The organism is Ruegeria sp. CDSA020, assembly GCF_059612345.1.
Genome location: NZ_JBXWQK010000015.1, coordinates 1 through 56,327 on the forward strand (window position 1 = coordinate 1; position 56,327 = coordinate 56,327).

Consider the following 56,327-nt stretch of genomic DNA (forward strand, 5'->3'; position numbering starts at 1 on the left):
ACAGCCGAAAGCTTCCTTGGCTTCGTAGATATCATTTCGATCCGCCTCTGGATCCGCCATTTGTCAACATGACCTAGAATTTACCACTCCCCTTGATTAGGCGGCGCAACGACTATGGACTGCGTGTTGAATAACTGGCACTCGTGAACCGGACCTATTGGACGCATCAAATGCCCAAGATTGTTGATCATGAATCCCACAGCCGTGACCTTGCGCAACTTGCGGCTAACCAAGCTGCCGGAAGTAAAGTTACTCAATTTGTCCACCCACTATGCCAAACCGTTCGACGATAACATCCAGCGATTTGCGGCAATGTTGTATGTCTTCGCGAGCGTTCTTTCTGATCGCATTCAGCACCAGCAAACGCCGTGGCGTCGGATACCAACGGTTGAAATCAATGCCAAAGCATTTGTGGGCATCCATGTCTAGGTTTTTGAGGCTCAACAGTAGGTTGTGATACGATTGTGTCATGGTGGCCGCTGTGAATGCGACCTTGCTTTTGCGAAGCAATGCCTCGAGATCAAGGAAATACAGCCCGGATGTCCGCAAGCTTCCGTTAAAATACAAATGAGAAAGCATAAAGCTTGCGTAGGTCGTAAGAATATGTATGGCGTGACGGGTATTGACAGATAGTAAGACGCCGTTCGGCGACAGGCATGGTTTCCAATCTTCCGGGCGTACATTGCGCATCAGGCTGCCCGTGCAATTAACGAAGATACAACCTTGTTCGACTGCAAGACGTTTTCCGCTTCGCATTACCATCTGCGGCCCGGATCCAGCGTCAACGACATCGTCGAGATAGTCCCATATCTTTTCTCGTAAACCCGCTTCAATCCGCTGGTTCTCATCTTCCGCAAGGAGGCCATAGATGTAGTTCATGCTTCTTGGGTCTGGGTTGGTGGCGTAATTCGCGATGAAATGCTTGCGCACAACCTCTTCGTTGTGGCCGTCGAACCGGATGACGCAATCGCGAAACACCTGTGCCGCTAACGCTCCACCGACCCACCTGCGAATTCCAGTCGGAAAAAACTTCGTTCTGTTCAGGTAATAGGTTCCGTTCCCATTGATAAGCGAGACAGGCCGGCCGTTGTTTTCGTTCAATATTTCAAGAACCGTGTCCAATCCCGTTTTACCGCCGCCGACTACGTAGACCGGGGCATTCGGAGAGGTCGAAAGTGTCTCCCTAAGTTCAGATGGCGTGATTGAAAGTACTTGTCTTGACGACAGCGACATGCGCTCGGGCACCTGATAGTAGAACCCGGATGCATGTATGACACGGTTTGCTTCGACGCAGATGATCTCGTGCGGACGCCCCGTCGGATGCACATAAACTTCCGCGCTCCATCGGCCGGATTTCACGACTTCTTTGATGTCTGTCGCAACATGGCCGAAGAGTTGCTCCAGCGTTAGCAGGCGGCCTATTGTCTCTAGGCACCTGGCCAGATGTGCCTGAACTTCATCGCGCGCGGCAAGGTACTGTCTTGGGTTACGCCAGTTCCACCGCATATTTCCAACTGTAAAAAGAGGATGAGGTTGATGCAAACGCACGTAGTCATAAGCCACAGTCCACATACCACCGGGCTTGGCCTTTTCATCGACCAGCAATACCCGCGCGGATTTGGGAAGATAAACCGAAGCGGCATGCAATGCATTGAGTCCCGCAATCCCGGCCCCCACTACGACCAGGTCATAATGTGGTTTCCGGGTTTCGGGTCTGTGGTAGCTCTCATTTTGCTCCTTTTGGTCGAGCACAGCGTGACTCCTTTGTAAAAAGAGACCTGCAACCTACGCTAATTGGCGTGGGCGGAGAACAGGCAGTACAAACAGACCCATTGTGTCCAGGCCAGCAAGCTGCTGACGGACGCCTAGTCTGAATTCATTGCGACAAAGTCAATTTGCAGGCAAAGTTCCGAACACAACAGGTTCGCTTCGGTCCTGTACACTGACTCATCCGATTGGTCGGCTTCTAAACAGTCAGCAAGCACTTGCGTCGCTGCGGGTTGAAAAACACGTTGTCCGCTTCGCTTGCAAAAATCGTAGGCCGTGCGCGCTTCCTTTGTTGCATCAGACAGCCTTCCAGTCCTACGCAATGTATCAGCCAGCAACGCGCGAAACAGTGGAGCAGCCAATGCAACGCCCTTGGTCGCCAAATGCAATGTATCTTTCATCTCCAGGATCGTGCTGCTGCTCGCACCAAAGAGCTTTGACTCGGACCAGATGCGGAGAAACCGACTATGGGCTCCCCAAGCTGTAACGTCATTTGTTTCGCAATACGGAATGGCAACTTCCGCCAGTTCAAGCACTTTTCCGAAATTTCCAAGAAAGCAATGGGCGTAGATTTCTGCCGTGTAAGACCATCCGATTGTTGCCGGATGTCCCAGAGAGTGTGCTGCCGCAAGGTTGTTCGAGAGCAAATTTGTCGTTGCGGTATGATCCCCCTTTAGTGCTAGGCTCACGGCCCGAAATCCTAACGCCGCGATCAAACAATCGGAACCAAATCTCGTCATCATCGCTAGGGCTGACTCTCTCTCGTAGTGTACAGTTAACTGATCAATGTGCTGGTTCATCTCGGGAAAATTCGCGAGAAAGAAGTTGATGTAGGCGAGCATCCTGTGCGCCTGGCAAAGATACCGGTCCTGGTCCTTTTCTGTTGCGAGTTGGAACATGTGCTGCGCCGGTTCCCTTGCCGCGTCGAAATGTGACGAAAAGTGAAACCCGGCGAATATGCCGTAGATAACCTGGCATCGCTGATCCAGATCGTCGATCGTATCGATCAGTGATAACGCATTCCGAAAAGCGTTAACCGTTTTCTCTTCGGCCGGTCCTCTGGCAACATATGACGCCTGACCGAGCCCGAGATGCATTTCGAATGCCAGTCTTCGCAACACCTCGTCGCTTTCGGCGTTGTCCGCAACCAGCTTCAATCCTTTCGAGTACAACGTGACCGCATCTTTTGGAGCGCCGCGGCTGAGCGCGAGCGACGCCGCCTTTCGCCAAAGTGGTGTAGCTTGGTGGACCATGCCGGCTTGCGTCCAATGATAGGCAATTACTTCCGGAGATGTGGGCGGCCTGTTATTGTCGTCCATTGACAACACGCTTGCCACCCGGGCGTGCAACGCGGTCTTTGCCCGGCGAATTTGGCTGCCATATGCAACATCGCGGATCAGGGAGTGTTCGAACACATAATCCTGATTTTCTTCCAGCGTATGCAGCAACCCCGCCTGGACCGCGCTGTTCAAGCCAGAGTTTATCTGCTCTAGCGGAACGTTCAGGACCTCCGAGAGCAGGTTGGGGCCAAACGGCCCCCCCAGTGCGGCCGCGACCTGTAGTAGATGTCTCGTCGGAGCCTCCACAGTATCCAGACGCGCCTGAAGGCTTTCGTGGAGGGTCAGGGGAACGCGTGACACAACATCTCCGGTAACACCCGCCTGATCGGTCTCATGGTCGCTTAGCATGACCTTTGCCAATTCCACCAGGAACAAGGGCATTCCCTCGGACCGTTCGACCAGTGTAGACCGGGCCTTGGCATCCAAACAGTTCTTGCCATCCAGCGAACTGATAATCGCCATGGACACGTCCGGGTTCAGTGGCGCCAACTCGACCGCTTCATGGGCTACCCAAGACGCAAGTTTCTGATGGTCGCGGTCCCGGCACCCCAAAAGAACCATGAGCGGCGCGCCTGCGTCTTCCTCCGCGATCTGCAGCAAGGCATCATTGGTCGCTGAATCAATCCATTGGATATCGTCGGCCACAACCAGAACCGGGCCTTCCTTGACCCGAGCAAAGATCAGCTTGGACAAGGAAGATAGAATGCTGACCATTCTCTTTTTAGGCCCAAGTTTCGTTGGGGTTTTTGCGACACCGGCAAGCAAGTCTTCGATCGCCTGACGCTCGTCACTGTCAAGCGTGGCCCCAGTCACAGCATTTAGCCTCGCAAGCGTGCTGCCCGATTCGTTGTCGGACTCCGTTTGTATCTGGTGCAACAGCAATTCTCGAATAGGATGCAACGGGCTATGTGCATAAATTGGCGACCCGCGGAGCAGCAAAACGCTGGCAGCTTCGTGTCCGACTTCTTCCAAAAACAGATTTATGAGGAAGCTCTTGCCAATGCCTGGCTCACCCTTGACCAGCACGACCTGTTTTACACCCGCCTGAACCTTTTTCCATTTGGCCCTCAGCTCGCCCAGTTCCCTCTCGCGCCCTGTTGCGACGGAATCGTTGCTTTTTTGTTCCAAGGCGGGGAGCGCGGTGGACAATTCGGTTCCCTCGACTGTCCAAAAGGGGACATCCACACCAAAGCCCTTGAGGGACACATGTCGTGGGCCGCTCAGCGGAACCATGTCGGCAACAAGGCCATGTGTGCTCTCCGATATTCCGACGGCACCGATATCGACGGCGCTTTGAATTCGGGCGGCTAGAAAAACCGCGGATCCTGTGATCGTCATTTGCAGCTCGCCGTCGCTACCCCTGCTGGGCTTAATGACCGCCTCACCAGAGGCGACCCCTATGCGCGTTTGCAGCCTCGATCTCAGTTTCTGGTCAAACCGTTGCACCTTGCGACTAATTTCAACGGCAGCGGATACCGCACGAAGCGCAAAGGCATCAAGCGCATCTGCGTAACCAAACACTGCGACCACGCCATCGCCGGCAAACTGATAAATCGATCCGCCGAAGTCTTCGACGACCTCCTGACAGAGCTGATAATACGCGTCCATCAACTCGAACAGATCGTCGGTGCCGAGTTCAGAGGCCAGGGCGGTCGAGTCAACTAGGTCGCAGAAAATCGCCGTGAGCAAGCGCCGCTCGCCACTTTCCTCTTTTAAATCAAGTTGATCTCGCTTCATCGGTCATCTTTCCACACGACAATCACCGGCAAAACACAGGCAAACCGACTAAGGTCGAGTATCGCCGCTTGGTCAAAGCAGTCAACTCTGGCACACTTTCTGCAGGTATCATGTCGATTGGGGGCCTGCCGCCATGATGTATTTAACGAAGTTATTCACGAAGTTATTTAAGAGGTTTCCGACCTTCTTCTATTTTTTGTTTCAATCCGGTCTGATATCTCGGCTCTTCTCCCGGGCATTCATTAACTTTATTGCAAACTCGATGCCGCCACGCCCGCGACCACTATCGCTCGCCTCACCTTACACGTCCTGGCGCTCTTTGACCGACAAGAGCTTTACCGGACGCCACCTGCCACCAGAAAAGTACCAAGACCTGCCGGATGTGGATTCGGTCGCGCAATTGTGGCGACGGGGCGAGCGGGAAATACCATCCATCAAGTCCAGCATGCTGTTTTCTTTTTACGCCCAATGGCTGACAGACAGCTTTCTGAGAACGGATCTCGGGTGCACGAAACGGAACCATTCAAACCATGAGTTGGATCTTTGCCAGATCTACGGGCTGGGTCCCGATCAAACGAAGGCCTTACGAGAAAAGAAGGACGGACTCCTGAAATCCCAAAGACTTCAGAAACAGGGAGATGAGGAATTTCTTCCCTACCTTTTTGATCAAGACAAAATCGGAATCGATCCGAAGAAATTTGCCGCGCAGCCGCAGGCGTTCGTTCATAAAGACTTTGCAAAATTACACGATCTCAAACGTCTCAAAGCTGTTTTCGGGAACTCGAACCCTGAGAATCTGAGGTACTATTTCGCCACCGGTCTGGAGCACGGAAACTCTTCTCTCGGCCAGACACTTCTTAACACGATCTGGATGCGCGAGCATAACCGTATTGCCCGCATGCTGCGCGACAGCACGGCTTTGACCGATGACGACGAAATCTTTGAGAGAGCGCGAAACATCAACATCGTCCAGTACCTGCGGATAATCATACGCGACTACATTCGGCATATTTCCCCGATAGATGTGGCGTTGGATATCGTGCCAGGCATGGCTGAGCGGAAGAAATGGTATCGGGAAAACTGGATCGCGATCGAGTTCAATCTTTTGTACCGCTGGCACTCGATGGTCCCGGATGAGTTTCAGATTGGAGACCAGAGTTTTGACCAGATGGAACTCAAGGCCCCCGATCTGCTCAAAAAGTTCGGGATTGAAAAGCTGATCACGGCCGCGACGCAGCAAAAGGCCGGGCGGATAGGGTTGCAAAACACGCATAAGATGTTCTTTCAACCCTTCAAAGTTGGCGACACAACACATGACAGTGTCATGGTTCGGTCCGTAAAAATGGGCCGGGATGCGGAAATCGGAAGATATGTCGACTACCGAAAAGCCTTCGGCTTGAAACCCCTTAAGGGGTTCGCCGATCTGACCGGAGATTCTGGGCCGGACGAACAGAGACTGCGCAGGAAGCTAGATGAACTCTATTCGGGGAAAGACGACCTGAGAGAGCTTGAATGGCACGTCGGCGTGTTCGCCGAAAAGGCTCAAGAAGGTCGTCCTTTCGGCGATCTGATGTCACGAATGGTCGGTTACGATGCCTTCACGCTTGCGCTCACGAACCCGCTTCTGTCCCAGCAGGTATACACTGACGACACCTTCACTCAGCAGGGGCGGCAATATCTTGAAAACACGGACACACTGGGCCAGGTCATTCGGCGAAACGTCACGAGACCCAATTCCGTGTGCGCGTCCTTTACAACGCCCCGCGCTGTTCCGGGTTCTTATGGCCTCCCGGGCCTTGGCGTCGTTGTTGATACGCTTGACTTCCTATTCATTTCGGGGTGGCGCAGATTTTTCGAGAAGCGGAAGAAATATTACAATAGCTCGGTGTTCAAATCAGGGTTTTTGATACGGTCAATTGTTGTTCTGGACAAATTGGGAATGGAACCGTTTCTGAATTGGAATGATGGACGGCTGAAAAAGACCTTTGGATTTGGTTGGGCCGCACCGCCGGCTCGACTCATCGGCAACACAATCCCAAGCATATTTACCGATGGTCCGGCGCACGACGCATTCAAGCGCCTATACAGTGCGATACTGACCCAAAATGCGCCGACGTTGAAATCAACGTTCGAAAACGTCGTCTATGACCACGCCTCCGGATGGGAGACCACATCGGGGCAGCCGATGCGGAGCGCGATTGAAGATTTTGCGGCGGATTTTGTCTTCCGTTGGTATCTGGGAGACGGCCCGGATACTGCGGATGTCAAAAAGGTCTACCTGAAGATATTCAAGTACAAACCGTTGATCTCGCTCATCAATTCTCTTGGGCTTTATGGCGGGAAAGCAGAGTACAAAGGGCTCACAAACTTCGTGCGTTCGTCTGACAGGTTCAAAAACTATTGCGAATTGGCCAAGGAAAATATGAACCTCGACGACCCCGAGGAAATCTTGCACCAACTGCTCTTCGTTCTTGGGGTCAACAATTTTCTGGGTCTGCAAAACATCGCCAAGTCAATCTGGGCTGAGTTATCCAACAATGAATACGTCGCGAACGATATCAAGAAAGAGCTGATCGAAGCAGGAGCCAGCCGATTGCGTGAGACCAAATTCGCCGCTCTGAGTTCCTCGAAGAAGCTGGACAACTTCCTGCTTGAAGTGCTTCGCAAACATCCTCCGGTCTTCTTTATTTTTGGAACCGCCACGCAGAACTTCTGTTTGAAAACCTCGACCGGAGTCTACCGGATTGCCAAGGGCGACAAGCTGACCGGGGTCATCCCGATGGTTCAAATGGATCCGGATGTCTACGACAATCCGGACGATTTTAGACCGGATCGCTTTGAACGGGGCGCATGCCCAGGCAATCTGGTCTGGCCCCACGCCTCTCATACCGCCGCTGTCAAGAGTGACGACCATGGTTGCCCAGGACGTGACTACGCGTTCGATTTCGGCAGGCTCTTCTGCAGCTTCCTGTTGCTCGATTGCGATTGGCATATGGAAAAGCAGATCTGGAGCGACAGGGAACTAAACTTAAATGTCGCCGCGCCGAAGGGCGACATGGTTGTCAATCATTTCCACCTGTTGTGAAGCGGTTTGGTTGAGCGGCCAATTCAGAACCGCTATCCAACAGTGGGTTTGGTCGGGCCTTTCTGGTGGCATTTCGAGGCCAGCAGAGGCAAGGCACGAGCGGCCAAACAAAGTACTTGATTCTCGGAGCCAGAGCATTCGAGGCACAGGAAGTTAAAATTCACCGCGGCTAAGCCTATCATTCCTTTTGCAATGAAAATGGCAATAAGCCGCAGGTCCACACGACGACGAGCTGCAAAAAAAATCGGCAATCCGCATGCGACCAGCCTTTTTCGTTCCTCAGCAAAATGAGTTTCTGCAAGAGCGCTTTGTAAGCTTCTGCATGTACAGAATGCGCGTCGCTGACCTTGATGGCTGGTGCAGAGTTGGGATGGAGCAACTTCCCGCTTGAATGGCCGCTTTGATCTTTCTTACGGGATGCTCTCGCGGATGCAGCGAACTTCGGCTTTCGTCCCTTCAAGTCGGAAAGCTGGAAGAACACCATACGCTCAAAGGTGGGCTATAAGGTGGATAGAAATACAGATACCCGCCTTAAGCGATTGAAAAATATTATAATATTATGGATATTTGGTGCCCAGGAGAGGACTCGAACCTCCACGTCCATACGGACACTAGCACCTGAAGCTAGCGCGTCTACCAATTCCGCCACCTGGGCAGGTGTCGTGGAGGGGCGTTTAAGCCTACTGGCGGAAGGCGTCAACCGGATTCGGGAAGTTTTTCGAAAGTTTTTTGACCACCGCTTTCAACCGTCTGTGCCGCGTTGCTTTTTCGTGGCTGCGCGGCGTTATTGCGCCTTGTTTGAAAGGGCATTGGGCGGTAGATCGGATCAGGACCCAATAGCAGGAGCCCTCAAATGTCCAAACTGGTCACGATTTATGGCGGATCCGGATTTGTCGGCCGATATATTGCGCGACGTCTGGCGAATGATGGCTGGCGCGTTCGGGTTGCGGTGCGCCGTCCGAACGAAGCGATGTTTGTAAGACCCTATGGTGCGGTGGGGCAGGTCGAACCTGTCCTGTGTAACATCCGCGATGACGCTTCGGTTGCTTTGGCGATGCGGGGGGCTGATGCGGTGGTGAACTGTGTTGGTGTGTTGAACGAGATTGGCCGGAATGAATTCGATACCGTTCAAACCGAAGGGGCTGAACGCGTTGCGCGTCTAGCAGCCGCTGAAGGTGTAACCCGTATGGTCCATATCTCGGCCATTGGTGCTGATGCCGAGGCGGGGAGCGAATACTCTCGTACCAAAGCGCAGGGCGAGGCCGGTGTTCTGGCGCATATGCCGGGTGCAATGATCCTGCGCCCTTCGGTGATTTTCGGAACCGAGGATCAGTTCTTCAACCGTTTCGCTGCGATGACCCGGATGGGGCCATTTCTGCCGCTGGTCGGGGCCCAGACGCAATTTCAGCCGGTCTATGTGGATGATGTCGCTAAGGCTGCGGTGCAGGGCGTGCTGGGGCAGGCCAGCGGGGGTGTCTACGAATTGGGCGGACCCGAAGTGAAAACCTTCCGTGCGTTGATGCTGCAGATGCTGGATGTGATCAACCGCCACCGGATTATCCTTGGGATTCCCTTTTGGGTGGCCCGGATCATGGCGGGAATGCTGGACATAATGAAATTTGCGAGCTTTCAGTTGTTTCCGAACAATATCTTGACGCGTGATCAACTCAAGAATCTGCGTCACGACAATGTTGCCTCAGATAGCGCGCTTGGCTTTGCCGATCTGGGGATCGAGCCGGCGACGCTGGAATCGGTCCTGCCGGATTATCTGTGGAAGTTCCGCCCCTCGGGTCAGTATGATGACATACAGAACTCGGCCAGCAATATGCGGACCTGATCAGCTGTAGGCGATGACCAGTAGGATTGCGCCCACTACTACGCGGTAGATCACGTATGGCGTAAAGCTGACGCTGCGCAACAGGCGCATCATCAGCGACAAGGCAAGCAGCGCGGACAGAAACGCAAAGAACGCAGCAACAGCACTGTCGAACGCCAGTTGGGCATTTGCCTGGCGGATGACCTCTGTGGACAGCAGCGCTCCGGATGCCAGAATCGTGGGTATGGACATCAACATCGCGATGCGTGCACCGTCTTCGCGGCTGTATCCAAGCTGGCGCGCCCCGGTGATCGTGATCCCGGACCGGGATGTTCCGGGGATCAGCGCCAGGACTTGCCACAGGCCCATGATCATCGCATCGCGCAGGCCCCAGTCAGAGGTTTCTTTGCTTTGCGGCCCTTTCTGGTCCATCCAGTAGAGCAATATGCCGAACCCCAGCATCGTCCAGCCGATGACCGTCATTGAGCGCAGAGACTGGCTGAGCCCGGTTTTGAACAGGATCGCTCCGACAATGACGGTTGGGATCGTGGCCAGAATCAGCCCCAGGGCCAATCGGGCTTGTGGTGTATCGGTGCGCCCCAAAAGAGCCTGCGGCAGCCCGGAAATCGCCATTTTCACATCAGACCAGAAATACAGAATTACGGCGCCCAGAGTGCCCACATGCACAGCGACATCGATGGCCAACCCCTGATCGTCCATACCGGTCAGGCTGGGTAAAAGTATCAGATGACCCGAAGATGAGATCGGCAGAAATTCGGTAATTCCCTGAATGACTGCTGCAAGAATCAACTGAAAAAGACTCATTTACCTGCCCGTGCTGCCGTCACGCGTTCTTTGTGATCCCTGCGTATAAGCGCGGTAAGGAAAAGAAAAGGATGCAAATAGGTCCGAATCGGAACTAAAATCCTGTATTTCTCACTGGCCATCGGTGGAATCCCGCAAAGTTTTTGAAAAAAGGTCAGCACACCTGACTTTTAATCCCCCTACGCATCTTTTAAAGAGGCGCGACCAAGCCAATTCATGGAGTCTGACCCGTGGCCAAGCAACCGATGCTGAAATTTGTGCAGATCGACCGAGTAATGCCGGAAAAACGGGCCGCAGATGCCCGCACGGAAGACTTTGACGAAATCTATGCCGAATTCGCTGCTGCCAAAGCTGAAGAACAGGCCAGCCGCTGCAGCCAATGCGGTGTGCCTTATTGTCAGTCGCATTGCCCGCTGCACAACAACATTCCCGACTGGCTGAACCTGACCGCAACGGGCCGTCTGGAAGAGGCCTATCACACCAGTCAGGCCACCAACACCTTCCCCGAGATTTGTGGGCGCATCTGCCCACAGGACCGCCTGTGTGAAGGGAATTGCGTGATCGAACAATCCGGGCACGGCACTGTTACCATTGGCTCGATCGAGAAATATATCACCGACACAGCCTGGGAAAAGGGGTGGGTCAAGCCGGTCGTACCGGGTGCTGAGCGCCGCGAAAGCGTCGGCATCATCGGCGGCGGCCCTGGTGGACTGGCAGCGGCGGACATGCTGCGCCGTGCGGGTATTCAGGTCTCCGTGTATGATCGCCATGACCGGGCAGGCGGACTGCTGATGTATGGAATTCCGGGTTTTAAGCTGGAAAAAGACGTTGTTCAGCGCCGCAATGACCTGTTGGTTGATGGCGGGGTTGAGTTTGTTCTGAATTGCGACGTGGACGCCGCCAAATTCGCGGAAATCCGTTCCAAACATGATGCGATTATCATCGCAACCGGCGTTTACAAGTCGCGCGACCTGTCCATGCCTGGCAGCGGTTTGACGGGTATTGAAAAGGCCATCGACTTCCTGACAGCCTCGAACCGCAAAAGCTTTGGCGATGAGGTCGAAGATTTCGACAATGGCCGTTTGAATGCCGAAGGCAAAAAAGTTGTCGTGATCGGTGGCGGTGATACCGCGATGGATTGCGTGCGGACTTCGATCCGTCAGGGTGCGACCTCGGTCAAATGCCTGTATCGCCGCGACCGCGCGAACATGCCCGGATCGCAGCGCGAAACGCAGAATGCCGAGGAAGAAGGCGTCGTATTCGAATGGCTAAGCGCACCAAAGGGCTTTACCGGCGATGATCAGGTTTCCGGCGTTATGGTCCAGAAGATGCGTCTGGGTCAGCCCGATGCCACTGGTCGTCAGGCCCCCGAGTTGATCGAAGGCGCGGATTATGTCGAAGACGCTGATCTGGTGATCAAGGCGCTGGGGTTCGAGCCCGAAGACCTGCCCACCCTGTTTGGCCAGCCTGACCTGCCCGTGACCCGCTGGGGCACTGTAAAAGCAGCATTCGAGACCGGCGAGACCGAGATGGACGGGGTCTATGCCATCGGTGACATCGTGCGCGGTGCCTCGCTGGTGGTCTGGGCGATCCGCGATGGGCGCGACTGCGCCGACGCGATCCTTGACCGTTTCAACAACACGGCTGCGGTTGCAGCCGAATAAGCCCCGCGACAGGAGGGACAGAGATGCCCGAATTGCAAGGCCAATGTATGTGCGGCGCGGTCACAGTGACTGCCACCCCGGCGAAAGAGTCGTTGGGCGCGTGCCATTGCGACCAGTGTCGCCGCTGGACTAGCTCGATGCTGATAACGTTTCCCGCGCAAGAGGGGTATGCGGCCCTTGGGCCGGTTAAGACCTTTACGTCCTCGGACTGGGCGGAACGTGCATTTTGCGCCGATTGCGGATCGGCCCTGTGGTACCGGATTACGCTGCCGGGTGAAATGCAAGGGCATACCCAAATGGCAGCAGGCCTGTTCGACGACACGGACAATCCGCTGCAACTGGAACTTTATATCGACAAAAAGCCTGACGGGTACGCGTTCGCAGGCGAGCGTCGGCAGATGACCAAAGCTGAGGTCGAAGCCATGTACGGCCTGCCGGAAGAAGGAGACAGCCAATGACCAAATATGATGCCGATTGGGTACGGGCCGAAGAAGCCAAACGTCAGTTCATGGCCGAAAACGGTCTCTATTCCGAGAAAGAAGAGCATTCGTCCTGCGGTGTGGGTCTTGTGGTCTCAGTTGATGGCAAGCCGTCACGCAAGGTTGTGGATGCTGGCATCGCCGCGCTCAAGGCGATCTGGCACCGCGGCGCGGTAGATGCGGATGGCAAGACCGGCGACGGCGCGGGTATCCATGTGCAGATCCCGGTTCCTTTCTTCTATGACCAGATCCGTCGCACCGGGCACGAGCCCAAATTGGATCAGCTGATCGCGGTTGGTCAGGTCTTTCTGCCCCGCACCGATTTCGGTGCGCAGGAACAGTGCCGGACCATCGTGGAATCCGAAGTGCTGCGCATGGGTTATTATATCTATGGCTGGCGCCACGTTCCGGTTGATGTCACCTGCCTCGGCGAAAAGGCCAACGCGACCCGGCCCGAGATTGAGCAAATCCTGATCTCGAATTCCAAAGGCGTGGACGAAGAGACATTCGAGCGTGAGCTTTATGTCATCCGTCGCCGCATTGAAAAGGCTGCCGCAGCGGCCGGGATTTCCGGGCTGTATCTGGCTTCGCTGTCGTGTCGTTCGATCATCTACAAAGGCATGATGCTGGCCGAGCAGGTCGCGGTTTTCTACCCCGATCTGATGGATGAACGGTTCGAATCCGCCTTCGCCATCTATCACCAGCGCTATTCGACCAACACCTTCCCGCAATGGTGGCTCGCCCAGCCCTTCCGCATGTTGGCCCATAACGGTGAGATCAACACCCTCAGGGGCAACGTCAACTGGATGAAAAGCCATGAAATCCGCATGGCCAGCGGCACCTTTGGCGATTACGCCGAGGATATCAAACCGATCATCGCTGGTGGATCGTCGGATTCTGCCGCATTAGACTCTGTATTCGAAGTTCTTGTACGCGCAGGCCGCTCGGCCCCGATGGCGAAAACCATGCTGGTGCCCGAAAGCTGGTCCAAGCAGGCGGTGGAATTGCCGCAGGCCTGGCGCGACATGTATTCTTACTGCAACTCGGTGATGGAACCCTGGGATGGCCCTGCCGCGTTGGCCATGACCGATGGCCGCTGGGTCTGTGCCGGTCTTGACCGGAATGGATTGCGTCCGATGCGTTATGTGGTCACTGGAGATGGTCTTGTAATTGCAGGCTCCGAGGCCGGGATGGTCCCGATTGATGAGGCCAGCGTGACCGAAAAAGGCGCGTTGGGCCCGGGCCAAATGCTGGCCGTGGATATGAAAAAGGGCAAGCTGTATCGCGATACGCAGATCAAGAACAAGCTGGCCCGCGCACTGCCATTCGGCGATTGGGTCGGCAAGATCAACGATTTGGACGAGTCTCTGGCTGGAATCACCGAAGCGCCGATCTATGCGGGCGAGGAGCTGCGTAAGCGTCAGATCGCCGCCGGATATTCGATCGAGGAACTAGAGCAGATTCTGGCGCCAATGGCCGAAGATGGCAAAGAGGCACTGGCTTCAATGGGCGATGACACGCCATCGGCTGTTCTGTCGAAACAGTACCGTCCGCTCAGCCATTTCTTCCGCCAGAACTTCAGCCAGGTGACCAACCCTCCCATCGACTCGTTGCGCGAATATCGTGTGATGTCGCTGAAAACCCGGTTCGGAAACCTGAAAAACGTGCTGGATGAAGACAGCAGCCAAACCGAAATTATCGTGCTGGAAAGCCCGTTTGTGGGCAATGCCCAATGGGAAGCACTGGCTGAAAACTTCAATGCTCCATTGGCAGAAATCGACTGTAGCTTTGAAGCCGGACAAGGGGCGCTGGGCGCAGCTTTGGCCCGTATTAGAGCCGAAGCCGAAGAGGCCGTGCGCTCGGGCGCGGGGCATTTGGTGTTGTCCGACATGAATTCGGGTCAGGGTCGCGTGGCGATGCCGATGATCCTGGCAACAAGCGCAGTGCATTCGCATCTGACCCGCAAAGGTCTGCGCACCTTCTGTTCGCTGAACGTGCGTTCGGCGGAATGCGTTGATCCGCATTACTTTGCCGTTCTGATCGGGTGTGGGGCCACTGTGGTCAACGCCTATCTGGCCGAAGATTCTCTGGCCGATCGTATTGATCGCGGATTGCTGGATGGCAGCCTGACCGAAAATGTCGCGCGGTACCGCGAGGCGATTGACCAAGGCCTGCTGAAAATCATGGCCAAGATGGGGATTTCGGTGATCTCATCCTATCGTGGCGGATTGAACTTTGAGGCCGTGGGCCTCAGCCGTGCCATGGTCGCCGAATTTTTTCCCGGTATGACCAGCCGGATTTCCGGCATCGGTGTTACCGGCATTCAATCCAAGGCCGAAGAGATCCATGCAAAGGGCTGGGAAAGCGGTCTGGATGTTCTGCCGATCGGTGGTTTCTATAAGGCCCGTAAATCAGGCGAGACCCATGCGTGGGAAGCGACCTCGATGCATATGCTGCAGATGGCCTGCAACAAGGCGTCTTACGAGCTGTGGAAGCAGTATTCGGCCAAGATGCAATCGAACCCGCCGATCCATCTGCGCGACCTGATGGATTTCAAACCGCTGAGCAAGCCGATCCCGATTGAAGAGGTGGAATCTATCACCTCGATCCGCAAACGGTTCGTGACGCCGGGCATGTCGCTGGGGGCGCTGTCGCCCGAGGCGCACAAGACGCTGAACGTTGCGATGAACCGGATCGGTGCCAAATCCGACTCGGGTGAAGGTGGCGAAGACCCGGCACATTTTGTGCCGGAACCCAATGGTGACAACCCATCGGCCAAGATCAAACAGGTAGCCTCGGGCCGGTTCGGTGTGACTGCAGAATACCTGAACCAGTGCGAAGAGCTGGAAATCAAGGTTGCCCAGGGTGCAAAACCCGGTGAAGGCGGTCAGCTGCCGGGCATGAAAGTCACCGACCTGATTGCGCGACTGCGCCACTCGACCAAGGGCGTAACGCTGATTTCGCCGCCGCCGCACCACGATATCTACTCGATCGAGGATCTGGCGCAGCTGATCTATGATCTGAAACAGATCAACCCGCGCTGCAAGGTGACCGTGAAACTGGTGGCGTCGTCTGGCGTTGGCACGATCGCGGCAGGTGTGGCCAAGGCAAAAGCGGATATTATCCTTATTTCGGGTCACAATGGCGGTACAGGCGCATCGCCCGCGACCAGCATCAAATATGCCGGTCTGCCGTGGGAGATGGGTCTGACCGAGGCGCATCAGGTTCTGGCGATGAACAACCTGCGCGACCGTGTGACGCTACGGACCGATGGGGGCCTGCGCACCGGGCGCGACATCGTCATGGCCGCAATGATGGGGGCCGAGGAATTCGGCATCGGCACCGCCGCCCTGATCGCGATGGGCTGTATCATGGTTCGCCAGTGCCAGTCGAACACCTGCCCGGTTGGCGTATGCACTCAGGATGAGTCCCTGCGCGCCAAGTTCACTGGCAACGCGGACAAGGTCGTCAATCTGATCACCTTTTACGCGCAGGAAGTGCGAGAGTTGCTGGCCAGCCTTGGCGCGCGTTCGATTGATGAGATCATCGGCCGGGCCGATCTGCTGGCTCAAGTCAGCCGAGGCTCGGCGCATCTGGATGATTTGGACCTGAACCCGCTGTTGATCACCGTCGATGGCGCACATGATATCAACTATGATCGTGACAAGGATCGCAACACTGTGCCGGATACTCTGGACGCAGAGATTGTGCGCGACGCAGCGCGTTTCCTGAAGGATGGTGAAAAAATGCAACTGTCATACGCGGTGCAGAATACACACCGGACCGTGGGAACGCGCGTTTCCAGCCATATCGTTCAAAACTTTGGGATGCGGAACACGTTTCAAGACGACCACCTGCATGTGAAACTGCAAGGCTCGGCAGGTCAGTCGCTGGGGGCCTTTGCCGCTCCGGGCCTGAAGCTGGAAGTGTCGGGTGATGCCAATGACTATGTTGGCAAGGGTCTGTCGGGCGGAATGGTCGTTGTGCGTCCGCCACAGGTCAGCCCGCTAAAGGCAGACGACAACACCATCATCGGCAACACCGTTCTGTATGGCGCCACCGACGGTCACCTGTTCGCAGCAGGCCGCGCCGGGGAACGGTTCGCGGTGCGCAATTCAGGCGCCAAGGTGGTGATCGAAGGCTGCGGCTCGAACGGGTGCGAATACATGACCGGCGGGGTCGCCGTGATCCTGGGCAGTATCGGCGCCAATTTCGGAGCGGGCATGACAGGCGGCATGGCTTATCTGTACGACCCCGACGGCAAGGCGCAGGCGCTGATGAATATGGAAACGCTGGTGACATGCCCCGTGACCATTGACCATTGGGAAGATCAGCTGAAATCGCTGATCGAAACCCATATGGGTGAAACCTTTAGCCGCAAAGCCGCAGATATCCTGCAGCACTGGGAAGTCGAGAAGGCGAACTTTATCCAGGTCTGCCCGAAAGAGATGCTGAACAAGCTCAGCCATCCGTTGGCGGTCGAGGCAACAGCGGTTCCTGCTGAGTAATCTGAGGACCAATGAAAATGGCAACCCCGCGTCTCTTTTAAACCACGTGGGGTTTTCTTTTATTGGTCCTAGGTGGTCGTTTGCCTTGTCGAAACGGGCCCAATAAGCCTAGATTTCGTCACTTTTTGTTCGGAAGTTGCGGTTAGGCTGCTTTGCAGTCGTGCGAACGCGTAGGAGTCTGTTAGATGCCAACCACCTATCTTGATCAGTTTTATTCGTTTGACCCCGCGAATCCGCCACCGGGCGGTACATCGGTAGTTGTTGATAAATTCAACCTCACCGATGTGGATGACGATGGCGAGATCGACGCACCCAGCGGGGATACGGTAAACGGCCAGGATGTTACTTCGTCGTGGCCGGGTGATGTTGTTACGATTAACGTGACAGGCGTTGGCAATGTCACCTATACTGGCACGACCTTCTATCTTGCTGACGGAACCCGTGTCTTTACACCAACAGACGGGCAGGTTCTGCAACCGGGCACGTTTGTCTCATCAACCTTTGTCAACACGCAGGGGCCGCTAGATGTTGGCAATCTTGGCCCGCCCTGTTTCACCCCCGGAACGCTGATTGAAACGCCTGATGGCCCGCGTCTTATCGAAGATCTGAAGCCCGGTGATATGGTCATCACATCGGACAACGGTGCGCAGCCGCTGCTTTGGGTGGGGCGGACCACGGTTGAGGCCGAAGGCAAGCTGGCGCCCATCCGGTTTGAGGCTGGCGTGCTGGGGCTGGAACAGCCTTTGATCGTGTCGCCACAGCACCGGATGCTGGTCTCGGACTGGCGGGCGCCGTATTTGTTCGGCCATTCCGAAGTGCTGATCGCAGCGCATAGCCTGGTCAACGGGGATTCTGTTACGCGTGTTGAGGGTGGTCAGATCGACTATATTCATCTTCTATTTTCGCGCCATGAGATCGTCATTGCAAATGGGGCCAAAAGCGAAAGTTATTACCCGGGGCACGCGCTCTCTCAGTCTGACGCCGAGACAAAGGCTGAAGTTCTGGCCCTGTTTCCCGAATTGCAGACCCGCGATGCGGTCCTGCCAGAAACCGCCCGTCCCGTGATACGCCCGCGCGAGGCGCGCGCTTTGGCGATTTAATCCGTTCCAAACATCGCCGCCGCGTCGTATAGCAACAATATGGCAAAGAAAGCAGCGCGCAAATCGAGCAGTAAGAAAAGCAAGGCGTCGAAGGCAAAGAACCAGACACAATCGCGGATTCGCCGCTGGGTGACCCGCGCGGTATTGGGTCTGGTTGCGTTTGTTGTGGCGCTTGTGGTGCTTTTTTCTGTGGTGAATCCCCCGGTAACCCATACGATCTGGTCTGAATGGCGGCGGCTGGGCAAGGTTCAGCGCGATTGGGTGCCGATTGAACAGATCTCGCCCGTCATGGCGCGATCCGTGGTGGCGGCAGAGGATGCCAATTTCTGCCTGCACTGGGGGTTTGATGTCGATGCCATTCGCGATGCTTTGGAGGAAGGCGGTACACGTGGCGCCTCAACCATCACGCAGCAAGTGGTGAAGAATGTGTTCCTGTGGCAGGGGCGCAGTTGGGTGCGTAAGGCGCTTGAGACATCTCTCACCCCCGTGGTCGAGATTTTCTGGAGCAAGCAGCGCATTCTCGAGGTCTATTTGAACGTGGCCGAGACTGGCGAAGGTGTGTTTGGCGTTGAGGCCGCAGCCCAGCGCAACTTCAATGTGACCGCGGCCCAGCTGTCGCCAGTTCAGGCCGCACGTATTGCCGCAATCCTGCCTTCTCCCAAAAACAGGTCCGTTCGGGATCCATCGGTCCGCACACGCAGACGGGCTGCCTCGATCCTCGATGGGGCGGCCACCATTCGCGCAGATGGTCGCGCGGATTGTTTCGAGGATTGAAACCCAAGGCCCTGCAAGGCTAAAGCTTGAGTGTATTCACTGGTTCGATTGGAAGCCCATGGCGCGTTTGTTTCATGTTCCCTTGTCCCCCTTCTGCCGTAAGGTGCGCCTGTCACTGGCGGAAAAGAAGATTGAGGTTGAGCTGGTCGAGGAGAAATACTGGGAGAAAGATCCCGATTTCCTGCGCCGCAACCCGGCCGGAAAAGTCCCGGTTCTGCGTCTGGACGGAAAGATCATGTCCGAAAGCAACGCGATTTGCGAATATATTGAGGAAACCCGCCCAGAACCTGCCCTGATGCCCAAAACGCCCGAGGCGCGATATGAAGTGCGCCGGTTGGTATCCTGGTTTGATGACAAGTTCCATCACGAGGTGACATCCAAACTGGTTTATGAGCGCGTGAACAAGAAAGTTACCGGTCAGGGCTATCCTGACAGCAAAAATGTCAAGCAAGGTGCCAAGGCCATCAAGTATCATCTGGATTACATGGCCTGGTTGCTGGATCACCGCCGTTGGCTGGCCGGGGATCAGATGACATTGGCCGATTTTGCGGCTGCGGCGCATCTATCGGCGCTGGACTATATCTCGGACGTAGATTGGAATCGGTCTCAGGCAGTTAAAGACTGGTATGCCAAGATCAAATCCCGACCTGCTTTCCGGTCGATTCTGGCGGATCAGGTTCCTGGGTTCAGGCCGCCCACCCATTACGCAGATCTGGATTTCTGATAGGGTCACGTAAGGGGGGCAGTCTGCCCCCAATCGCGCCTTGAGACGCGATTTCCCCCCAAAGGTATTTAGGGCCAGATGAAGAGCGGATCGGGTTTAAAGGGTAAGTTGGTGGCGCAGGCGCTGAGCGAGGGCTTTGTGTCGTGCCGTATTTGTCGCCCGTGGGATGTCCCCCTAGTGCCCGACCGGCTTGAGGCGTTCCTGCAGGCCGGATATCACGGGCAGATGGAATGGATGGCCGAACGGACCCATTGGCGGGGCGATCCGGCAGCGCTCTGGCCTGAGGCGAAATCGGTGATCATGTTGGCAGAAAGCTATGCGCCCGAACATGATCCAACCGAGATTCTGGACCACCCCGAGAAAGGGGCGATCTCGGTCTATGCGCAGAACAAGGACTATCACGACCTGGTCAAGAAGCGGCTCAAAAGGTTAGCCCGCTGGTTGATAGCCGAGGCTGATGGCGAGGTGAAGGTCTTTGTCGATACCGCCCCGGTTCCGGAAAAGGCCTTGGGTCATGCTGCGGGGTTGGGATGGCAGGGTAAGCACACCAATCTAGTAAGTCGCGATTGGGGAAATTGGGCCTTTATAGGGTCTGTTTTTACAACTCTGGACCTACCTTCGGATCAAGCAGAGGTGGATCACTGTGGATCCTGCCGGGCCTGTTTGGCCGCCTGTCCGACAGACGCATTCCCGGCGCCTTATCAGTTGGACGCGCGGCGCTGCATTTCTTACCTGACAATCGAACACAAGGGGCCGGTTGATCAAGACCTGCGCGCGAAACTCGGCAATCGGATCTATGGTTGCGATGATTGCCTTGCCGCCTGCCCCTGGAACAAATTCGCAGTCAAGGCCAGTGACATGCGCTATGCAGCGCGTGAGGATCTGAAGGCTCCTCGGCTGGCGGAATTGGCTGGACTGGACGATCCGGAATTTCGAACGAAATTCTCGGGCTCTCCGATTAAGCGGATTGGACGGGACCGGTTTGTGCGAAATGTGCTGTACGCCATTGGCAACTCGGGCCTGCAGGGGTTGATACCGATTGCACAGGATTTGACAGAGGATCCGGATTCAGCCGTGGCAGATGCCGCGCGCTGGGCGGTCAAACAACTCTCCTAGGTGCCGCAAACAGGCTGGACGTGTCGGTGCAAACCGCTAAACCCAATCACAGCGAACAGGAAGGAGAACCCGATGGCGCTGGCTTTGGGGGTTGATACAGGCGGAACCTATACGGATGCGGTGCTGGTCCGGGATGAGACTGAGGTGATTGCTTCGGCCAAATCTCTGACAACACGAGCTGATCTGGCGATTGGCGTCGGCAAGGCGATTTCCGCGGTTCTGACGCAGGCTCAGGTGTCACCGGAGCAGATCTCAATGGCGTCGCTGTCAACGACATTGGCCACAAATGCGCTGGTCGAAGGGCAGGGTGGCCGGGTTGCTCTGATCTATATCGGGTTCAGGGAGAGTGATCTGGAAAAGCATGGTCTGCGGGATGCTTTGAAAGGGGATCCTGCTTTGGTTGTGGCGGGCGGTCACACGCATGCGGGAGCAGAAGCTGAGCCACTGGATATCCACGCGATTGAAGCCTTTTTAGACTCTAATTCAGGGGTTTCAGGTTTCGCGGTGGCCGGGCAGTTCGCCACCAGAAACCCGGCGCATGAACTTGAGGTCGCCCGCATTATTACTGATCGGACGGGTGCGCCGGTGACATGTTCGCACCATCTGTCGGCCAAGTTGAATGGTCCAAAACGTGCGGTGACAGCGGTGCTGAATGCACGGTTGATTGGCATGATCGACCGCTTGATCGGACGGGCACAGGATCAGCTTGTGACGCTAGGAATTTCAGCGCCAATGATGGTGGTTCGCGGCGACGGAGCGTTGATGAGCGCCGAACAGGCGCGGGATCGACCGATTGAAACGATTTTGAGCGGCCCTGCGGCCTCAATCGTCGGGGCGCGCTGGCTAACGGGAGCCGAGAACGCGCTGGTATCAGATATCGGTGGTACCACGACCGATGTCGCCTTGATCCGGGATGGCAAGCCCGCCATTGATCCCGAAGGTGCCAGGGTTGGCGGCTTTCGTACCATGGTGGAGGCCGTCGCAATGCGGACCCACGGGTTGGGCGGGGACAGTCAGGTACATGTTGTAACCGAAGGGCTGGGCGGCGGCATCTTCCTGGGACCGCGCCGTGTTTTGCCCGTATCTCTGATCGCGTCAGAAGCGCCCGACGAGGTTCACACGGCCTTGGATGCGCAGTTGCGGGCCCCAACTGTGGGTGAACATGACACCCGGTTCGCACGTCTGGTACCGGGTGTTCATGCCGAAGGTCTGGGGGCAAGGGAAACCGCCCTGGTGGATCGCTTGGGGCAGAAGGTCCTGCCGCTGTCTGATTTGCTTAAAACGCGGATGGAGACAGGCGCACTTACTCGTTTGGTGGATCGTGGAATCGTTCAGGTATCCGGCGTGACACCTTCGGATGCCAGCCATGTTCTGGGCCGTTTGGATGCCTGGGACGCAGAGGCTGCACGCAAAGCGCTGGAACTGGTGGCGCGAAAACGGATTGGCACCGGTGATATGCTGGCTGCAACACCGGATCTGTTGGCGCAGATGATCGTTGATCAGCTGACCGAACAGACCTCTTTGACCTTGTTAGAGACCGCTTTTTCAGAAGAAGCCGAAGATTTCGGCGTTCCGGCACCCGATCTGGCCCGGCATGTTTTGACGCGGAAAGGTCTGGCCGGGCATCGCGGTTTGGTGGCGCTGGACGCGGCACTGAATGTGGATGTGATCGGTCTTGGGGCGTCGGCCCCCAGCTATTACCCCGCAGTCGGGGAAAGATTGCGATGCCGCATGATTCTGCCGGAACACACGGGCGTGGCCAATGCGATTGGAGCTGTGGTTGGCAGGCTGACACTGCGCCGGGCCGGGACCGTCACCGCGCCATCCGAAGGGCGGTACAGGGTGCATCTTGAAGACGGGCCTCAGGACTTTAGCGATTCTGACGAGGCGATGGCGCTGCTGGAATCCATCCTGAGGGCTGAGGCGAAAGGAGAAGTGCGCCGGGCCGGTGCCGAGGATATCCGAGTGATCGTCGACCGGGATATCCGCACCGCCCGTATCGAAGCCCAGGAGGTCTTTGTTGAGGCAATGATCACCGTCGAGGCCAGTGGAAGGCCGCGGGTGGCGTCTGACTAGCCCCTGATCCGGGGCTAATCCTTACTCGGCCGCGTCGCGTTTGGGCAGAACCCAATCCGGGCGCGGGAAATGGCAGGTATAGCCGTTCGGGATACGTTCAAGATAATCCTGATGCTCGGACTCAGCCTCCCAGAAATCGCCAACGGGTTCCAGCTCGGTCACGACTTTGCCGGGCCAGATGCCGCTGGCATTCACATCGGCAATGGTGTCCAGGGCGACCTTTTTCTGGGCGTCATCGACATAATAAATGGCCGAGCGATAGCTCATCCCCATGTCGTTCCCTTGCCGGTTCACCGTCGTCGGGTCATGGATCTGAAAGAAAAACTCAAGCAGATCGCGATAGGTGGTCACGGTAGGATCGTAAAAGATCTCGATCCCCTCGGCATGGGTGCCGTGGTTGCGATAAGTGGCGTTGGGCACGTCTCCACCTGTATATCCGACGCGAGTGCGGGACACGCCCGGGCGTTTGCGGATCAGATCCTGCATGCCCCAAAAGCAGCCCCCGGCAAGAACGGCGCGATGTTCGGTCATTCGATCTCCTCCACATGAATCAGGAATTCGCCATAGCCTTCGGCTTCCATCTGATCGCGATGGACGAACCGTAATGAGGCTGAGTTGATACAGTATCGCAGCCCGCCATGTTCGCGGGGGCCGTCGGGAAATACATGCCCCAAATGGCTATCGCCATGTTTCGAGCGAACTTCGGTCCGGATCATACCCAGCGAGGCATCGTGAACCTCTTCAACATGCTCATGTACGATCGGCTTGGTGAAACTGGGCCAGCCGCAGCCGGATTCGTACTTGTGCGCCGAGGCGAACAAAGGCTCGCCCGAGACGATATCCACGTAGATGCCGGGTTCTTTGTTATTCAGCAGTTTGCCAGTTCCGGGCCGTTCGGTGCCGCTGTTTTGCGTGACGTGGTATTCCTCGGGCGACAATGCGGCGACGGCCTCAGGGGATTTGGTGTAACGGGTCATTGCTCCTCCGGACTTCTGGTGGTTCGCATAATAGATGGGCATTATTGGCGGAAAGCAAAGGGCGTTCTGCCGGGCTCGCGCAGTTGTGCAAGGTCAGACTGGTTTTCTGCCGGGTTGGCGAGACAGTTGCACCGCCAGAATGCCCAGTGTTGTGATAAGAACCCCGACCGCATCCAGCGGCCCCAGTTTTTCGCCCAACAAGATCGCGGCGATGGTGACACCAAAGACCGGGTTGAGAAAGTGAAACGTGGCCGCCCGGGTTGCGCCGATCCGATCCAGCAGCAGGAACCAGATGAACGTGGCCAGAAGGCCGGGAAACAGAGTTGTATAGGTGAAGGCCAGGACCAGCGGCACCGTCAAGTGGATATGAATCGTTTCGAATACCGGTGCTGCAACAAACAGAATGGCCGATCCGACCAGCATCTGTAAGCCAACCACCATCATGAAATTCCCGCCCGATGTCGCCCCACGCACTGCGAGCGTGGCAAATGTCAGCGCAAGCGCTCCAATGCCACAAAGCATGACGCCGAACAGATCAACGCCGTCGCCGATCCGACTGCTCATGATCAGAGCAACACCGGCGAACCCGGCACACAGGCCTACAATTCCAACTGGCCGTAATCTGTCGCCCATAAACAGCCAACTGGCCAAGGCAACCAGCAATGGCATGGTCGAGGCGATGATGGCGGCAACAGAGGCCTCGATTGTTTGCATCGCATAGAAGTTTAGGCCCAAATAAAGGGCATTTTGACATATCCCGAACAGGATGGTGGCATACCATTGTGACCGCGTCAGCCGCCAGCTTTGGCCCATCGCCCGTGCAATCACGACGCCAATCAAACCCGAGATCAGAAACCGCAGAGCCAGGGAAAACAACGGCGATGCGTCCGCCACGATGATCCGGGCCGAGGTGAAGGCCGAAGACCAGATAAACGCAAATGTCAGCCCCATGGCCATTGCGCGAAAATCCATCGCGACCCCCTGTTCAGATTTTCGCGCACTGTTGACCGAATAGGCGCGCGCCGCAAGCAGTGCTGTTTTTATTGATTGATCAGCCAATAAACTATAACAGCGTCATGAACTGACATTAATGGGAGGATTGTCGGTGCTATTGGAGTACATACTATCATTTGGCGTCTTGCTGGCGTTGGGCCTTGTTGCCTTCTTTGTGGTGAAGTGGTGGAATCTGCGGATCGTCGGCGTAACGCCGGTTCATCTGTTCACCTTCATCGCGATTCTGTTCACATCCGGGTTGGATGTCGGCCTGATCATGTTTCCGCTGACCGAATTCGGCGGCTATGCCGAAGACCCCGCCTATGCGTTTGCCAACCCACTGGCGATCGAATTCGGGTTCTGGGGCTTTCTGATCTGGGCGTTCTACTTTCTGACCGCGTTCTATTTCTGTGTCATCGAGCCGCGCGTGAAGTTCTTTGAAATCCCGCTGGTCAAGCTGATCAACAATGTGGTCATCATCGGCACCTGCGCTTTCACCGCCAGCCTGTTCCTGATCTACCTGCCCGGCTACCTGCCCGAGGTCGGAGACGGCGAGTCAGTGGTCACCACCTTCTATGTCATCGTGTTTGTCGTCATTCTGGCAGCGGCCTATTCTTCGACCGACCTGAAATACGTGCGTATCCTGTCGGTGGGCTCGACCTTTTTGTTCCTGGCACTGATCCTGGGCATGTGGGTTGCTGCGGGCATGGGCGTGAATGGCTTTGTGGAAACCGGAAGCAATGTTGGTGCCTATTTCACCAACCTGCACAAGTTTGTCCTGCCGCTGACAGATTATCACGCCTTCTACCTGTTCTGGTGGTTTGCCTGGTCGATCATGATCGGCCAGTTCACATCTCGCTTTGTAGGTGGGCTGAAGACCTGGCAGCTACTGGCTGCTCTGCTGATCTTTCCGTCGATCCCCTTGGCGATCTGGTTCACCGTTCTCTACTATTACCACCTGAACGGCATCAGCACCGCAGGCATCACCAACATTGCGATGGTGATTGTGGGCGTGACGTTCGTGATCAACTCACTGGATTCGTTGATTAGGCTCTATACGGACAACCTGAACATGACAGTCGCCCGCTTTGGTAAAGCGATCTATGTGGCGGGCAATGTTGTGCTGCTGTTCGTCCTGACCTTGCTGTTCCAAAGCCAGTGGTTGCAGATCCAGTGGATCGGCGCAGTTGTTGTCGGCCTCTATCTGGCCTGTGTGGTTTATATCCTGATCACCAAACGCAAAGAGGTGCTGAGCATAACTGGGATGCCCGAAGACCGTGATCTGGATTTCCACAAGGTCGAGACGGTTCACTGATCAACATCGACAAAAAGCTAATACGGGCGCTGAGGCGCCCGTTTTTTTGGCCGGCACTGTGTAAGCAATGCAGAAAGAGTCAAAAAGGCGAAACAAAAGCGACACGTGTGAAATCACAAACTTGCAATATCTTTTACTTATGTTGGCTTAGTTCAATCTTCACTCACTGAAGAGCTATCTTGAGGCACGCTCTTCCTTGGAGTTGATAACCTTAATGGTCCCTCAGGCGCGTTTTTCACCAATCGTGGCCACACCCAGAACAGACAGGACCTTGGCCTCGATCTGTTCGGCATTCATACCGGCAACCGCATACATATCCGCCGGGTTTGCCTGATCAATGAAGATATCCGGAAACACCATCGAGCGGTATTTAAGGCCCTGATCAAACACACCCTCATCGGCCAGTAGCTGCGCCACATGGCTGCCGAAACCGCCAATCGCACCCTCTTCGATGGTGATCAGCGCCTCATGATCGGAGGCCAGATTCAGGATCAGGTCGCGGTCCAGCGGTTTGGCGAAACGTGCATCGGCGATGGTGGGGGTGATGCCGCGTGCGGATAGGGCCTCGGCGGCTTTTTGTACTTCGGCCAAGCGCGTACCGAAAGACAGCAATGCCACGCGCGCGCCCTTCTGAATTATCCGGCCTTTGCCGATTTTAAGCACTTCACCACGCTCGGGCAGGTCCACGCCCACGCCTTCACCGCGGGGATAGCGGAAGGCGATCGGGCCTTCGTCGTGGGCGACGGCGGTGGCCACCATATGCATCAGCTCGGCCTCATCTGAGGCGGCCATCACGACCATGCCCGGTAGGTTGGCCAGATAGGCAATGTCAAACGATCCGGCATGGGTCGCCCCATCAGCGCCCACCAGCCCAGCGCGGTCGATGGCAAATCGCACGGGCAGGCGCTGAATGGCCACATCATGCACGACCTGATCATAGCCGCGCTGCAGGAAGGTCGAATACATGGTGCAGAACGGCTTCATCCCGCCCGCAGCCAAAGCCGCCGAGAACGTCACACCATGCTGTTCCGCAATCGCTACATCGAAACAACGTGACGGGTAGCGTTCGGCAAACAGGTTCAACCCGGTTCCATCGGGCATGGCGGCGGTGACGGCGACGATCTTGTCGTCCCGCGCGGCTTCTTCCACCAGGGTCTTGCCGAAGACCGACGTATAAGAGGGCGCGTTTGACGGTGCCTTCTTTTGCTCACCCGTCACAACATCGAATTTCGCGGTCGCGTGACCCTTGTCGCGGGCCTGCTCGGCTGGGGCATAGCCTTTGCCCTTTTTGGTCAACACATGGATCAGGATCGGGCCGGTTGCCCGTGCCTTGACCGTGCGCAGCACCGGCAACAGCTGATCCATGTCGTGTCCGTCAATCGGGCCGAGATAGGAAAAGCCCAGTTCTTCGAATAAAGTACCCCCTACGGCCATGCCCTTGAGCATTTCCTTGGCGCGTTTGGCGCCTTCGCGGAACGGTTCCGGCAACAAGGACACTGCGCCCTTGGCGGCGGCCTTCAGATCGTGGAACGGTTCTTCGGCATAAATGCGCGACAGATAACTGGACAGGGCGCCAACCGGCGGTGCGATGCTCATTTCATTGTCGTTGAGGATAACGATCAGGCGCTTTTTCAGGTGGCCTGCGTTGTTCATCGCCTCAAAGGCCATGCCCGCCGACATAGATCCATCGCCGATCACCGCAATCGCATCGCCCAGACCTTCGGGCGTCACGCCACCCAGATCGCGCGCCACGGCAAAGCCAAGGGCCGCACTGATCGAGGTGCTGGAATGCGCCGCGCCAAACGGGTCGTAGGGGCTTTCGCTGCGCTTGGTGAACCCGCTCAACCCACCGGGTTGGCGCAGGGTACGGATCCGGTCGCGCCGCCCGGTCAGGATTTTATGCGGATAGCACTGGTGCCCGACATCCCAGATGATTTTGTCACGCGGCGTATCGAATACCGCATGCAGCGCGGTGGTCAGTTCCACCACGCCCAGACCCGCACCCAGATGCCCGCCGGTGACCGATACGGCCGAGATCGTCTCGGCCCGTAATTCCTGCGCCACCTGATGCAGCTGCGCGTCCGAAAACTGCCGCAGGTCGGCCGGGCGGTTCACAAGATCCAGCAGAGGAGTGTTCGGGCGGTCAGACATATGGCGCGTTCCTGGCTTAGCTGTCCCGGGCAATAACGAAGCGGGCGGCGTCCTTCAAGGTTTCAGCCGACGCGCCATAGCCTTCCAACGCGGCGCAGCCCTGTTCCACCAGCTCCGCGGCACGGGTTCTGGCGGCGTCGAGGCCCAGCAGAGACACAAACGTGGCCTTTCCCGCCTCGGCATCCTTCTGAAGGCGCTTGCCCGCAATTTCGGCGTTACCCTCTATATCCAAGATGTCATCTGCGATTTGAAAAGCAAGACCAAGGGATTGGGCATATTGGCGCAAGGGCGCAAGATCAGCTTGGGCCAGACGCGCGCCGGCGCATGCAGACCACTCGATCAGCGCTCCGGTTTTTCCTGCCTGCAAATGGGTGATTTCTTCCAGCGTCAGCGGAGAGTCTGCCGATTCCGCCGCGATATCCAGCGCCTGGCCCAGCACCATGCCCTGCGCTCCGCTTGCCTGCGCCAGAGACAAGGCCAATTCCGCGCGAATTTCGGCGGGGCCAATTTCGGGACGGGTGCAAAGTTCGAATGCCAGCGTCTGCAACGCGTCGCCTGCCAGAACCGCGATGCCCTCATCCCATTTCACATGAACTGTCGGGCGCCCGCGACGCAAATCGTCGTCATCCATGCAGGGCAGGTCATCATGCACCAGAGAATAGGCGTGCAACGCCTCGATCCCCGTGGCAGGCCAGATCGCACGCGCTGTATCCACATCATGCAGCCGCGCGCTTTCCAGCACCAAAAACCCGCGCAGACCTTTGCCGCCTTGCGTGGCATAGGCCATCGCCTGTGTCACATCCAGATCGTCCAGCGCGCCCAGAACCAGATCAAAATGGTCCTGAATCAGCGTTGCATCCTGCGCCAGTCTTTCGCGAAACATTTACTGACCTTCGACAACCGTCGTCCCGGTCGGTTGACCATCGGCGTCCAAGGTGATCGCGGCCACTTTTTCCTCGGCCCGCTTCAGTTCATCCTCGCAGCGTTTCTTCAGCGCTGCACCCCGTTCATACAAGGCGATGGACTGGTCCAGCGCCACATCGCCACGCTCCAGCTGGCCGACAACGGCCTCAAGCTCTTTCATCGCCTGTTCGAATGTCATCTGGTCAACGGGTGTATCTGTCATCGGGCTGCCTTCATCAACTCTTCCACATGGGCACGTGTGGCCTCGGCCAAGGCTTTCAGATCATACCCGCCTTCCAAAGTCGAGACGATACGTCCCGCGCAATGCTCATCGGCAATCTTGCACAATTCGGCAGTGATCCAGGCGAAATCTTCGGTGGCCCAGTTCAGATTGGCCAGCGGATCATCCTGATGGGCGTCAAACCCGGCAGAGATTATGATCAGCTCGGGTTTGAAGGCGCGCAGTCGCGGGAAAGCCAATGTTTCATAGGCGGCGCGCATCTTGGCGCCGCCGGTTCCGGGGGACAGTGGAATATTCAGGACGTTGTCAAAGGCGCCGGTCTCGTCGGCGCGGCCTGATCCCGGCCACAAGGGCATCTGTTGGCTGGTGATCACCAACGCGCGCGGCTCATCCCACAGCAAATCCTGCGTGCCATTGCCATGGTGTACATCGAAATCCACCACAGCGACGCGGCACAGACCGTGATGATCCAACGCGTGTTTCACCCCCAATGCGGCGTTGCCGAACAGGCAGAACCCCATGGCGGTTTCATTCTCGGCGTGATGGCCGGGAGGGCGAATGGCACAGAACGCATTTGGGGCTTCTCCGCCCAGCACTAAATCCACGGCTTTTACCACAGCCCCTGCAGCCCTATAGGCCGCATCTACAGATCCCGGCGACATGAATGTATCGCCGTCCACTTGCCGGAATCCCTCTGTCGGGCGACTTTTGCGGATGTCGCGAATATGGCTTTCGGGGTGAATACGCAGCAGGTCATCATCGGCTGCAAGCGGCGCGGTCACACGATCCAGGTCCAGCCTATCCAGCGCATGAAGGATATGTTCCAGTCGCGCGACTTGTTCCGGATGCCCCTCGGGTGTCACGTGCCCAAGACAATCCGCATGGGTCAAAAGGGCAGTTTTCATCACAATCCCCTGTTCATCTGGTCAAAATACCTTCGCCGAAGGCAAAGAACCGCCACGCAGCGGCTCAATCAATCCGGTGCCAGCATGTACCCGGCCCCGCGCACGGTCTGCAGGTACCGGGGTTGTTTCGGGTCTTGCTCGATCTTGCGTCTCAGCCGTGTGATCTGCACATCCACGGCACGCTCCTGCGCCTGACCCTTATCACGGCCCAGATCCTCGACCAGCTTGGCGCGACTGATAGGGGCGCCGGGTTGGGCCGAGAAGATCTTCATCAGCTGGCTTTCCGTTGCGGTTAGGCGGACCGTTTCTTCGCCCCGCCACATCTCACCGCGCTCAACATCATAGCGGATCGGGCCGAGATGCAGAATCTTGGTTGCGGCATCCTGTGCCGGGGTTTCCGGCATCCGGCGCAGGATCGCATTGATCCGTAACAAAAGCTCTTTGGGCTCGAAAGGTTTGGCCAGATAATCATCGGCCCCCGCCTCAAGCCCGGCGATACGGTGTTCGGTTTCGCCCCGCGCCGTCAGCAACAGGATCGGGGTGGTGTGGGTCTCGCGCAGGGCTCTGGTCAGGCTGACACCATCTTCGCCGGGCATCATCACATCCAGAACGATCATGTCGAAATCCAGCCCCGACAGCACCCGACGTGCATGGGCCGCATCCCGCGCCGCGGTCACCAGAAACCCGTTTCGCATCAGGAATTTCTTGAGCAGATCGCGAATACGCTCGTCATCGTCAACGATCAACAGATGGGCGTCCATATCACTCATGAGGTCGTATCCCGCAATTTGGTATAGGCATGACGCATATCAGCATCCATCATTGCTTCAAGCACTTTGCGAAACCCAGACACCGCTTCTGGGCCTGCGTCCTTATAGGCCGCGCGCATCCGCACGCGCTGGGCCTCGGACAGCCTGGTTTCAAGCGCCCTCCCGGCTTCGGTCAGAAACAAGTGCCGTTCGCGCTTGTCCACCGTACCGACCCTGCTTTCGACCAACCCATCGTCAATCAATGTCCGAAGGACCCGGTTCAGAGACTGTTTCGTCACCCCAAGAATAGCAAGCAAGTTATTGACGGTCGTCCCCGGCGCGCGATTTATAAAGTGGATAGCACGGTGGTGTGCCCGCCCATAGGCCAGCTGTGTCAGAATGCGATCCGGGTCCGCCGTGAACCCGCGATAGGCGAAAAACATCGCCTCGATCCCCTGCCGCAGCTGTTCATCCGTAAGAAACAACAGGCTTTCTCCGCCAAAGGCCTGGGCGGGGCGGGTATCTGACATATTCTGCCTCATTCGTTACACAGGTCCGAGTTTATGTCAGCGTTGTTGACATTCCAAGAGCGGACAGGTATCGAATCGCAGTTTTTGCGCAACTTTATGTCCACTTCGGACCTATATTGCGCAATAATCGGAATATTCAACCCAGGCAGGGAGGTTTCGCATGGCGGGGTATGATGATCGTGACGGTGTCATCTGGATGGATGGAGAACTTGTGCCCTGGCGCGAGGCGAATGTCCACATTCTGAGCCATGCGATGCACTATGCGTCTTCGGTCTTTGAGGGCGAGCGGGCCTATAACGGCAAAATTTTCAAAAGTCGGGAGCATTCTGAACGGCTGGTCGCCTCGGCCGAGGCGCTGGACATGCCGATGCCCTATACGATCGACCAGATCGAAGCGGCAAAGGAAGACGCGCTGAAGGCAAGTGGCTTGCAGGACGCCTATGTCCGTGCGCTGGTCTGGCGTGGTTCGGGCGAGGATATGGGTGTGGCTTCGGCCAAGAACCCGGTCCGCATGGCCGTAGCGGTCTGGCCCTGGGGTGCCTATTACGGCGACGCCAAGATGCAGGGCGCCAAGCTGGATATCGCGGAATGGAAGCGGCCCAGCCCCGAAACCATCCCGGTCCATGCCAAGGCGGCTGGGCTTTACATGATATGCACCATTTCCAAGCATAAGGCCGAGGCCAAGGGCTGCTCGGATGCGCTGTTCATGGACTGGCGTGGTTATGTTGCCGAGGCGACCGGGGCGAACGTCTTCTTTGTGAAGGACGGCGAAGTTCATACCCCGTTGGCCGATTGCTTTTTGAACGGGATCACCCGCCAAACCGTGATCCAGATGCTAAAAGACAAAGGCATCACGGTGCATGAGCGCCGCATCAAACCCGAAGAGATGGCTGATTTTGAACAATGCTGGCTGACCGGTACTGCGGCCGAGGTCACGCCTGTGGGCCAGATCGGCGACTATACGTTCGAAGTCGGTGACCTCACCCGCGAAATCGCCGCAGATTATGAGGCGCTGGTCCGCGCCTGATCTCAGATTTGAGACAGATAGAGCCCCCGCGATTTCGCGGGGGCTTTTCTTTGCCGTTCATTCGCATTTCATTGCAGATCGTACAGGTAACTGGACGAACGCGTGGCGGGGTGTAGGTTACGGTAATGTTAGACCTTCTCAGCGATATCCTCACCCGTCTGTCCTTGCGCGGGACGTTTTACTTCCGCACTTCTTTTACGCCTCCGTTCGGAATTCAGGTTCCAGCCTTTGAAAACGTCGCCCGGTTTCATTTTGTTCAACGGGGTGAGCTTCATGTTTTCGTCTCTAATACAGGGGAAACTCTGCGTTTGAAGCAGGGTGATCTGATCCTGATTCCCCATGGTACGGCCCATGCGTTGCTGTGCAACGAAGTCAAGCCGTTGGACGCTTTGCCTCTGGAGCAGGTGCTGGAAGATGCGGGTTACACCGGGGATGGGGTTTTGATCTATGGCGGAGAGGACAAAGGTCGTGACACGCAACTGATCTGCGGCCACTTCTCGTTCACCGGCCCTCCGGGTCGACAAGGTACCGGGCATATGTTGCTGGATCGGTTGCCGCCTTACATCCTGATCGAGAATTACGGTGAAGAGGCTGGGGCCTGGTTCGAGTCCACCCTGCGCATGATCGGATCCGAGGTCAGCGGCACGCGTATCGGTGGCGACCTGATCGCGTTGAAACTGTCCGAAGTGCTGTTCGCGCAGGCCATCCGTGCTTATCTTGAACATCAAAGCCCAAGTGACTCGGCCCTGGCAGGATTTGCAGATCCGCGAATTTCACGCGCGCTGACCGCGTTTCACTGCGCACCAGCGGAAGAATGGAGCGTTGAGACCCTGGCCCGAGAGGCCGCTATGTCCCGCACGGCCTTTGCCCAGCTCTTTGCTGAAAAGATGGGGGCCACGCCCATGCAATACCTCACCGATTGGCGGATGCAGATCGCCTGTCAGGGATTGGTCGAAAGCCGCTGGAACGTTTCCGATGCGGCGGCCGAGGTGGGGTATGCCTCTGAGGCCGCGTTTTCCCGCGTGTTCAAGAAACAGATCGGTCTGTCACCGGCGGCTTATCGAGCCATGCATTGATCCTCCATCATTCTGAACGATCTGCAAGGTTTCATGGACGATCCAGAATTAAGCGTTCGACCTACTTGTCCTAGTTTGAGATCATCTCAAACAAGGAAAGGAAAATGCAATGTCTCTCCGTTTCGTTACCCGCAATATTCATGCCTACCTCGACTACCCGGTTGCCATCGCCCTGATGGCGCTGCCGTTTGTTCTGGGGTTGGGTCAGTCCAATCCGATGGCCCTGTGGCTGTCGGTTGTGACCGGCATTGCAGCCTTTGTTCTGACCGTATTGACCGATCATCATCTGGGGATTTGGAGGGTATTGCCTTATCGCGTCCATCTGGGCGTCGATCTGCTGGTCGGGGTGGTGTTTCTGGCTGCACCCAGCCTGTTTGGGTTCCAAGGTCTGGATGCGATTTTCTATTGGCTGAACGGCGCGGCGGTGGTGGCGGTCATCTCGCTCAGCGCGCCAGAGCAAGAGGCGTTTGCTTGAACAGGCACATGCCCTGACGCCTCGATACCTTTGCTTCCCACTCGGAAAACAAAGCCGCCCGTTCAAACAACGGGCGGCTTATCGCGGTGACCTTGATAAAGCGCTCAGAAATCCACGCCGCGCTGGGCTTTGATTCCGGCCTGAAACGGGTGCTTTTCTTCGGTCATCTCAGTGACCAGATCAGCATAGTCACGCAGCGCCTCCGGGGCGTCGCGGCCGGTCAGGAACACGCTGGTCTTGTCGGACCGCGCCTTCAATCCGCCAATCACCTGATCCACCGTCAGATATTCATACCGCAGGGCAATATTGATCTCGTCCAGCACGACCAGATCATACTCACCGCTTTCCATCAGTGCCCGGGCCTTGTCAAAAGCGGCGTTGGCAGCAGCGATATCGCGTTCGCGGTCCTGAGTGTCCCAGGTAAAGCCTTCGCCCATCGTGTGCCAGGTGACCAAGTCGCGCTCTTCAAAGAACCGCCGCTCACCGGTTTTCCACTTGCCCTTGATGAACTGTACGACGGCAACTTTCTGACCCCATCCCAGCGCTCGGATCACGACACCAAACGCGGCCGAGGATTTGCCCTTGCCCTTGCCGGTATTGATCAGCACCAGACCACGGCCCGGGTTGACGGCCTCGGACACTTTTTTGCGGTGCTTGGCCTGCACCTGCTGCATCTTTTCTTTGTGATCCTGCGCGTCGCTCATTCGGGCACCTCTGTGATTGTTGGGCCCAAACTAGGGCAAGATTGAAAAAGGTAAAGTCACGCTTTGTGATCGGTCAGGGACCGGGCCTTGCCGCGTTCCAGCCCCAGCTGGTGTTCGCGCCAGATCACGACCACATTGCCCGCAATCACCAACGCTGCACCCAACAGGATCGCAAGCGTCGGCAGCTCATCAAACCAGATATAGCCGATGAATATGGCAAACAGCATGGTGGTATAGTCATAAGGCGCCAGCATTGAGGCCTGACCAAAGCGATAGGACGAGGTGACCAGAATCTGTGCAACACCGCCGATCAACCCCATTATGATCATGATTAGAGCCTGAATAAGTGTCGGCATGGTCCAACCCCAAAACGCGGTCAGAGCTGAAAGCAGAGTAGCGGTCATCGAGAAATAGAACACGATCGCGGCCGGGTGATCCACCTTGACCAGCTGCCGGATATGGATCTGAACAAAGGCACGGGCGAGTGTGGCCGCCAGCACGCAAAGCGCGCCGATCGTGGCTGCCATCTCCATCTGGGTGGTTCCAAGCCTGGGCCAGACCATGATCAGCACGCCCAGCAATCCCAGCGCGACGGCGCCGATGCGGATCATGCGAATGCGCTCACCCAGAATCAGCGCGGCCAGAATCAGGGTGAAGATCGGGGTGGCATAGCCAATCGCGGTGACTTCGGGCAGTGGCAACAGGCTGAGGCCGGTAAAGGTCAGACCCATGGCACTGGTGCCCAGAACGCCACGCCAGAAATGACCCATCGGCTTTTTGACGACAAAGCCTTTGGCCAGCTCTCCGCGCCAGATTAACCAGACGATGATGACCGGAATGGCGAAGAGCGACCGGAAAAACACCAGTTCACCGGGAGGGAAGTCCTCGGACAGTGCTTTGACCAGTGCAGACATTGAGGTGAACAGAACCAACGCGGCCAGTTTCAGGCCCACGGCAAGCATGGGTCGATGGGAAGTCAGGGATTGTGCCATTGGCCGGGAACCTGAGCCTTTGACTGCGAAAGATCAACGATTGGATTGTACCAATCAGGCAGATTTCCACGTGTCGGGCAGGGGTTGGCCGATCTCTTCGCTGAACGCCTCAAGAAACCGGATCATCCGTGCCACACGCGCCTGTGCCAATTCGCGCCCGTTGGGCGTCAGCATGTCTGCCGGCAGGCTCAACAGTTTGGCCTTCCAGTGGTCAATCGAGAATTGCTGATCGTTCAGATCACGGGCGCGGGCAAAGGCATCCTCGGCGTCATACAAGTCGCGCCCCAATGCGCCAGCCACTACGAAGGTGCGCGCAATGCCGATGGCCCCCAGTGCATCAAGCCGATCTGCATCGCGTAGGAAGCGGGCCTCGGGTGTTTCTGGCGGTATCCCGGCCGAGAAACTGTGTGCAGCAATGGCGTGCTGGATGGCGTCGATCTCGGGTCGTGAAAACGTCAATTCCTCCAGAATAGGCTCTGACTCAGCAGCAGATCGGCGTGAGGCCAAGTGGCGGTCGGGGTCATCTTTGGGCAAGTTGACCAGGTCATGAAGATAGCTTGCCGCAAGCAGAACCCGAATATCTGCTTGCGTGTCCGCGATGGCCTGTACATTGATCCAAACGCGATCCAGATGCGCCAGATCATGGGCAGGATCTGTTTTCATGCGCTGTGCGACGATGCCGCGCAGCCGGGTGCGCAGCTCAGCCGATATGGCCACGGTTCTCGCCGATCTGACCCCGGTGCAACAGCAGGTGGTCAAGGATTACGCAAGCCATCATCGCTTCGCCAACCGGAACCGCACGGATGCCGACACAAGGGTCATGGCGGCCTTTGGTGATGATCTCGGTCTCTTCTCCGGACTTGGTGATCGTTTTGCGCGTGGTCAGAATCGACGAGGTCGGTTTGACCGCAAAGCGTACGACTATATCCTGCCCGGTCGAAATCCCGCCCAGTATGCCGCCTGCGTGGTTCGAGCTGTATTGCGGGCCATTCTGCCCCATGAAGATCTCATCGGCATTGGCCTCGCCCGTCAGTTCGGCGGCGGCCATGCCTTCGCCGATCTCAACACCTTTGACTGCGTTAATCGACATCATCGCTGCGGCCAAATCAGTGTCTAACTTGGCATAAACTGGTGCACCAATCCCGGCAGGGACACCACGCGCGACGACCTCAACAACTGCCCCGACCGAATTGCCGGACTTGCGTAATCCGTCCAAATAGGCGGCCCAATCCTCGGCGGCTGTCGCATCGGGCGTCCAGAATGGGTTCTGTTCAATCTGCGACCAGTCGAAATTGGTGCGGTCGATTTTATGCGGGCCGATCTGGGTCATGTACCCGGTGATTTGCACATTCGGTGCGATCTGCTTGATCGCTTCGCGGGCCAGGCCCCCGGCGGCAACGCGCGAGGCGGTTTCGCGCGCCGAGCTGCGGCCACCGCCGCGATAATCGCGGATACCGTATTTTTGCCAATAGGTGATATCAGCATGGCCCGGGCGGAACTTTTCCATGATATCGCCGTAGTCTTTTGACCGCTGATCAGTGTTCTCGATCATCAGCTGGACCGGAGTTCCGGTCGTCTGCCCTTCGAACACGCCGGACAGGATTTTCACCTGATCGGGCTCGCGCCGCTGGGTGGTGTATTTATTCTGTCCTGGTTTACGCTTGTCCAGCCAGTGCTGGATCACCTCTGCGTCGATGGTCACCCCCGGCGGGCAGCCATCAACAGTGGCACCCAAGGCGGGCCCGTGGCTTTCACCCCAGGTGGTGACGCGGAAAAGATGGCCAAAGCTGTTCATCGACATAAGGCGTGCTCCTTCTGAGCATCGTGATTAGCGGGCAAGGCCCGTAGCCTCAAGCGGATTTGCGGTTGGGGCCCAGCACCCCAACCCTTTCCGGTCAGGCCGCCGAGGACAGCTGCGTCCGCATGGCGGTGATTTTCAACGCCGCCTGTGCCGCCTCGCGCCCCTTATCCACGAAATGCGCGCGGTAGATGGCATTGTGGTGGTCCGTCTCTTGATACTGGTGCGGCGTCAGCGAAACAGACAGAACCGGAACGCCGCTATCCAGACCTGCGCGCATCAACCCGTCGACCACAGCTTGCGCCACGAAATCATGCCGGTAGATGCCGCCATCCACCACAAAGGCCGCGCATGTCACAGCTGCATAGCGCCCAGTCTGGGCAAGATCGCGGGCCAGCAGGGGCATTTCGAACGCGCCTGGAACGTCGAACACGTCCACCTGATCGGCGGGTATCAATTCCAGAAACCCGTCGAGTGCACGGTCGACAATATCGGCATGCCAGCTGGCCTTAACAAACGCATAGCGGGTGTGTGTCATCAAGATCTCCTTCCGGTTTGGTGGTCTGCTGGCGGTTGCGAAAACCGGTTCCCACTTTTCGCTGCCAGCACGACATGACACGTCACCCAAGGCGATCACGAGCAGGCGCGCGGGGTTACCGGCACACTGCACGTTCTCTTTCATCCGGACTGTAACCGTCGGCTCTGGCCTCTCACCAGATCTGCTGACACCCCGAAAAGGGGCCGCTCGCGGGCTTACGGGTCATCGCCCGCATACCGCCGGTGGGGAATTCCGCCCCGCCCTGAGAACGAGGCGCACCTTGCCAATAGGTGCGCGGTTCTGCAAGAGCTTTTGCAGGAGGACCGCCATGCACCCCAATCCCGCCTTCCGCGCCGAGGATCGTGACAGTCATATTGCTTTTGCGCGCGAGCGCGCATTTGGTGTTTTGGCTTTGTCAGCGGACCAGGGGCCTTTGCTTAGCCATGTGCCGTTTCTGTTGTCAGAAGATGGCGCAGAAGCCTCGCTGCATCTGGTGCGGTCCAATCCGATCGTCCGGGCATTGAATGAACCGCGCACGGTTCGAATCGCTGTATCGGGGCCTGACGGATATATCTCGCCCGACTGGTACGGGATTGAGGATCAGGTGCCCACTTGGAACTATGTGGCGGTGCACCTGACCGGAACGCTTTCGCTTCTTCCGCAGGACGCGTTGCGCGATTTACTCGATCGTCAGTCGGATTTTTATGAGCGCCGGTTGAACCCCAAGCCACCCTGGAGTGCCAGCAAGATGAGCGCGGAGGCTCTGGACAAGATGATGCGCATGATTGTGCCCTGCAAGTTGCAGGTAGATGACATTCAGGGCACCTGGAAGCTGAACCAGAACAAGCCGGACGATGTCCGTCTAGCCGCCGCAGATCATGTGGCGGTAGACGGGTTCGGAAGCGAGACCACTCACCTCGCCGCGCTCATGCGGTCTAGGTGAGCGGACGGGCTGGTCAGTTGCTGAAGGTCGCCAGATAAGCGGCGACATCCTCAGCCCCTTTTTTCAGTTTGACGCTCATGTTCGGACGGGCGGTTTCGTCATCCAGATAATCCCTCAGGAAAACAATCGGGTCCTGCGAATATTCGACGATGTTTTCCTGTGTCCAGACCAGCCCTTCCTGGCCAGCACGGATCATGTCATCGGTGTACATCCCGATTGGTAGGCGTTCGCTTCCGTTCAGGTAATCGGTTTCTGTTCCGGCCACCCGGCCTACGACCCCATAGAGATTCGGCCCGGTGATGCCGCCTTTGACCAGAACTTTTCCATCTTTGATAATTGCATGGCACGAAGAGCACCGATTGTAGAGGCTTTCCCCCTTTGCCGGATCACCGGCGGCGGAGGATTGCGATGAAAGAGTCAGGGCGAAGGTCAGAGTGGCTGTAAAAAGCTTTGGCATGGAAAAATCCCGTTAAGGTTGGTCCTGTTACAGGCCCTTGGGACATTCCAGCCAAATGTGCAATCGAATTGAGACTCGTCTAGTGTGTTGAAAAATATCTATTTTTAACTCATTATATTAGCCGAGGTGGATTCAATCGAAGTGGATTTTTGCGTGGCAAAATCAGGTCAGAATTTTGCAGATCTTCGCCGGTCAACAGTCTCCGGTTCTGTGTTGTGAGGGTGTTTTCGTTGCCTGGTTGCCATCCGAATCACTCCCTGTACCACCCGCGCGGCAGGGCAAACGTTCACGGGTAATCCGGCCCATCCCTTGAAAAAAACGCCTTTCGTTGTGACATGAATGCCAAGATGCGGCGTAGTGCGCGCCTATGACCGCTGGACGAACCGATTTCTCCCGGATAGATAGCCGCGATGAGACGCCGCTTTGATGCGGTGCTGATGCATGTTTGCCCGGTATTGCCGGGCGCCGGAATCGGAGAAAACCTCGTGTCCCACGCAGAAGACCACGAAGGCACCCGCAGAGATTTCCTCTACTACGTCGCAGGCGGCGCAGGTGTCGTTGCGACGGGTGCAGCCGTATGGCCCCTGATCAACCAAATGAACCCCTCGGCAGACGTTCAGGCCCTGTCCTCGATCCGCGTGGATGTGAGCGGTGTCGAGCCCGGAACCCAGCTGACCGTCAAATGGTTGGGCAAACCCGTGTTCATCCGTCACCGCACCGGTGTCGAAATCGACGAAGCGCAGAAGCAGGACGCCGATGGCGTGGATGCCCTGCCTGACCCGCTGGCCCGTAACTTCAATTTGAATGCTGATGCACCGGCCACGGATGCAAACCGCGTGATGCCGTCGCCGGAAGGCGAAGCCGCAGGTGCCTGGATCGTCCAGATGGGCGTCTGTACTCACCTCGGTTGTGTCCCGCTGGGCGATGCTGGTGACTTTGGCGGCTGGTTCTGCCCCTGCCACGGCTCGCATTACGATATGGCTGGCCGTATCCGCAAAGGTCCCGCACCTGAAAACCTGCCCGTTCCGCCCGCTGAGTGGACGGACGCCAGCACCATCAAACTCGGCTAAGGGAGACCCAGATGTCCGGAATTCCCCACGATCACTATGAGCCGAAGACAAGTGGCGAAAAGTGGCTGAACAGCCGCCTGCCCATCGTCGGCCTGATCTATGACACCCTGATGATCCCAACCCCCAAGAACCTGAACTGGTGGTGGATCTGGGGCATCGTCCTGGCGTTTTGCCTGGTCCTGCAAATTGTCACCGGTATCGTTCTGGTGATGCACTACACTCCGCATGTTGATCTGGCCTTTGCTAGCATCGAGCACATCATGCGCAACGTGAATGGCGGCTATATGCTGCGGTATCTGCACATGAACGGCGCATCGCTGTTCTTTGTCGCGGTATACATCCACATCTTCCGCGGCCTGTTCTATGGCTCGTACAAAGCCCCGCGCGAGGTTACGTGGATCATCGGGATGCTGATTTATCTCTGCATGATGGGCACTGCCTTTATGGGCTATGTTCTGCCCTGGGGTCAGATGTCCTTCTGGGGTGCGACCGTGATCACCGGCCTGTTTGGTGCGATCCCGTTTGTGGGTGACGCGATCCAGACTTGGCTGCTGGGCGGACCGGCTGTGGACAACGCCACGCTGAACCGCTTCTTCTCGCTGCACTACCTGCTGCCCTTTGTAATTGCGGCGCTGGTCATCGTGCATGTCTGGGCTTTCCACACCACCGGCAACAACAACCCGACAGGTGTTGAGGTTCGCCGCGGTTCGAAAGCCGAGGCTGAGAAAGACACGCTGCCCTTCTGGCCTTACTTCGTGATCAAGGACCTGTTCGCACTGGCGGTCATTCTGGTTGTGTTCTGGGCGATTGTTGGTTTCATGCCGAACTATCTGGGCCACCCGGATAACTACATCGAAGCCAACCCGCTGGTAACACCGGCACATATCGTGCCCGAATGGTACTTCTTGCCGTTCTACGCGATCCTGCGTGCCTTTACCGGCGAGGTCTGGGTTGTTCAATTCGCCAGCTTCATCACCGGCGGCATCATTGACGCCAAGTTCTTTGGTGTTCTGGCGATGTTTGGTGCGATCCTGGCTATGGCTCTGGCGCCGTGGCTGGACACGTCGACCGTACGTTCGGGTAAATACCGGCCGATGTTCAAATGGTGGTTCTACCTGCTGATCGTCGACTTCTTTGCCCTGATGTGGCTGGGTGCGATGCCCGCAGAAGAACCCTATGCGACCTTCTCGTTAATCGCATCGGCCTACTGGTTCGGCTATTTCTTCGTGATCCTGCCGGTTCTGGGTGTCATCGAAAAACCCGATGCACAGCCGGAAACCATCGAAGAAGACTTCAACGCGCATTATGGCAAGGCTGACGCCGATGCCACGCCGGCCGAGTAAGAAGAGGGACCGGAAACATGTTCAAGAAACTTGCAATCGGTGCCGCGTTTGCTATCGCACTTGCTCCTGTCGCGTCTAACGCGGCAGGCGGAGGCGAACAGCATATCGAGGACTTCCAATTCTCATTCGAAGGCCCGTTCGGAACCTGGGATCAACACCAGTTGCAGCGCGGCCTGCAGATTTACACCGAGGTTTGCGCGGCCTGTCACGGCCTGCGCTATGTGCCTCTGCGTGACCTCGAAGCGCTGGGCTATTCGGAAGACGAAGTCACCGCCTATGCGGCGGGCAACTTTGAAGTGTTCGACCCCGAGCTGGACGATTTCCGCCCGGCTAAACCCGTTGACCATTTCCCCGCCAATGATGGCGTTGGCGCACCCGACCTGAGCCTGATGGCCAAGGCGCGTGCCGGTTTCCACGGCCCTTACGGTCTGGGGATCAACCAGCTGGTCAACGGCATGGGCGGCCCGGAATACATCGCCTCGTTGCTGGATGGTTATACCGGCCACGAAAAGGAAGAAGCGGGAACGGTTCTGTACGAAAACACCGCCTTCCCCGGTGGTTGGATTTCGATGGCGCCCCCGCTTTCGGATGAGCAGGTCGAGTTTGCCGATGGCCACGCAAATGACGTCGAGCATATGTCGGAAGACGTTGCAGCCTTCCTGATGTGGACGGCTGAACCGAAGATGATGGAGCGTAAGTATTCGGGCTTTGTCGGTGTTGTCTTCCTGACGCTTCTGTCGGTCCTGCTGTACCTGGTCAACAAGCGTCTGTGGGCAGGTGTTAAAGGCAAGAAGAAACACTAAGCGCTTTTTCAGAAAAGTTAGAAACCCCCGCGCCACTGGCAGCGGGGGTTTTTTTGTTGCTTTGGGGTGGAAGGGGCCAGCCCCTTCTTGGCCTGCGGCCAATTCATCCCCGAGGTATTTTCGGCCAGATGAAGAGGCGGATCAGGCGCTGAGCTGCGTATCCGAGCAGCCGGTGATCGTCGCGGTCACGATCTGCCCTTCGGATTGAGGGGTTTGGAACGTAACTTCGGTGAACTGCTCGGTCCGGCCCATATGCGGGTTTTCCATCAGGATGTGATGTATCTTGCCAACCTGCGCGGTCAGGTGCTTGGCAATCTGCACCTCGCCAGCGGCACGCAGACGGGCGGCGCGGGTTTTGATGACATTGCCGTTGACCTGCTGCGGAATGCGGGCAGCGGGTGTGCCTTCGCGTTTGGAGTAGGGGAAGACATGCAGCCATGTCAGATCGCAATCGGCAACCAGCCTTAGCGAGTTTTCGAAATGGGCCTCGGTCTCGGTCGGGAAACCGGCGATGATGTCAGCGCCAAAGGTCATCTCAGGGCGCAGCTCGCGGGCCTCTTGGGTAAAGCGGATCGCATCGTCACGCAAATGGCGGCGTTTCATCCGCTTCAGGATCAGATCATCGCCATGCTGCAGCGACAGATGCAAGTGAGGCATCAGGCGGGGTTCTGTGGCAATGGCCTGCATCAGGTTTTCATCGACCTCGATCGAATCGATCGAGCTGATCCGCAGGCGCGGCAAATCAGGCACCAGTTTGAGGATGCGCATAACGAGATCACCCAGCTTTGGCTGGGCAGGCAGGTCAGCCCCCCATGAGGTCAGGTCAACGCCGGTCAGAACGACCTCATTATAACCCTTATCGACCAGACGCTTGATCTGGTCCACAACAACGCCCGCGGGGACGCTGCGCGAATTACCGCGGCCATATGGGATGATGCAGAAGGTACAGCGGTGGTCACAGCCATTCTGAACCTGTACATAGGCGCGGGAACGAGTGCCAAACCCGTCGATCAGGTGGCCAGCGGTTTCGGTAACCGACATGATGTCATCAACCTGGACGGCCTCGGTTTCACCAATGAAATCCGCCGCCATGCCTTTCCAGGTTTCGGGTCGCATCTTTTCAGTGTTGCCAATGACGGCATCGACCTCTTCCATCTGGGAAAAGGTCTGCGGTTCTGTCTGCGCAGCGCAGCCGGTCACAATCAGCCGGGCATTCGGGTTTTCGCGGCGCAGTTTGCGGATTTCCTGCCGGGCCTTGCGCACTGCCTCGGCGGTCACGGCGCAGGTGTTCACCACCACTGCATCGGTCACACCGGCCTGTTGCGACAGCTCTTTCATCGCCTCGGTCTCATAGGCGTTCAGGCGGCAGCCCAGCGTGGTGAATTTGGGCGGGTTCATCCCAGCGACCTCAGGAATTCCGGCGTCAGCAGGCCCGAGAAGACATGGGCGGTAGGGCCGGTCATCCAGACGCCATCGTCGCGCCAATCAATCCAAATCGTGCCGCCGTCCAGCTCGATCCGAACATTGCGTCCGGTCAGGCCGCGCCGGGCTGCGGCCACGGCCGTTGCGCAGGACGAAGAGCCAGAGGCCAGGGTGATGCCAACGCCCCGTTCCCATACGCGCATGCGGATATGATCCGGACCGATCAGCTGTGCCACTTGTACATTGGTCCGTTCTGGATAGAGCGGATGATATTCATACCGCGCGCCGAACTCTGCCAGCGGAATCGCCTCGGCATTGTCGACAAAGAAGGTGCAATGCGGGTTTCCCATGCCGGTGGCGGTTGGGGCGCCTTCGATCGGCAGTTCCAAGGTGTCCACGTCTTCGGTCAATGGAATCTCGTGCCAGTTCAGCTGCGGCAGTCCCATATTAACCGAAGTCAGCCCGTCCCCCGCATCGCTTGCATACAGCGTTCCCCGCTCGGTGGTGAGCGTCAGGGTCTGTTTGCCGGTTTCCTCCATCAGAAACCGCGCGATACAGCGGGTGGCATTGCCACAGGCGGCCGAGGTCGAGCCATCGGCGTTGTAGAACACCAGATGGGCATCTGATGCGCCATTTTCGATGACGGCGAGCTGATCAAAGCCGACCCCAAATTGCCGATGCCCAATGGCTTGGGCCAAGGCTGGAGTCACCCCGACCTCATGCGCGCGCGCATCCACAATGACAAAGTCATTGCCCAGCCCATGCATCTTCATAAAGGGCAATCCGGTGTTCTGAATTCCTTGCATGGCGGGCATATAACGCCGCGCGGAACCGGAATCCACCCTATGGCGCAGATTCGTGAAAAAAGGGGTTGACCCCCCTGCGCCACCTGCCTAAGTAGGCCGCCTATCGGGACGCCGTTTCGAAAGAAACTACAGGCGTAGCGCGGTGTGAAATAAGGTCTTGAACCCTGTCGGGAAAATGCCTTACAGAGCGCCACGGATCCTAAGGATCCAAGACAAAGAGTGGGCCGTTAGCTCAGTTGGTAGAGCAACTGACTTTTAATCAGTGGGTCGCAGGTTCGAATCCTGCACGGCTCACCACTTTTTTCAAAGAGTTAGAGGAATTCCTCTCTTTGCTCCGCATAGCATGGCTACCACCGGGCTACCACAGTTTGCTATTTCGCTTGGATATGTGCGGTTAGCCATAATTCGGTGCGCCTAGGTAGACGAAGTCGCATGCTGGTTTAGATGACGGCGCGGTTAGAAGGCCACCAAGCGGCCCTTCGCCGCGCTTGCAACATCGAACACGACAGATGGCAGCAATGCGCAGATAGTGACCTTTGCAAAGCTTTTGGATCGGCCCTTAGGAGACATTCGTAGTGGGTATTGGCGCTGTCGCGCAGCTTTCCAAAATCAGGCATTCACCTGTTAAAGCGCTTAAGCTTGCCTCCCAAACTCTGCCAAAATGCATTCTATCTGAGGATTTATCTCGAATCGAGCTTCACAAACGGCATCGATTGAAGAAATACGTTCAATATCGGGGAAGCGAATTTCCAATGGGCTTGGCTTTTTGCAAACAAAGGGTTCCCGATACTCGTCGAATTGTTGGGCCGTCAAGTCCAACACCAAATTGTCCATTTCAACCCAATAGTGCCAACGGTCGCAGCTGGGGTTGTAAGCTCGTACAATCTGCAATTCCAGGAGGGGATTTGCATTTCTTAAAACTGAACCCAAGTGAACTGCAACAAGCTCACAACAGTTCCAAGGGTAACCATGGATGAACGGGCTATTTATGTCCCTACAATTTGCTGTGAGTTCTCTGCCTGCAGCGAGCGTAATCTCTGTTGCAGCTTTAATGTCAAACATAAATTAACCCTGTACTAAGACCTAGCGGCCCAAAGCAGTCTCTCGGCCGATCATTCAGTTTCAGCGGCCGCAGCATACAAAGCGGACTTTCCTTGAGTTTGGTCAAGATAGGAAAGAATGCATTGAGCCAATTCCTCATGGATCTCTCTTCGGCTCCGACCGCCCGCATCCTGGCATAGCGGGTCTAGTACACCTTCCCTTTCTAGAATTTCAGGGCCAAGTTCTTTGCATTCTGCAAGAAAGCCGAAGTGCGTCGCGTCGCGGCGGGTTCAACGAACGGGCACGCAACAAGCGAAAGCGCTAAGACTTGATAGGCTACAAAAAGTGCGACCTGATCAAGGATCCCCAAGTTCTGACAATAGAGAAATCTTAGCTACTCTTGGCGAGATCCGCACTCTCCCTAGAACGCTGCACCGATCGATCAGTGCGCTGTTCGCCGAATTTCAGTCGCTAATATATCGACCTCGTCTAGGGTGAATAGTTTTGCTTGTGCCTTTACGAATTCATCTCTCAGGCTGTCGACAAATGAGTTCGATTGATCGCCAAAATCACCCACAACAACCAGTCGATGCTCAAACGTCTCTGCAAGTGCACGGCCTTCCAACACACGTTTTCCTGCTTCTGCCAAGCCACGTTCAGATTCATCAAACCGAGCGGCATCAATGAGGTTAAAAACGCCATTTTGATAACCGTAATCAGCCTTGACGCTGACACCCCACTTTTCAATCCTGACGGCTTTTGGTCGCCGTTCAAGTAGTGAAAGAACGCCAGCATCCTTGAATGCTGTCGTCAATCGAGTGCTCACGCGTTCAACTCTAACATGTTTGACTTTTGCCTCGACGAGATCAGAAAATAGGTTCGCCGCAACCTCAGATGCGTTCTTTCCGCTTACCGGCAGAACGGGTGTGATCTGAAACATGCCCGCTCTTTTTGAATTGAATTCTTCAGATGAAATACTGAGTTCGCGCCTGCCAAATTCGTATTCTACACGATCAGAAAAATCTTCTAGGGCCACCTTCAGGAAAGACGGACTCGCGTCGCCAAAAAACTTTCTTACCCGACCGAAATCAGAGCTAAGCTTACTCACGACTCGTCTTTGCTGCCTTTCAAAGACCAACACGCCGACATTGACAAACTCGAACCGTTCGGGACGCGGGCTAAATTGCACAATGCTATAAGACAGATCAATATTGTTCATCACGCGCCCTCCTCTTGGAACAAGTTCATTTCGTACTGATCGAACAGGGCCGATGGGAGCCAAGTTCCTAGTTTAGACCCCCTCTCGAATATACATGACGAAAGACGGTTTGCCAGCGCTTGGGTCATCCCCCATGCGCGTGGCACTTCTTCACATATGCCTTCGATCGCTTCTAGGTCAATCTTGTTGACTGCCGCCAGAGCGTCTTCAATCGACTTCCGTGTCAAGAAGGGCTCAAATTGCTGAAACAGGCCATAAACTTCCTGTTCGTCGATCCATGACTGCTCGAGCTCATCGTCTAGTGTAGTCTCAATAAAAGCATGAGTGTGGTCGATAACAAGAAGTTCCACCTTTCTTTTGTCCCGTCGCAAGAGGACGTTGTCGAAATTTACGACACCATACCCCTCTACCCCTTCCTCTGAAAAGCGATCCTTATTTCGTGTCCAAGTGTCCAAAACAACGAGTTTGGCAAGATCTTCCGGATGCCGGAGCTTTTGCAGCAGCCCAGATTTGGGCGACAACGAAACGGCTTCTTCCCAACGAGAAAAAAAGGCCGGACCAGATACAACTTGTAGGAGTGGATGTCCCGGAAGTTCTAAAGTTGGGATGTCGGCGACTGCAAAGTCCGGCGTCTGCAACCCAATACAATTTGCCAACTCGGTGCCAACCAGTTCGCAGATTAGAGCCTCTAGGCCTTGCGGGTTGCCGATGTATTTGACTATTGCCGTTCCATCATCTGTGACGGCAGAAATGGGTTTTGTACTTGTATCAAGTACTCGGGTAACACGTTCAATCGATTGAGGCTGCCATTTTTGTCCTGCAAACACAGCCCTATCCACTTCTCAATATTTCTGACCTCAGCACCAAATAAATCGGATCCCTACTGGATGACTTGAAAGATAGTGAAATCATACCTCACAAGTAAAGCAACTTGAGTTTGGCGAGTTGCCGCATGTCGGCTGCCAACGTAGCTGTGCCGTTTGCTCGCGCATACAGCGAATGTCCGTAATCCGCTCCGACTTGCTGAATGATGATGACCGCTTTGGGCTGACAATGGCCTAATGAGTTGCCATTTCACAGCGCCTAGCAATGCTGACTCAGCCATCCCAAAACTGCATACATGTCAGTTATTTCACTGATTCTTAGTTTCACCTCGCGCTGGCCAGTGATTTCAGCTGTTGGAAAGGACATAAGTAGTTTCTCTGGCTCTATAATGAGATCAGAAAGCGCTGGACGTCGAAAGTACCACAGCACCCAGGATTGGTTGAGGACTGCTGCAAAATACCATTTGCCGCCGAATTCCAAACGCAATTCGCGAGAGATGTAGCCATGACTGTGGGGACGAACGGTCATGCCGCACGGCAGCTTTGCATGTGCCAAGAGACGATAAGCTACCCTCGTTGTCTCGTCGCAATTGTCACTCAGTTGTTCTTTGAGTTGTTCTTGATCCAGTAGCATTTGGGAATCCTCCGGCGCACATAACTCTTTCTGATCCTCCGGTTGCTTTTCAAGGTTGCTTCGAAAGCGTTCCTAAATCCTCCAAAACAGCCGTTAGTTTTGTTCTTCGGTGTTCGGGACAAGGGTGCTTCCTTGTTCCAGGGTCTTCTCTGTTTGGAGCGACGCCCAGCGTCAATCCGTGCGCTGCCTTAATATCGGCGATCCAACATGTCTTAGGAGTGAACCCAAAACGTCTCTTAGTTTCTTTTTGTATGTCTCGGTAAGTGGCCATCCAAATTTCTTTCTTATGAACTGTTAAGGTACGGTTTCCAAAAATTTGTCGCAATGGTCCACGCCAAATTGTGCGTAACGTCCGCTTTGGGCTGCAAGCAGCCTTGTGCACTCGCAGCTAACAGGTCACTTGGCTATGGCCGGTCAGGGCTCTTATCATCTAGTCGGCGCATCCAGCTAATGATGGCTGGATCAATCCCTGGCACCCCTGATCCAGTTTGTATCAGTCGTTGCTAGTCCTGATTTCGAACGGTTTAGGGGACGAATGAAAATCAACCTTGCACTCCGGACATACCCTGTATGTAAGTACCTCTAAAGTATCGGATACGGGATATCACAATGCGTTCTTTTTTTCTTTTGGGCTGCTTCGTACTGGCCGCGTGTAACACCACAACAATTTCAAACTCTCCTGAGCAGCCTAAACCCGAGGATCTTTCGTCATCGCCTACCGCCGTTAAAACACGAGCCATTGCTTTCAGCGCAGAAGACAACGGGGCGCCGGTAGCAGCAAAATGCACTGTGCGCGGACCGGAATTTGACAAGTCTTTTGTAACACCTGCAAGGCTGGATATTCCCGTTGATTCATCTGGCCGTGCCTTGATTTCCTTTGTGAGCTGCGATGCCGGCGGGAAGCTTGCGGAGGCAAATGATATTCCGGGACCACAAACAAAAACTGTCAAAGCCAGATTTGGCGGCTCTGGTCTCTTTGGAGACAAAGCAATGCTATTTGGTCCAAGTGGCAATACGGTTCAGTATTTCGTCCGAAACACAGAAGAAGGCGTAATACGAGTGGGGCGCGCACCTGAGCCGTAGAATCAAGCGCACTTCGCGCACTGGCCGATTGTTTTCGAATGTCCGGTCAGTGCGGTTTGCTACGTGCCGCACATGCAAAAGACCGAAGCTCGGTCGACGGCAGCAATGGGCTCGTAGCTTCGGCTAAAATGCTTGCTCGTCGAGCGATTTGTTCAGTTCTTTCTTTGATGCTTCTCCGTGGCTGACGTAACGTCTGAACAAGACACTGCAAACGACTTCTTGTAGTGTTTTCCGCAACTCTTGAAGCTTTCTGTCGTCAACTTTTTTCCCTTCCTCTTGGCTTCTCGCCAAAGCATTTTCCAAAAATTCGAACTGCCGTTTGCTTCCATGTACGAACGCACTGCGCACTGCGTAAGCTGATCTCATAACATCGTGGATTCGTACGCGTGCTTCCTTTTCTAAAGGGTACAAAAAGTAAGCCAACCGATGGCTCAACCTATAAGTTATCTCTGGTTGCTTGTCCGGATTGAACATGGCTTCCAAGGCAATCATCAGATCCACGATTGCGTCGTCATTCTGTGAACGGTTGATAGCTCTCATCAAACGTAGCGAAGCCAAATACACTTCCGGGTGCCGTCGCTCAAATACCTGTCCAAATATTGTTTTCAGCTGCTCGATACTGTCTCCCGAACATTCGAATACTCCATCCATACCTCTTAGATAGCTAGGCTGAACAGTTTGACTCGCAAACCCGTAACCATACCCCCCAATTCCAGGTTGTTTGATGATCTGAAACGGCTCAAAGCTCTTGACCGAGGCTCTCGACACAATCGTCAATGCCGCGAGTGCCGAACGCATCTCCTGGGCAAAATTGGCCTGGTCCTCGTAGCTCTTACCAAAGTTTGCATTGTCAGATTGTTGTTCAATATAGAATTTGCTCGTGGACCAATCGCAAGCATACTTATTACTCCTGGAATTCTTGTAGCTTGATCCATTGTACGCATCCAGCAACGGCCTTGACGAAGTATCGTTTTCGCGCTGGTACGCTTCAATTTCTTCGTTTGACCAACATTTCTCCCCTTGAATACATCGACCGATCGGGCTTCGGATATTATCCTCTCGAACGATTAACAGGTTGTTGGATAGAAAAATTTTGGCTTCCGGAGACGCAAAATTCTCCAAGCGAGCAATCTGGTACATAAGGCCACTGTCGTAGACCTGTTCCACTTCGGGTATTTTGATATCAGGTGACCACATTCGGGCACTTTGCGGGTGAAGCAAAAGCGCGTCAACACAGGCGTCTGATGAATTCGCCATAATCTCGAAAGGTTAACGGGCAAACACCCAATGGACGATCAAGAGGGGGCTTAACAACGGTTACCCTGCCATGAATGACTGCATTTGGCGGTTCGCAACCCGCTGCATAAGCGAGAACGTGAAGCCAGTTCAATGCCTGCAAAGGGCTCCTTTGACCGATGCTGCGGCATGCATCAACGTCGGCTTCTCTGGCATCTGCCAAAAACGTGACAGAAGAAAATCGGGTTTCGCCAAGGGTTTGTGGCACGAGATTTTTCAATGCTTGCGGGCGCATTGCCGTCAGTGACAAAAACGGCCGTTTTGGCCGAGGTGTTTTGACAAGGGGATTGTGTCCGAAAGCGGATGTAGTGGATGGCTCCTGCTCCACCGTCATCGAAAGTGCCCCGGGTATGAGCACATTTTCTAGTTGAACAAAGACGAAAGATACACGCATACTATTGAAAAACGAAGGAACATCGAGGGTGCAGTGGCACACAACAAATTTTGGGAATCCCTTTTGCTTTGTAGCACGCGAAGCGTGCAGCCTGTCGCGGAGCATTGGAATGTTGCGCAATCCGAAGGATATGTAGCCTTTCAGGGTACAGGTCGCGACCCTGGGCACCTGCCCAAACTCTCGCAGGCTCTACTTCCGCAATTGAAAAGTTGCCTCGTCGCTAATCTGAAAGCGCTACAATTGCGAAAACTCAGGTTCAGCGAGATTTTAGAACAAGTATAAATGATTTTCTGCGGGATATTTAGCGATGACAAAAAAACCAATGATTTGGATCAGCCGTGCGATGGTAAGCGTTTCAAGCATCAAGGGGTTTGATCAAGATAATTATCTTGAAGACAACGAATTTTCTGTCGATGCCATGAAGCGGAACAACGTTGGGGAGCCTTTGCCGGAAAATCGCTTTCCCAAAGAAATGTACGCGGAATACAAAGACAAAAAGGAAAAAAAACAACCCGACCTGTTCAATGCGGGCGGAACTTGGACGGTTTCTGCAGCATGCGCCGCTGTTTTGCGCGAGTTCGATCTGGGTGACGGAAATCTCTATCCAGTCAAACTGTTTCAACACGATCGCACCACACCGGTTGAGGGCGAGTACTTCTGTCTGAACTTTGGGGCGCAAAAGACAGCAGTGCTGACTGATCAATCACCGCGCATCACAAAGCCTTACCCAAATTATGATATCTGGCAGCCGCCCGGCGCAATGCAAGACAAGGACATCGCCGTGAGCGTGTCTGCGTTGGATGGGCCGGACATCTGGATGGACACACAAATGCGCGACGCGTTTTTTGTGAGCGACGCATTGGCACAGGCGTTGCGTGCGGCGAAGGTCTCACGCCCGTTCAAGCTGCGTAAGTGCATCGTGGTTTAAACCCTTTCCATCACCAACCCAATACTATTACTCCGAGGTTTTTCCCATGGCGACTCCGTTCGGCTTCAATATCCATCACATTTTTCCCGCGGAACTTTTTAAAGACAAAACAATCAGAGACGAACTGACTAAGCTCTTTCCAAATGACCCGGTGACATTTTTCCAAAATGCTCAGAGCAACACCATCGCGTTGTTCACAAATCCGCAAACAGCGGCCCTGGTTCAAACAGGAATCATCAATAGCGGCACCAGTAACCCGTTTGTCCAGGCTGGTTTTGGAGGCTCTCATCACTTGGGCAGCCACCCAGCTTACAACGAGTTTGCAAGAGAGACGCTTACCGACATACTGAAGAATCCTGACCCAAGTGTCACTGACGCGCAAAAAATCGACGCAATTTATGGTCTGCATCGGTTCATGAGCGATGTCTCAAAGGGCACAGTCAGCCATGATGGTTCGGCGATCTCTGTGACGGGTAAGGCAACCACCGAAAATGACCAAAAGTACAAAGATGCCTGGGCTGCTCGGCAAGCTGAACCTGACTTTCAATCTAGCAATGACGCCTATAAGTCCGGGTTTGACGGAACGCAGGTGGATGTAAATACCAGTTACAACACACAATCGGCCCTGAACACCGCTGAGAACCTGATATCTGTTGTTTCCGACAATAATATCCTCGGAACAGATCGTATCGATCATTTTCAAGGTCAAATCGACAGCGTTAAAGCATCGATTGACAGTGGTTCTCAGACGTACGCGGGAGCAATCAGGGCTGTGACCATCGCCATGGGCCACGAAGTTGGGCAGGCAACAGGTACCGGTGACACTACGTCTTTTGGCGCGCAATTGTCTTATGCGTTCGCACAAGCCACTTCGGCGGCAGGTACATTTGGCGCAGACGAGACCGGAGCTGTGTCTCTTGCGAGCTTTGATAACGGCATGGCGGCAATCTCCAACCTTGCAAATTCGCTGGGTCAACAGCTGAACTCTCTACCCAGCAATTTGTCCGATCTGGGAGCAGCCACGCTTAGTACACTGGTAAGCTCGTTCGACTCAATCATCGTTGGGGTCGGCGGCGGCTTCATTGGTGATACCGCAGAATTCCTCAATCTGGCCTATGACTCAATCAAGAAGGGTTTAGATACAGGCGACTGGAGTGATTTCCATGGCAACATCGCTCAATTTGGGGTCGCCCTTGCGGTAAGCGCAGTTGTAATCACTGGAACAGTTGCCCTTGCGGCCGCAGTTTCACCTGCGCTGGCAGCGGCAGTGGCTTTGGGCTGGGCAGCATATGGAATTGCTGATGGGGTGAGTAACATCGTCGAGCTGGGAGGAAAAATCTACCAGGACATCGTTAATGGGTACTGGCATGATTCCGTAGTTGAGCCAGCGTGGCAATCTGTTTTGGATCTATTTTTCAACGACCCAGTTAATGACCCCTTGGTATTGGACCTGGATGGTGACGGCGTCGAGCTGACGAGGTTGGAGGATTCCGAAGCGCAATTTGATCTGGACGATGATGGGTTTGCCGAAACAACGGGCTGGGTGGCCCCGGATGATGGGCTGCTGGTTCTGGATCGAAACGGTAACGGTGAAGTTGACGGAATAGGCGAGCTTTTCGGGTCGCCGACAGCAACAGCATTTGAAGAACTTGCTGAACTGGATAGCAATGGTGATGGCCTGATAGATAGCCAGGACGCGCAGTTCGCGGATTTGCAGGTTTGGCAGGACTTAAATCAGGACGGGGTTTCTGACGTGGGCGAATTGCAAAGCCTCACGGACGCTGGAATTGAATCAATCTCGCTGGCATCGCAAACAGCGGGCCATTTTGTAAGTACCAATCAGGTTGTCGCGACATCGACCGTCACTCATACCGACGGGTCGACATCCGAGGCTTTTGAAGTCTTGTTTCGACTGGATCAGGCCGAAACAGTGTTTGAGCTGCCTGAGGGTTTCGCGTTCGACGCAGAGGCGTTCCAACTACCTTGGTTGCCTGGATTTGGTGAGATGGCGCCAACACCTGCAGCGTTCACGCAGGACCCCGAGTTGAAGGCGGAAGCGAAGGGTTTGATTGAAGTGGCTCGAAGCCAGGGAATGGACACGTTTCAATCGGCGTTTGAGGATTTTCTGGTGAGCTGGGCGGGCGTAGAAGATACCAAGTGGTTGTCCGAGGCTGGCTTTGTGCAAATCACCTATCTGTATGACGAGGACAAGAAGCTCGCTCCAGGGTTTGACCCGTTGTCCGGAGCTCCTAACCCTGACTTCTATATCTTTGACGTCATCGGCGACCAGCAATTCGATTTTGATGATGTAAACAGCATAGCTGAACAGAATGACGTGGTGCGTCCAAGCTCGGCATATATGCCCGCGTTTACGTTGATAAATACCCTCCTTCTGGACGGTACACCACAGGAAGGGGGCATTTCCTTCCTCCCTGTTCCTCCGCGAATTATCAACGATGGTGGCGATGGAAACGTAGATATTCTTGATAGTGGGCCATCAGTTGTTGGCGGTCGGATCACCGGGGGACCTAGCAATCCAATCATGCTCGACTCAAACCGTGATGTTCAAGATCTTGATGACCAGTATGTCCCCGACTTGAGCGCCGAGAAATTTGCTGTGATCCAAAAGCTCATGGGGCAGGATTATACCCGAGCTGAAAACTCGGTAGCCCATGACAAGATAATAGTCGGAGTTCCGGGCCCTGATCTGATACCTGTTTTTTCCGAGCAATTTGATGCCATCAGAAGCTATTTTGAAACCCGTTTCCTCGTACAGTCTGTACAAAGCATCATTCTGACTGAAGGCGAAGATGCGGACTTAGGCTACTTAGCTCCTTTTGAACATATTGGGTACGACGTCTTCAACGATGTGCTCTTCGGTGACGGAGCAAAATTCGCTGTCGAATTTGTTGCGCAATACGTGGACCAGGGGTCAGAGGCGGTTCGAATTGCTTTGGAAAACCTGAAGCCCTATCAGGCGGAGTTTGGCTACCTCCCAGCCGCGCTTGTGGATTCATCGCTGCCGGTAACTGAGGCACAGCTTGAAGCCATTTTTGACGTAGTTCTGGAGGTGGGTTCAGATAGTGCAGACACTCTGTCTGTAGACGGGGACGCAATTCTTGTTGGCAAAGCCGGAGATGACACACTTCAGAGCACAGGTGGCTCGAAGATTTTCCTGGGTGGCACGGGTGATGATACGTTAGAGGGAAGCTCACTTGCTGACACGTATGTGTACAGGCTCGGAGACGGAAATGATACAATCAGCGACTCCAGCGCCTACGGTGCGGAGAAAGACAAGCTGATCCTCACAGACGTTAATGCGGCGGATGTATCGTTTTCGCAGAATGCGGGCCAGGATCTGGTGATCACTTTGAGCAACGGCGAGACCATCACCGTAACCGATCACTTTACCGGCAATTTCTGGGGGCTGGAGCTGATCGAATTCGCCGATGGCGCGATATTCGATGAGCAGGCTATCCGCGACAAGTCCGTGTCGGATCAGAAGGCCTCCGGCGTGGTCATGGGGTCCGCATTTGTTGAGAACTACGTGCACAGCCTGGGGGACGGATCTTACACGATCAATGACTCCAGCGCCTATGGTACGGAGAAAGACAAGCTGATCCTCACAGACGTTAATGCGGCGGATGTATCGTTTTCGCAGAATGCGGGCCAGGATCTG

The 56,327-nt window shown here is 55.7% G+C and carries 47 protein-coding genes, 2 tRNA genes and 1 riboswitch; of the genes, 22 read left to right on the forward strand and 27 right to left on the reverse strand.

The window, feature by feature from the left end:
• Window positions 1-249 precede the first annotated feature (249 nt).
• Both AC2FJW_RS19055 and AC2FJW_RS19060 read right to left on the reverse strand, forming a co-directional pair.
• Window positions 250-1,752: an NAD(P)/FAD-dependent oxidoreductase gene (locus AC2FJW_RS19055; RefSeq protein WP_496751077.1), complete on the reverse strand. Its 1,503-nt coding sequence runs from the start codon at window positions 1,750-1,752 to the stop codon at window positions 250-252.
• Between the two features lie 113 nt (window positions 1,753-1,865).
• A complete protein-coding gene (locus tag AC2FJW_RS19060) occupies window positions 1,866-4,844 on the reverse strand; it encodes an ATP-binding protein (protein WP_496751079.1) in 2,979 nt (992 codons plus the stop codon).
• A 319-nt stretch (window positions 4,845-5,163) separates the two neighbouring features.
• On the opposite strand from AC2FJW_RS19060, the gene AC2FJW_RS19065 reads away from it, so the two are divergent.
• Entirely contained in the window at window positions 5,164-7,929 is a 2,766-nt protein-coding gene (locus AC2FJW_RS19065) for a cytochrome P450 (protein ID WP_496751081.1), read from the forward strand.
• A gap of 568 nt (window positions 7,930-8,497) precedes the next feature.
• Here the strand turns inward: AC2FJW_RS19065 and AC2FJW_RS19070 are convergent.
• Window positions 8,498-8,584, reverse strand: a tRNA-Leu gene (locus AC2FJW_RS19070).
• Between the two features lie 198 nt (window positions 8,585-8,782).
• On the opposite strand from AC2FJW_RS19070, the gene AC2FJW_RS19075 reads away from it, so the two are divergent.
• The gene (locus AC2FJW_RS19075; RefSeq protein WP_496751082.1) at window positions 8,783-9,766 is read left to right on the forward strand and encodes a complex I NDUFA9 subunit family protein; all 984 of its coding nucleotides are present in this window, start codon (window positions 8,783-8,785) and stop codon (window positions 9,764-9,766) included.
• Here AC2FJW_RS19075 and AC2FJW_RS19080 read toward each other — a convergent pair whose 3' ends face one another.
• Window positions 9,767-10,570, reverse strand: a complete 804-nt coding sequence (locus AC2FJW_RS19080) for an undecaprenyl-diphosphate phosphatase (RefSeq protein WP_142640289.1) — start codon at window positions 10,568-10,570, stop codon at window positions 9,767-9,769.
• A gap of 230 nt (window positions 10,571-10,800) precedes the next feature.
• On the opposite strand from AC2FJW_RS19080, the gene AC2FJW_RS19085 reads away from it, so the two are divergent.
• The 8 genes from AC2FJW_RS19085 to AC2FJW_RS19120 all read left to right on the forward strand — a co-directional run bounded on the left by AC2FJW_RS19085 (window position 10,801) and on the right by AC2FJW_RS19120 (window position 23,011).
• The gene (locus AC2FJW_RS19085; RefSeq protein ID WP_496699305.1) at window positions 10,801-12,234 is read left to right on the forward strand and encodes an NAD(P)-dependent oxidoreductase; all 1,434 of its coding nucleotides are present in this window, start codon (window positions 10,801-10,803) and stop codon (window positions 12,232-12,234) included.
• A 23-nt stretch (window positions 12,235-12,257) separates the two neighbouring features.
• Window positions 12,258-12,692 carry a GFA family protein gene (locus tag AC2FJW_RS19090; protein ID WP_496699303.1) on the forward strand — a complete coding sequence of 145 codons (435 nt, stop codon included), beginning with the start codon at window positions 12,258-12,260 and terminating at the stop codon, window positions 12,690-12,692.
• On the forward strand, window positions 12,689-17,221 hold the full coding sequence (gene gltB / locus AC2FJW_RS19095) for a glutamate synthase large subunit (RefSeq protein WP_496751084.1): 4,533 nt from the start codon (window positions 12,689-12,691) through the stop codon (window positions 17,219-17,221). Before AC2FJW_RS19090 ends, gltB begins: the two co-directional genes overlap by 4 nt.
• Before the next feature lie 185 nt (window positions 17,222-17,406).
• Entirely contained in the window at window positions 17,407-18,321 is a 915-nt protein-coding gene (locus AC2FJW_RS19100) for a Hint domain-containing protein (RefSeq protein WP_496699300.1), read from the forward strand.
• A gap of 39 nt (window positions 18,322-18,360) precedes the next feature.
• Window positions 18,361-19,095 carry a monofunctional biosynthetic peptidoglycan transglycosylase gene (gene mtgA, locus AC2FJW_RS19105; protein ID WP_142640279.1) on the forward strand — a complete coding sequence of 245 codons (735 nt, stop codon included), beginning with the start codon at window positions 18,361-18,363 and terminating at the stop codon, window positions 19,093-19,095.
• Window positions 19,096-19,153: 58 nt separating this feature from the next.
• On the forward strand, window positions 19,154-19,819 hold the full coding sequence (gene fzlA, locus AC2FJW_RS19110) for an FtsZ-binding protein FzlA (RefSeq protein ID WP_496699298.1): 666 nt from the start codon (window positions 19,154-19,156) through the stop codon (window positions 19,817-19,819).
• 78 nt (window positions 19,820-19,897) lie between these two features.
• Window positions 19,898-20,935: a tRNA epoxyqueuosine(34) reductase QueG gene (queG, locus tag AC2FJW_RS19115; RefSeq protein ID WP_496751086.1), complete on the forward strand. Its 1,038-nt coding sequence runs from the start codon at window positions 19,898-19,900 to the stop codon at window positions 20,933-20,935.
• Window positions 20,936-21,007: 72 nt separating this feature from the next.
• Entirely contained in the window at window positions 21,008-23,011 is a 2,004-nt protein-coding gene (locus tag AC2FJW_RS19120; protein WP_496751088.1) for a hydantoinase/oxoprolinase N-terminal domain-containing protein, read from the forward strand.
• A 21-nt stretch (window positions 23,012-23,032) separates the two neighbouring features.
• Here AC2FJW_RS19120 and msrA read toward each other — a convergent pair whose 3' ends face one another.
• From msrA to AC2FJW_RS19135, 3 genes are all read right to left on the reverse strand, one after another.
• On the reverse strand, window positions 23,033-23,542 hold the full coding sequence (gene msrA, locus AC2FJW_RS19125) for a peptide-methionine (S)-S-oxide reductase MsrA (protein ID WP_496709535.1): 510 nt from the start codon (window positions 23,540-23,542) through the stop codon (window positions 23,033-23,035).
• Window positions 23,539-23,988, reverse strand: coding sequence for a peptide-methionine (R)-S-oxide reductase MsrB (gene msrB, locus AC2FJW_RS19130; protein WP_496699291.1), 450 nt, complete (start codon window positions 23,986-23,988; stop codon window positions 23,539-23,541). Before msrB ends, msrA begins: the two co-directional genes overlap by 4 nt.
• A 93-nt stretch (window positions 23,989-24,081) precedes the next feature.
• Window positions 24,082-24,960 carry a DMT family transporter gene (locus tag AC2FJW_RS19135; protein WP_496751090.1) on the reverse strand — a complete coding sequence of 293 codons (879 nt, stop codon included), beginning with the start codon at window positions 24,958-24,960 and terminating at the stop codon, window positions 24,082-24,084.
• A 139-nt stretch (window positions 24,961-25,099) separates the two neighbouring features.
• Between AC2FJW_RS19135 and AC2FJW_RS19140 the strand changes: the two genes are divergently transcribed.
• Window positions 25,100-26,296, forward strand: coding sequence for a BCCT family transporter (locus AC2FJW_RS19140; RefSeq protein WP_142640264.1), 1,197 nt, complete (start codon window positions 25,100-25,102; stop codon window positions 26,294-26,296).
• Between the two features lie 222 nt (window positions 26,297-26,518).
• Here AC2FJW_RS19140 and dxs read toward each other — a convergent pair whose 3' ends face one another.
• From dxs to AC2FJW_RS19170, 6 genes are all read right to left on the reverse strand, one after another.
• Window positions 26,519-28,447, reverse strand: coding sequence for a 1-deoxy-D-xylulose-5-phosphate synthase (gene dxs, locus AC2FJW_RS19145; protein ID WP_496694623.1), 1,929 nt, complete (start codon window positions 28,445-28,447; stop codon window positions 26,519-26,521).
• A 16-nt stretch (window positions 28,448-28,463) separates the two neighbouring features.
• Window positions 28,464-29,330: a polyprenyl synthetase family protein gene (locus AC2FJW_RS19150; RefSeq protein ID WP_496751092.1), complete on the reverse strand. Its 867-nt coding sequence runs from the start codon at window positions 29,328-29,330 to the stop codon at window positions 28,464-28,466.
• Window positions 29,331-29,573, reverse strand: a complete 243-nt coding sequence (locus AC2FJW_RS19155; protein WP_142640258.1) for an exodeoxyribonuclease VII small subunit — start codon at window positions 29,571-29,573, stop codon at window positions 29,331-29,333. It abuts the gene before it with no gap.
• On the reverse strand, window positions 29,570-30,496 hold the full coding sequence (locus tag AC2FJW_RS19160) for a histone deacetylase family protein (protein ID WP_496751094.1): 927 nt from the start codon (window positions 30,494-30,496) through the stop codon (window positions 29,570-29,572). The genes AC2FJW_RS19155 and AC2FJW_RS19160 overlap by 4 nt, the downstream gene beginning before the upstream one ends.
• Before the next feature lie 68 nt (window positions 30,497-30,564).
• The gene (locus tag AC2FJW_RS19165) at window positions 30,565-31,266 is read right to left on the reverse strand and encodes a response regulator (protein WP_142640254.1); all 702 of its coding nucleotides are present in this window, start codon (window positions 31,264-31,266) and stop codon (window positions 30,565-30,567) included.
• Complete coding sequence (locus AC2FJW_RS19170) at window positions 31,263-31,775, reverse strand: MarR family winged helix-turn-helix transcriptional regulator (protein WP_142640252.1); 513 nt, start codon at window positions 31,773-31,775, stop codon at window positions 31,263-31,265. The genes AC2FJW_RS19165 and AC2FJW_RS19170 overlap by 4 nt, the downstream gene beginning before the upstream one ends.
• 160 nt (window positions 31,776-31,935) lie before the next feature.
• Here AC2FJW_RS19170 and AC2FJW_RS19175 point away from each other — a divergent pair, with 160 nt between their 5' ends.
• The 3 genes from AC2FJW_RS19175 to AC2FJW_RS19185 all read left to right on the forward strand — a co-directional run bounded on the left by AC2FJW_RS19175 (window position 31,936) and on the right by AC2FJW_RS19185 (window position 34,353).
• Entirely contained in the window at window positions 31,936-32,802 is an 867-nt protein-coding gene (locus AC2FJW_RS19175) for a branched-chain amino acid aminotransferase (protein WP_496692646.1), read from the forward strand.
• 125 nt (window positions 32,803-32,927) lie between these two features.
• Window positions 32,928-33,878: an AraC family transcriptional regulator gene (locus tag AC2FJW_RS19180; protein ID WP_496751096.1), complete on the forward strand. Its 951-nt coding sequence runs from the start codon at window positions 32,928-32,930 to the stop codon at window positions 33,876-33,878.
• A 109-nt stretch (window positions 33,879-33,987) separates the two neighbouring features.
• Window positions 33,988-34,353: an SPW repeat domain-containing protein gene (locus AC2FJW_RS19185; RefSeq protein WP_496692648.1), complete on the forward strand. Its 366-nt coding sequence runs from the start codon at window positions 33,988-33,990 to the stop codon at window positions 34,351-34,353.
• A 104-nt stretch (window positions 34,354-34,457) separates the two neighbouring features.
• Here AC2FJW_RS19185 and cobO read toward each other — a convergent pair whose 3' ends face one another.
• From cobO to AC2FJW_RS19210, 5 genes are all read right to left on the reverse strand, one after another.
• The gene (cobO, locus tag AC2FJW_RS19190; RefSeq protein ID WP_496751098.1) at window positions 34,458-35,057 is read right to left on the reverse strand and encodes a cob(I)yrinic acid a,c-diamide adenosyltransferase; all 600 of its coding nucleotides are present in this window, start codon (window positions 35,055-35,057) and stop codon (window positions 34,458-34,460) included.
• 56 nt (window positions 35,058-35,113) lie between these two features.
• Window positions 35,114-36,049, reverse strand: coding sequence for a DMT family transporter (locus AC2FJW_RS19195; RefSeq protein WP_496751100.1), 936 nt, complete (start codon window positions 36,047-36,049; stop codon window positions 35,114-35,116).
• Between the two features lie 54 nt (window positions 36,050-36,103).
• The gene (locus AC2FJW_RS19200) at window positions 36,104-36,766 is read right to left on the reverse strand and encodes an HD domain-containing protein (protein WP_496751102.1); all 663 of its coding nucleotides are present in this window, start codon (window positions 36,764-36,766) and stop codon (window positions 36,104-36,106) included.
• Window positions 36,750-37,850: a chorismate synthase gene (gene aroC, locus AC2FJW_RS19205; RefSeq protein ID WP_271951712.1), complete on the reverse strand. Its 1,101-nt coding sequence runs from the start codon at window positions 37,848-37,850 to the stop codon at window positions 36,750-36,752. Before aroC ends, AC2FJW_RS19200 begins: the two co-directional genes overlap by 17 nt.
• Window positions 37,851-37,944: 94 nt before the next feature.
• Window positions 37,945-38,385: a 6,7-dimethyl-8-ribityllumazine synthase gene (locus AC2FJW_RS19210; protein ID WP_496699275.1), complete on the reverse strand. Its 441-nt coding sequence runs from the start codon at window positions 38,383-38,385 to the stop codon at window positions 37,945-37,947.
• A 128-nt stretch (window positions 38,386-38,513) separates the two neighbouring features.
• A riboswitch (FMN riboswitch) is annotated at window positions 38,514-38,659 on the reverse strand.
• A 54-nt stretch (window positions 38,660-38,713) separates the two neighbouring features.
• On the opposite strand from AC2FJW_RS19210, the gene AC2FJW_RS19215 reads away from it, so the two are divergent.
• On the forward strand, window positions 38,714-39,328 hold the full coding sequence (locus AC2FJW_RS19215; protein WP_142640234.1) for an FMN-binding negative transcriptional regulator: 615 nt from the start codon (window positions 38,714-38,716) through the stop codon (window positions 39,326-39,328).
• Window positions 39,329-39,341: 13 nt separating this feature from the next.
• On the opposite strand, the gene AC2FJW_RS19220 is transcribed toward AC2FJW_RS19215, so the two are convergent.
• Entirely contained in the window at window positions 39,342-39,785 is a 444-nt protein-coding gene (locus tag AC2FJW_RS19220) for a c-type cytochrome (protein WP_496751105.1), read from the reverse strand.
• A 485-nt stretch (window positions 39,786-40,270) separates the two neighbouring features.
• Between AC2FJW_RS19220 and petA the strand changes: the two genes are divergently transcribed.
• From petA to AC2FJW_RS19235, 3 genes are read left to right on the forward strand one after another with little or no spacing between them, the layout of a single operon-like run.
• Window positions 40,271-40,855, forward strand: coding sequence for a ubiquinol-cytochrome c reductase iron-sulfur subunit (gene petA / locus AC2FJW_RS19225; protein ID WP_142640296.1), 585 nt, complete (start codon window positions 40,271-40,273; stop codon window positions 40,853-40,855).
• Window positions 40,856-40,866: 11 nt separating this feature from the next.
• A complete protein-coding gene (gene petB, locus AC2FJW_RS19230) occupies window positions 40,867-42,198 on the forward strand; it encodes a cytochrome b (RefSeq protein ID WP_142640230.1) in 1,332 nt (443 codons plus the stop codon).
• Window positions 42,199-42,215: 17 nt separating this feature from the next.
• The gene (locus AC2FJW_RS19235) at window positions 42,216-43,001 is read left to right on the forward strand and encodes a cytochrome c1 (RefSeq protein WP_142640228.1); all 786 of its coding nucleotides are present in this window, start codon (window positions 42,216-42,218) and stop codon (window positions 42,999-43,001) included.
• Window positions 43,002-43,142: 141 nt separating this feature from the next.
• Here the strand turns inward: AC2FJW_RS19235 and mtaB are convergent, their stop codons facing one another.
• Together mtaB and dapF are read right to left on the reverse strand one after the other, a co-directional pair.
• Complete coding sequence (mtaB, locus tag AC2FJW_RS19240) at window positions 43,143-44,399, reverse strand: tRNA (N(6)-L-threonylcarbamoyladenosine(37)-C(2))-methylthiotransferase MtaB (RefSeq protein WP_496699271.1); 1,257 nt, start codon at window positions 44,397-44,399, stop codon at window positions 43,143-43,145.
• Window positions 44,396-45,238 carry a diaminopimelate epimerase gene (dapF, locus tag AC2FJW_RS19245; RefSeq protein WP_496751106.1) on the reverse strand — a complete coding sequence of 281 codons (843 nt, stop codon included), beginning with the start codon at window positions 45,236-45,238 and terminating at the stop codon, window positions 44,396-44,398. The genes mtaB and dapF overlap by 4 nt, the downstream gene beginning before the upstream one ends.
• Window positions 45,239-45,450: 212 nt before the next feature.
• Between dapF and AC2FJW_RS19250 the strand changes: the two genes are divergently transcribed.
• A tRNA-Lys gene (locus AC2FJW_RS19250) sits at window positions 45,451-45,526 on the forward strand.
• Between the two features lie 336 nt (window positions 45,527-45,862).
• Here AC2FJW_RS19250 and AC2FJW_RS19255 read toward each other — a convergent pair.
• The 4 genes from AC2FJW_RS19255 to AC2FJW_RS19270 form a co-directional block, all read right to left on the reverse strand.
• Complete coding sequence (locus AC2FJW_RS19255) at window positions 45,863-46,291, reverse strand: hypothetical protein (RefSeq protein ID WP_496751108.1); 429 nt, start codon at window positions 46,289-46,291, stop codon at window positions 45,863-45,865.
• Window positions 46,292-46,712: 421 nt separating this feature from the next.
• Entirely contained in the window at window positions 46,713-47,489 is a 777-nt protein-coding gene (locus tag AC2FJW_RS19260; protein WP_496751109.1) for a DUF3037 domain-containing protein, read from the reverse strand.
• Window positions 47,489-48,316 carry a HipA family kinase gene (locus tag AC2FJW_RS19265; RefSeq protein WP_496751111.1) on the reverse strand — a complete coding sequence of 276 codons (828 nt, stop codon included), beginning with the start codon at window positions 48,314-48,316 and terminating at the stop codon, window positions 47,489-47,491. The genes AC2FJW_RS19260 and AC2FJW_RS19265 overlap by 1 nt, the downstream gene beginning before the upstream one ends.
• Before the next feature lie 256 nt (window positions 48,317-48,572).
• The gene (locus AC2FJW_RS19270) at window positions 48,573-48,947 is read right to left on the reverse strand and encodes a hypothetical protein (protein ID WP_496751112.1); all 375 of its coding nucleotides are present in this window, start codon (window positions 48,945-48,947) and stop codon (window positions 48,573-48,575) included.
• 609 nt (window positions 48,948-49,556) lie between these two features.
• On the opposite strand from AC2FJW_RS19270, the gene AC2FJW_RS19275 reads away from it, so the two are divergent.
• The gene (locus AC2FJW_RS19275; protein ID WP_496751113.1) at window positions 49,557-50,030 is read left to right on the forward strand and encodes a hypothetical protein; all 474 of its coding nucleotides are present in this window, start codon (window positions 49,557-49,559) and stop codon (window positions 50,028-50,030) included.
• A 123-nt stretch (window positions 50,031-50,153) separates the two neighbouring features.
• On the opposite strand, the gene AC2FJW_RS19280 is transcribed toward AC2FJW_RS19275, so the two are convergent.
• Window positions 50,154-51,227, reverse strand: a complete 1,074-nt coding sequence (locus AC2FJW_RS19280) for a hypothetical protein (RefSeq protein ID WP_496751114.1) — start codon at window positions 51,225-51,227, stop codon at window positions 50,154-50,156.
• 31 nt (window positions 51,228-51,258) lie between these two features.
• Window positions 51,259-51,825 (reverse strand): hypothetical protein, encoded by a 567-nt coding sequence (locus tag AC2FJW_RS19285; RefSeq protein ID WP_496751116.1) that lies wholly within the window; start codon window positions 51,823-51,825, stop codon window positions 51,259-51,261.
• Between the two features lie 217 nt (window positions 51,826-52,042).
• On the opposite strand from AC2FJW_RS19285, the gene AC2FJW_RS19290 reads away from it, so the two are divergent.
• A complete protein-coding gene (locus AC2FJW_RS19290) occupies window positions 52,043-52,648 on the forward strand; it encodes an imm11 family protein (protein WP_496751117.1) in 606 nt (201 codons plus the stop codon).
• A gap of 46 nt (window positions 52,649-52,694) precedes the next feature.
• A partial coding sequence (locus AC2FJW_RS19295; protein WP_496751118.1) for an SPM autocatalytic domain-containing protein occupies window positions 52,695-56,327 on the forward strand: 3,633 nt, incomplete at its 3' end.

Coding starts and splice junctions, on each gene's coding strand:
- queG (WP_496751086.1), top strand. CDS start 19,898: ATGAAGAGCGGATCGGGTTTAAAGGGTAAGTTGGTGGCGCAGGCGCTG.
- AC2FJW_RS19100 (WP_496699300.1), top strand. CDS start 17,407: ATGCCAACCACCTATCTTGATCAGTTTTATTCGTTTGACCCCGCGAAT.
- cobO (WP_496751098.1), bottom strand. CDS start 35,057: ATGAGCGACGCGCAGGATCACAAAGAAAAGATGCAGCAGGTGCAGGCC.
- AC2FJW_RS19165 (WP_142640254.1), bottom strand. CDS start 31,266: ATGAGTGATATGGACGCCCATCTGTTGATCGTTGACGATGACGAGCGT.
- AC2FJW_RS19060 (WP_496751079.1), bottom strand. CDS start 4,844: ATGAAGCGAGATCAACTTGATTTAAAAGAGGAAAGTGGCGAGCGGCGC.
- AC2FJW_RS19290 (WP_496751117.1), top strand. CDS start 52,043: ATGATTTGGATCAGCCGTGCGATGGTAAGCGTTTCAAGCATCAAGGGG.
- petB (WP_142640230.1), top strand. CDS start 40,867: ATGTCCGGAATTCCCCACGATCACTATGAGCCGAAGACAAGTGGCGAA.
- AC2FJW_RS19285 (WP_496751116.1), bottom strand. CDS start 51,825: ATGCTCCGCGACAGGCTGCACGCTTCGCGTGCTACAAAGCAAAAGGGA.
- AC2FJW_RS19075 (WP_496751082.1), top strand. CDS start 8,783: ATGTCCAAACTGGTCACGATTTATGGCGGATCCGGATTTGTCGGCCGA.
- AC2FJW_RS19150 (WP_496751092.1), bottom strand. CDS start 29,330: ATGTTTCGCGAAAGACTGGCGCAGGATGCAACGCTGATTCAGGACCAT.
- aroC (WP_271951712.1), bottom strand. CDS start 37,850: ATGTCGATGAACAGCTTTGGCCATCTTTTCCGCGTCACCACCTGGGGT.
- msrB (WP_496699291.1), bottom strand. CDS start 23,988: ATGACCCGTTACACCAAATCCCCTGAGGCCGTCGCCGCATTGTCGCCC.
- AC2FJW_RS19090 (WP_496699303.1), top strand. CDS start 12,258: ATGCCCGAATTGCAAGGCCAATGTATGTGCGGCGCGGTCACAGTGACT.
- AC2FJW_RS19180 (WP_496751096.1), top strand. CDS start 32,928: ATGTTAGACCTTCTCAGCGATATCCTCACCCGTCTGTCCTTGCGCGGG.
- AC2FJW_RS19185 (WP_496692648.1), top strand. CDS start 33,988: ATGTCTCTCCGTTTCGTTACCCGCAATATTCATGCCTACCTCGACTAC.
- AC2FJW_RS19210 (WP_496699275.1), bottom strand. CDS start 38,385: ATGACACACACCCGCTATGCGTTTGTTAAGGCCAGCTGGCATGCCGAT.
- fzlA (WP_496699298.1), top strand. CDS start 19,154: ATGGCGCGTTTGTTTCATGTTCCCTTGTCCCCCTTCTGCCGTAAGGTG.
- msrA (WP_496709535.1), bottom strand. CDS start 23,542: ATGACCGAACATCGCGCCGTTCTTGCCGGGGGCTGCTTTTGGGGCATG.
- mtgA (WP_142640279.1), top strand. CDS start 18,361: ATGGCAAAGAAAGCAGCGCGCAAATCGAGCAGTAAGAAAAGCAAGGCG.
- AC2FJW_RS19275 (WP_496751113.1), top strand. CDS start 49,557: ATGCGTTCTTTTTTTCTTTTGGGCTGCTTCGTACTGGCCGCGTGTAAC.
- AC2FJW_RS19255 (WP_496751108.1), bottom strand. CDS start 46,291: ATGTTTGACATTAAAGCTGCAACAGAGATTACGCTCGCTGCAGGCAGA.
- AC2FJW_RS19080 (WP_142640289.1), bottom strand. CDS start 10,570: ATGAGTCTTTTTCAGTTGATTCTTGCAGCAGTCATTCAGGGAATTACC.
- AC2FJW_RS19120 (WP_496751088.1), top strand. CDS start 21,008: ATGGCGCTGGCTTTGGGGGTTGATACAGGCGGAACCTATACGGATGCG.
- AC2FJW_RS19260 (WP_496751109.1), bottom strand. CDS start 47,489: ATGAACAATATTGATCTGTCTTATAGCATTGTGCAATTTAGCCCGCGT.
- AC2FJW_RS19170 (WP_142640252.1), bottom strand. CDS start 31,775: ATGTCAGATACCCGCCCCGCCCAGGCCTTTGGCGGAGAAAGCCTGTTG.
- dapF (WP_496751106.1), bottom strand. CDS start 45,238: ATGCCCGCCATGCAAGGAATTCAGAACACCGGATTGCCCTTTATGAAG.
- AC2FJW_RS19270 (WP_496751112.1), bottom strand. CDS start 48,947: ATGCTACTGGATCAAGAACAACTCAAAGAACAACTGAGTGACAATTGC.
- dxs (WP_496694623.1), bottom strand. CDS start 28,447: ATGTCTGACCGCCCGAACACTCCTCTGCTGGATCTTGTGAACCGCCCG.
- AC2FJW_RS19280 (WP_496751114.1), bottom strand. CDS start 51,227: ATGTGGTCACCTGATATCAAAATACCCGAAGTGGAACAGGTCTACGAC.
- AC2FJW_RS19220 (WP_496751105.1), bottom strand. CDS start 39,785: ATGCCAAAGCTTTTTACAGCCACTCTGACCTTCGCCCTGACTCTTTCA.
- AC2FJW_RS19160 (WP_496751094.1), bottom strand. CDS start 30,496: ATGAAAACTGCCCTTTTGACCCATGCGGATTGTCTTGGGCACGTGACA.
- mtaB (WP_496699271.1), bottom strand. CDS start 44,399: ATGAACCCGCCCAAATTCACCACGCTGGGCTGCCGCCTGAACGCCTAT.
- AC2FJW_RS19175 (WP_496692646.1), top strand. CDS start 31,936: ATGGCGGGGTATGATGATCGTGACGGTGTCATCTGGATGGATGGAGAA.
- AC2FJW_RS19135 (WP_496751090.1), bottom strand. CDS start 24,960: ATGGATTTTCGCGCAATGGCCATGGGGCTGACATTTGCGTTTATCTGG.
- AC2FJW_RS19235 (WP_142640228.1), top strand. CDS start 42,216: ATGTTCAAGAAACTTGCAATCGGTGCCGCGTTTGCTATCGCACTTGCT.
- AC2FJW_RS19195 (WP_496751100.1), bottom strand. CDS start 36,049: ATGGCACAATCCCTGACTTCCCATCGACCCATGCTTGCCGTGGGCCTG.
- gltB (WP_496751084.1), top strand. CDS start 12,689: ATGACCAAATATGATGCCGATTGGGTACGGGCCGAAGAAGCCAAACGT.
- AC2FJW_RS19215 (WP_142640234.1), top strand. CDS start 38,714: ATGCACCCCAATCCCGCCTTCCGCGCCGAGGATCGTGACAGTCATATT.
- AC2FJW_RS19155 (WP_142640258.1), bottom strand. CDS start 29,573: ATGACAGATACACCCGTTGACCAGATGACATTCGAACAGGCGATGAAA.